Source organism: Brachyspira hampsonii, from assembly GCF_001746205.1.
Lineage (GTDB): Bacteria > Spirochaetota > Brachyspiria > Brachyspirales > Brachyspiraceae > Brachyspira > Brachyspira hampsonii_B.
On the sequence record NZ_MDCO01000012.1, the window covers coordinates 115,343 to 173,013 of the forward strand.

The 57,671-nt window shown below is 28.1% G+C and carries 57 protein-coding genes and 1 tRNA gene (2 of these 58 running past the window's edge); 22 read left to right on the forward strand and 36 right to left on the reverse strand.

What is annotated here, in order from left to right:
* The 21 genes from rplF to rpsL all read right to left on the reverse strand — a co-directional run.
* Positions 1-43: the start of a 50S ribosomal protein L6 gene (gene rplF / locus BFL38_RS09545; protein WP_069726834.1), read on the reverse strand. It extends 530 nt beyond the left edge of the window; 43 of the gene's 573 nt are visible here — the first part of the coding sequence; it begins with the start codon at positions 41-43; its stop codon lies off the left edge, out of view.
* Positions 44-67: 24 nt separating this feature from the next.
* Entirely contained in the window at positions 68-469 is a 402-nt protein-coding gene (gene rpsH / locus BFL38_RS09550) for a 30S ribosomal protein S8 (protein ID WP_008723405.1), read from the reverse strand.
* 17 nt (positions 470-486) lie between these two features.
* Positions 487-672, reverse strand: a complete 186-nt coding sequence (locus tag BFL38_RS09555) for a type Z 30S ribosomal protein S14 (RefSeq protein WP_008723403.1) — start codon at positions 670-672, stop codon at positions 487-489.
* The gene (rplE, locus tag BFL38_RS09560) at positions 672-1,235 is read right to left on the reverse strand and encodes a 50S ribosomal protein L5 (RefSeq protein WP_008723394.1); all 564 of its coding nucleotides are present in this window, start codon (positions 1,233-1,235) and stop codon (positions 672-674) included. The genes BFL38_RS09555 and rplE overlap by 1 nt, the downstream gene beginning before the upstream one ends.
* A gap of 16 nt (positions 1,236-1,251) precedes the next feature.
* Entirely contained in the window at positions 1,252-1,593 is a 342-nt protein-coding gene (gene rplX, locus BFL38_RS09565) for a 50S ribosomal protein L24 (RefSeq protein WP_069726835.1), read from the reverse strand.
* Positions 1,594-1,595: 2 nt separating this feature from the next.
* Positions 1,596-1,964, reverse strand: coding sequence for a 50S ribosomal protein L14 (gene rplN, locus BFL38_RS09570; protein WP_008723391.1), 369 nt, complete (start codon positions 1,962-1,964; stop codon positions 1,596-1,598).
* A gap of 5 nt (positions 1,965-1,969) precedes the next feature.
* Positions 1,970-2,332 (reverse strand): 30S ribosomal protein S17, encoded by a 363-nt coding sequence (gene rpsQ, locus BFL38_RS09575; protein WP_008723388.1) that lies wholly within the window; start codon positions 2,330-2,332, stop codon positions 1,970-1,972.
* Between the two features lie 12 nt (positions 2,333-2,344).
* The gene (gene rpmC / locus BFL38_RS09580; RefSeq protein WP_008723386.1) at positions 2,345-2,551 is read right to left on the reverse strand and encodes a 50S ribosomal protein L29; all 207 of its coding nucleotides are present in this window, start codon (positions 2,549-2,551) and stop codon (positions 2,345-2,347) included.
* Entirely contained in the window at positions 2,551-2,964 is a 414-nt protein-coding gene (gene rplP / locus BFL38_RS09585) for a 50S ribosomal protein L16 (protein WP_008723384.1), read from the reverse strand. Before rplP ends, rpmC begins: the two co-directional genes overlap by 1 nt.
* A complete protein-coding gene (gene rpsC / locus BFL38_RS09590) occupies positions 2,964-3,701 on the reverse strand; it encodes a 30S ribosomal protein S3 (protein WP_008727116.1) in 738 nt (245 codons plus the stop codon). Before rpsC ends, rplP begins: the two co-directional genes overlap by 1 nt.
* Positions 3,702-3,704: 3 nt before the next feature.
* Complete coding sequence (gene rplV, locus BFL38_RS09595; protein WP_014488944.1) at positions 3,705-4,112, reverse strand: 50S ribosomal protein L22; 408 nt, start codon at positions 4,110-4,112, stop codon at positions 3,705-3,707.
* Between the two features lie 11 nt (positions 4,113-4,123).
* On the reverse strand, positions 4,124-4,393 hold the full coding sequence (gene rpsS / locus BFL38_RS09600; protein ID WP_008723378.1) for a 30S ribosomal protein S19: 270 nt from the start codon (positions 4,391-4,393) through the stop codon (positions 4,124-4,126).
* Positions 4,393-5,229, reverse strand: coding sequence for a 50S ribosomal protein L2 (rplB, locus tag BFL38_RS09605; RefSeq protein ID WP_008723375.1), 837 nt, complete (start codon positions 5,227-5,229; stop codon positions 4,393-4,395). Before rplB ends, rpsS begins: the two co-directional genes overlap by 1 nt.
* A gap of 13 nt (positions 5,230-5,242) precedes the next feature.
* The gene (gene rplW / locus BFL38_RS09610; RefSeq protein ID WP_176720004.1) at positions 5,243-5,536 is read right to left on the reverse strand and encodes a 50S ribosomal protein L23; all 294 of its coding nucleotides are present in this window, start codon (positions 5,534-5,536) and stop codon (positions 5,243-5,245) included.
* Positions 5,537-5,547: 11 nt separating this feature from the next.
* On the reverse strand, positions 5,548-6,195 hold the full coding sequence (rplD, locus tag BFL38_RS09615) for a 50S ribosomal protein L4 (protein WP_069726836.1): 648 nt from the start codon (positions 6,193-6,195) through the stop codon (positions 5,548-5,550).
* A 28-nt stretch (positions 6,196-6,223) separates the two neighbouring features.
* Positions 6,224-6,877: a 50S ribosomal protein L3 gene (rplC, locus tag BFL38_RS09620; protein WP_069726837.1), complete on the reverse strand. Its 654-nt coding sequence runs from the start codon at positions 6,875-6,877 to the stop codon at positions 6,224-6,226.
* 104 nt (positions 6,878-6,981) lie between these two features.
* Positions 6,982-7,287, reverse strand: a complete 306-nt coding sequence (gene rpsJ / locus BFL38_RS09625) for a 30S ribosomal protein S10 (RefSeq protein ID WP_008723370.1) — start codon at positions 7,285-7,287, stop codon at positions 6,982-6,984.
* 82 nt (positions 7,288-7,369) lie between these two features.
* The gene (gene tuf, locus BFL38_RS09630) at positions 7,370-8,596 is read right to left on the reverse strand and encodes an elongation factor Tu (protein ID WP_008727120.1); all 1,227 of its coding nucleotides are present in this window, start codon (positions 8,594-8,596) and stop codon (positions 7,370-7,372) included.
* Between the two features lie 70 nt (positions 8,597-8,666).
* Positions 8,667-10,748: an elongation factor G gene (fusA, locus tag BFL38_RS09635; RefSeq protein ID WP_069726838.1), complete on the reverse strand. Its 2,082-nt coding sequence runs from the start codon at positions 10,746-10,748 to the stop codon at positions 8,667-8,669.
* 19 nt (positions 10,749-10,767) lie between these two features.
* On the reverse strand, positions 10,768-11,238 hold the full coding sequence (rpsG, locus tag BFL38_RS09640) for a 30S ribosomal protein S7 (RefSeq protein ID WP_008727124.1): 471 nt from the start codon (positions 11,236-11,238) through the stop codon (positions 10,768-10,770).
* 18 nt (positions 11,239-11,256) lie between these two features.
* On the reverse strand, positions 11,257-11,631 hold the full coding sequence (gene rpsL, locus BFL38_RS09645) for a 30S ribosomal protein S12 (protein WP_008723364.1): 375 nt from the start codon (positions 11,629-11,631) through the stop codon (positions 11,257-11,259).
* A 450-nt stretch (positions 11,632-12,081) separates the two neighbouring features.
* Here rpsL and hisIE point away from each other — a divergent pair, with 450 nt between their 5' ends.
* The 9 genes from hisIE to BFL38_RS09690 all read left to right on the forward strand — a co-directional run bounded on the left by hisIE (position 12,082) and on the right by BFL38_RS09690 (position 19,075).
* Complete coding sequence (hisIE, locus tag BFL38_RS09650; protein WP_069726839.1) at positions 12,082-12,744, forward strand: bifunctional phosphoribosyl-AMP cyclohydrolase/phosphoribosyl-ATP diphosphatase HisIE; 663 nt, start codon at positions 12,082-12,084, stop codon at positions 12,742-12,744.
* Positions 12,745-13,099: 355 nt separating this feature from the next.
* On the forward strand, positions 13,100-13,642 hold the full coding sequence (locus BFL38_RS09655; RefSeq protein WP_069726840.1) for a hypothetical protein: 543 nt from the start codon (positions 13,100-13,102) through the stop codon (positions 13,640-13,642).
* A 16-nt stretch (positions 13,643-13,658) separates the two neighbouring features.
* Positions 13,659-14,567: a hypothetical protein gene (locus BFL38_RS09660; RefSeq protein ID WP_069726841.1), complete on the forward strand. Its 909-nt coding sequence runs from the start codon at positions 13,659-13,661 to the stop codon at positions 14,565-14,567.
* 12 nt (positions 14,568-14,579) lie between these two features.
* Positions 14,580-15,290, forward strand: coding sequence for a hypothetical protein (locus BFL38_RS09665; protein ID WP_069726842.1), 711 nt, complete (start codon positions 14,580-14,582; stop codon positions 15,288-15,290).
* A gap of 30 nt (positions 15,291-15,320) precedes the next feature.
* Positions 15,321-15,986 carry a cell envelope biogenesis protein OmpA gene (locus BFL38_RS09670; RefSeq protein WP_069726843.1) on the forward strand — a complete coding sequence of 222 codons (666 nt, stop codon included), beginning with the start codon at positions 15,321-15,323 and terminating at the stop codon, positions 15,984-15,986.
* A 5-nt stretch (positions 15,987-15,991) separates the two neighbouring features.
* Positions 15,992-16,243, forward strand: a complete 252-nt coding sequence (locus tag BFL38_RS09675) for a hypothetical protein (protein WP_069726844.1) — start codon at positions 15,992-15,994, stop codon at positions 16,241-16,243.
* A gap of 12 nt (positions 16,244-16,255) precedes the next feature.
* Positions 16,256-16,894 (forward strand): outer membrane protein, encoded by a 639-nt coding sequence (locus BFL38_RS09680; RefSeq protein WP_069726845.1) that lies wholly within the window; start codon positions 16,256-16,258, stop codon positions 16,892-16,894.
* A 32-nt stretch (positions 16,895-16,926) separates the two neighbouring features.
* Complete coding sequence (locus BFL38_RS09685; RefSeq protein ID WP_069726846.1) at positions 16,927-17,676, forward strand: OmpA family protein; 750 nt, start codon at positions 16,927-16,929, stop codon at positions 17,674-17,676.
* A 502-nt stretch (positions 17,677-18,178) separates the two neighbouring features.
* The gene (locus BFL38_RS09690) at positions 18,179-19,075 is read left to right on the forward strand and encodes a restriction endonuclease (protein ID WP_069726847.1); all 897 of its coding nucleotides are present in this window, start codon (positions 18,179-18,181) and stop codon (positions 19,073-19,075) included.
* Positions 19,076-19,469: 394 nt separating this feature from the next.
* Here BFL38_RS09690 and argH read toward each other — a convergent pair whose 3' ends face one another.
* The 5 genes from argH to BFL38_RS09715 form a co-directional block, all read right to left on the reverse strand.
* Positions 19,470-20,858 carry an argininosuccinate lyase gene (gene argH, locus BFL38_RS09695; protein WP_069726848.1) on the reverse strand — a complete coding sequence of 463 codons (1,389 nt, stop codon included), beginning with the start codon at positions 20,856-20,858 and terminating at the stop codon, positions 19,470-19,472.
* 6 nt (positions 20,859-20,864) lie between these two features.
* Complete coding sequence (locus BFL38_RS09700) at positions 20,865-22,085, reverse strand: argininosuccinate synthase (protein ID WP_069726849.1); 1,221 nt, start codon at positions 22,083-22,085, stop codon at positions 20,865-20,867.
* Between the two features lie 161 nt (positions 22,086-22,246).
* Positions 22,247-23,188 carry an ornithine carbamoyltransferase gene (gene argF, locus BFL38_RS09705; RefSeq protein WP_069726850.1) on the reverse strand — a complete coding sequence of 314 codons (942 nt, stop codon included), beginning with the start codon at positions 23,186-23,188 and terminating at the stop codon, positions 22,247-22,249.
* Positions 23,189-23,362: 174 nt separating this feature from the next.
* Positions 23,363-23,872: a flagellar export chaperone FlgN gene (flgN, locus tag BFL38_RS09710; protein WP_069726851.1), complete on the reverse strand. Its 510-nt coding sequence runs from the start codon at positions 23,870-23,872 to the stop codon at positions 23,363-23,365.
* Positions 23,873-23,976: 104 nt separating this feature from the next.
* Positions 23,977-25,272, reverse strand: coding sequence for a hypothetical protein (locus BFL38_RS09715; protein ID WP_069726852.1), 1,296 nt, complete (start codon positions 25,270-25,272; stop codon positions 23,977-23,979).
* Positions 25,273-25,474: 202 nt separating this feature from the next.
* On the opposite strand from BFL38_RS09715, the gene BFL38_RS09720 reads away from it, so the two are divergent.
* The 4 genes from BFL38_RS09720 to BFL38_RS09735 all read left to right on the forward strand — a co-directional run bounded on the left by BFL38_RS09720 (position 25,475) and on the right by BFL38_RS09735 (position 29,144).
* Positions 25,475-25,547 (forward strand) — tRNA-Val (locus BFL38_RS09720).
* Between the two features lie 144 nt (positions 25,548-25,691).
* Entirely contained in the window at positions 25,692-26,780 is a 1,089-nt protein-coding gene (locus tag BFL38_RS09725) for a M15 family metallopeptidase (RefSeq protein ID WP_069726853.1), read from the forward strand.
* 23 nt (positions 26,781-26,803) lie between these two features.
* Entirely contained in the window at positions 26,804-28,501 is a 1,698-nt protein-coding gene (locus BFL38_RS09730) for a motility associated factor glycosyltransferase family protein (RefSeq protein WP_069726854.1), read from the forward strand.
* 103 nt (positions 28,502-28,604) lie between these two features.
* Positions 28,605-29,144, forward strand: a complete 540-nt coding sequence (locus tag BFL38_RS09735) for a hypothetical protein (RefSeq protein ID WP_069726855.1) — start codon at positions 28,605-28,607, stop codon at positions 29,142-29,144.
* A 551-nt stretch (positions 29,145-29,695) separates the two neighbouring features.
* Here BFL38_RS09735 and BFL38_RS09740 read toward each other — a convergent pair.
* Positions 29,696-30,328, reverse strand: coding sequence for a lactate utilization protein (locus tag BFL38_RS09740; RefSeq protein ID WP_069726856.1), 633 nt, complete (start codon positions 30,326-30,328; stop codon positions 29,696-29,698).
* Between the two features lie 322 nt (positions 30,329-30,650).
* Here BFL38_RS09740 and BFL38_RS09745 point away from each other — a divergent pair, with 322 nt between their 5' ends.
* The 3 genes from BFL38_RS09745 to BFL38_RS09755 all read left to right on the forward strand — a co-directional run bounded on the left by BFL38_RS09745 (position 30,651) and on the right by BFL38_RS09755 (position 37,053).
* Positions 30,651-32,618 carry a BspA family leucine-rich repeat surface protein gene (locus tag BFL38_RS09745; protein WP_069726857.1) on the forward strand — a complete coding sequence of 656 codons (1,968 nt, stop codon included), beginning with the start codon at positions 30,651-30,653 and terminating at the stop codon, positions 32,616-32,618.
* Positions 32,619-32,838: 220 nt separating this feature from the next.
* On the forward strand, positions 32,839-35,103 hold the full coding sequence (locus BFL38_RS09750; RefSeq protein ID WP_069726858.1) for a BspA family leucine-rich repeat surface protein: 2,265 nt from the start codon (positions 32,839-32,841) through the stop codon (positions 35,101-35,103).
* A gap of 108 nt (positions 35,104-35,211) precedes the next feature.
* On the forward strand, positions 35,212-37,053 hold the full coding sequence (locus BFL38_RS09755; RefSeq protein ID WP_069726859.1) for a BspA family leucine-rich repeat surface protein: 1,842 nt from the start codon (positions 35,212-35,214) through the stop codon (positions 37,051-37,053).
* A gap of 425 nt (positions 37,054-37,478) precedes the next feature.
* Here the strand turns inward: BFL38_RS09755 and BFL38_RS09760 are convergent, their stop codons facing one another.
* The 4 genes from BFL38_RS09760 to BFL38_RS09775 all read right to left on the reverse strand — a co-directional run bounded on the left by BFL38_RS09760 (position 37,479) and on the right by BFL38_RS09775 (position 43,960).
* Complete coding sequence (locus BFL38_RS09760) at positions 37,479-38,336, reverse strand: flagellin N-terminal helical domain-containing protein (protein ID WP_069726860.1); 858 nt, start codon at positions 38,334-38,336, stop codon at positions 37,479-37,481.
* A 939-nt stretch (positions 38,337-39,275) separates the two neighbouring features.
* Positions 39,276-39,860 (reverse strand): ankyrin repeat domain-containing protein, encoded by a 585-nt coding sequence (locus BFL38_RS15185; protein WP_438357075.1) that lies wholly within the window; start codon positions 39,858-39,860, stop codon positions 39,276-39,278.
* A gap of 326 nt (positions 39,861-40,186) precedes the next feature.
* A complete protein-coding gene (locus BFL38_RS09770) occupies positions 40,187-41,293 on the reverse strand; it encodes an ankyrin repeat domain-containing protein (RefSeq protein ID WP_069726861.1) in 1,107 nt (368 codons plus the stop codon).
* A 411-nt stretch (positions 41,294-41,704) separates the two neighbouring features.
* Positions 41,705-43,960 (reverse strand): aconitate hydratase, encoded by a 2,256-nt coding sequence (locus tag BFL38_RS09775; RefSeq protein WP_069726862.1) that lies wholly within the window; start codon positions 43,958-43,960, stop codon positions 41,705-41,707.
* A gap of 184 nt (positions 43,961-44,144) precedes the next feature.
* Here BFL38_RS09775 and BFL38_RS09780 point away from each other — a divergent pair, with 184 nt between their 5' ends.
* From BFL38_RS09780 to BFL38_RS09790, 3 genes are all read left to right on the forward strand, one after another.
* Entirely contained in the window at positions 44,145-44,627 is a 483-nt protein-coding gene (locus BFL38_RS09780) for a Spy/CpxP family protein refolding chaperone (RefSeq protein WP_069726863.1), read from the forward strand.
* A gap of 558 nt (positions 44,628-45,185) precedes the next feature.
* Positions 45,186-45,653 (forward strand): large conductance mechanosensitive channel protein MscL, encoded by a 468-nt coding sequence (gene mscL, locus BFL38_RS09785; RefSeq protein ID WP_069726864.1) that lies wholly within the window; start codon positions 45,186-45,188, stop codon positions 45,651-45,653.
* Positions 45,654-45,869: 216 nt separating this feature from the next.
* Positions 45,870-47,075 (forward strand): dicarboxylate/amino acid:cation symporter, encoded by a 1,206-nt coding sequence (locus BFL38_RS09790; protein WP_069726865.1) that lies wholly within the window; start codon positions 45,870-45,872, stop codon positions 47,073-47,075.
* 85 nt (positions 47,076-47,160) lie between these two features.
* On the opposite strand, the gene BFL38_RS09795 is transcribed toward BFL38_RS09790, so the two are convergent.
* The 5 genes from BFL38_RS09795 to BFL38_RS09815 all read right to left on the reverse strand — a co-directional run bounded on the left by BFL38_RS09795 (position 47,161) and on the right by BFL38_RS09815 (position 52,389).
* A complete protein-coding gene (locus BFL38_RS09795; protein WP_069726866.1) occupies positions 47,161-47,973 on the reverse strand; it encodes a hypothetical protein in 813 nt (270 codons plus the stop codon).
* Positions 47,974-47,984: 11 nt separating this feature from the next.
* Positions 47,985-48,350 (reverse strand): hypothetical protein, encoded by a 366-nt coding sequence (locus tag BFL38_RS09800; RefSeq protein ID WP_069726867.1) that lies wholly within the window; start codon positions 48,348-48,350, stop codon positions 47,985-47,987.
* A 145-nt stretch (positions 48,351-48,495) separates the two neighbouring features.
* Positions 48,496-49,206, reverse strand: coding sequence for a 23S rRNA (guanosine(2251)-2'-O)-methyltransferase RlmB (gene rlmB / locus BFL38_RS09805; protein WP_069726868.1), 711 nt, complete (start codon positions 49,204-49,206; stop codon positions 48,496-48,498).
* A 94-nt stretch (positions 49,207-49,300) separates the two neighbouring features.
* On the reverse strand, positions 49,301-51,178 hold the full coding sequence (locus BFL38_RS09810; RefSeq protein WP_069726869.1) for an AMP-dependent synthetase/ligase: 1,878 nt from the start codon (positions 51,176-51,178) through the stop codon (positions 49,301-49,303).
* A gap of 80 nt (positions 51,179-51,258) precedes the next feature.
* Positions 51,259-52,389 (reverse strand): glycosyltransferase family 4 protein, encoded by a 1,131-nt coding sequence (locus BFL38_RS09815; RefSeq protein ID WP_069726870.1) that lies wholly within the window; start codon positions 52,387-52,389, stop codon positions 51,259-51,261.
* Positions 52,390-52,620: 231 nt separating this feature from the next.
* On the opposite strand from BFL38_RS09815, the gene BFL38_RS09820 reads away from it, so the two are divergent.
* The 3 genes from BFL38_RS09820 to BFL38_RS09830 all read left to right on the forward strand — a co-directional run.
* Positions 52,621-53,424: a flagellin N-terminal helical domain-containing protein gene (locus BFL38_RS09820; protein ID WP_069726871.1), complete on the forward strand. Its 804-nt coding sequence runs from the start codon at positions 52,621-52,623 to the stop codon at positions 53,422-53,424.
* Between the two features lie 69 nt (positions 53,425-53,493).
* Positions 53,494-55,734 (forward strand): methyl-accepting chemotaxis protein, encoded by a 2,241-nt coding sequence (locus BFL38_RS09825; RefSeq protein WP_069726872.1) that lies wholly within the window; start codon positions 53,494-53,496, stop codon positions 55,732-55,734.
* Positions 55,735-55,949: 215 nt separating this feature from the next.
* On the forward strand, positions 55,950-57,671 hold the 5' portion of the coding sequence (locus BFL38_RS09830; protein ID WP_069726873.1) for a methyl-accepting chemotaxis protein. It continues 543 nt past the right edge of the window; 1,722 of the gene's 2,265 nt are visible here — the first part of the coding sequence; its start codon is at positions 55,950-55,952; the stop codon falls past the right edge of the window.

Below are 57,671 nucleotides of genomic sequence, written 5' to 3' on the forward strand. Positions count from 1 at the left end.
CACCTTGAGGTATCGCTATAGGTTTATTTGCCAATCTACTCATTATTAATACCCTCTTAATAATTTATTACCAAACGTTGCATAAAACTTCGCCGCCGACTTTTTCTTTTCTAGCCTCTTTATCTGTCATTACACCTTTGCTTGTAGATATTACAGATATACCGAAACCATTTTTTACTTGAGGTATAGTATCTACTGATGTATAAACTCTTAAACCCGGAGTTGATACTCTTTGAATTCCTTCTATTACTGAACTTCCCTCATAATATTTCAAATCTATTTCTATGCGGAAGAAATTTTTATCTTTTACTTCTACTTTTTTGAAGTCATTAATATAACCTTCTTTCTTTAAAATTGCAAGTATATTTTCCATTTTTGTAGAAAAAGGTATAGCAACAGACTCTTTTTTTGCTCTACAACCATTTCTTATTATAGTTAAAGCATCTGCTATTGGATCATGTACACTCATTTATAATTCTCCTTAAATTACCAACTAGACTTAGTTACGCCCGGTATCAAACCTTTATTTGCTAAATCTCTAAAACATATTCTGCACATCTTGTACTGTCTTATATAAGCACGAGGTCTGCCGCATATTGGGCATCTGTTATATTGTCTTGTTTTATATTTTTGTTTTTTTGTAGCTTTAACTTTAAGTGCCAATCTAGCCATTATTTATTCTCCTGACTTTTAGGTGCTGCACGAAATGGCAAACCTACTCTTTCTAATAAAGTGCGTGCCATATCGTCATTATCTGCAGTAGTTACTATTGTTATATTTAAGCCTTTTACGGCATCTGTTTTATCAAAACTTATCTCTGGGAATATAGTATGTTCTTTTATTCCTAAGTTATAGTTACCATTACCATCGAAACCTCTTCTAGGAATACCTTGGAAGTCTCTTACTCTTGGTAATGCTATGAATATTAATCTCTCTAAGAAGTCATACATTCTCTCGCCTCTTAAAGTTACTCTGCAGCCTATAGGCATTCCTTGTCTTAATTTGAAGTTAGCTATAGACTTTTTAGCTCTTGTTACAACAGCTCTTTGTCCTGCTATTTGGCTTAGTTCTTCTACAGCAGAATCAACATATTTTTTGTCTGTTACAGCCTGAGTTACTCCCATATTGATTATAATTTTCTCTATTTTAGGGATAGCCATAGTAGAGCTTAAATTCATATCTTTTAGAAGAGACTGTTTAATTTCTTTTTCATACCTATCTTTCAATACTGACATAATTTATTTCTCCTACTTACTTATCAAGAACTTCGCCCAATTTTTTGGCATATCTTTTTAGTTTACCATCTACTTCTTTTCTTCCAACTCTAGTAGCTTTTCCAGCTTTGTTTACTACCATTACATTGGATATATGTATTGAAGCTTCTTTTTCAACTATACCGCCTTTTTGATTCTCCTGGCTTTTAGGCATAGTTTTTTTAACCATATTGATATTTTTTACTAAAACTCTGCCTCTTGTTCTATCTATAGACAATACCTCTCCGCGTTCTCCGCTTTGCTCTCCAGATATTACCTCAACAGTATCGCCTTTTTTTACTTTGTATTTTGTCTTACTTAAATCTTGTTTCTTTATCATAATTATATTACCTCTGGTGCAAGTGATACTATCTTCATAAAGCCTCTGTCTCTTAGTTCACGAGCTACCGGTCCGAATATACGTTTACCGCGTGGCTCTTTTTTATCATCTACTATAACAGCAGCATTCTCGTCAAAACGAATATATGAACCGTCAGGGCGTCTAACTTCTTTTTTTACTCTTACTATTACAGCTTTTACTACTTTACCTTTTTCTATAGAGCAAGTAGGTATTATATCTGTTACAGAACAGATAATTACATCACCTAAAGTAGCATATCTGCGTCTGCTTCCGCCTAATACCTTAATACATTTTAACTTCTTTACGCCTGTATTATCAGCTACATTAAGAGTGCTTGGTACTTGTATCATAGTTCTTACTCTCCTTCAACCTGTGAAGAAACTGCTGCTTCAGGAGCATGTTTTTCACGTTTTAATACGCTTTCTACATCGCTGTCTATAGAATCTTTATCTATACGCTCTGCTTTCTTGATTATTTTTGTTAATCTGAATTTTTTATCTTTACTAAGAGGTCTGCACTCTATCACTCTTACTAAATCGCCTTCATGACATTCATTTTTTTCATCATGAGCTTTATATCTTTTATTTTTACTAATAGTTTTACCATAAAGCGGGTGTTTCTGCTTGCTTTCTACTTTTACAACTATAGTTTTATCCATTTTATCAGAAACTACAATTCCCTCAAGTACTCTTTTATATTTTTTTGCTTTGCTTTCCACAGTAATACCTCACTATTTTTTTATGCCAAGTTCATGCTGACGAATAAATGTCTTAACTCTAGCTATATCTTTACGAGCTTTTTTAAGCTGATGTGTTTGTCTTGCATCACCAACTACTTTTTCAAATCTATGCTCTTGATATTCTTTTTCTAATTTTAGAAGTTCACCTTTAAGCTCTTCTAAACCTAATGACTTATAATCTTTTTTATCCTTAGCCATTATATAGCCTCCCTCTTAATGAACTTAGTTTTTATAGGGAGCTTGAAACCAGCTAGTCTGAAAGCTGATTGTGCTAATTCTTCTGGAACACCTGATATTTCAAATATTACTTTTCCAGGTTTAACTACAGCTACCCAATATTCAACATTACCTTTACCTTTACCCATTCTAGTTTCAGCAGGTTTTTTAGTATAAGGCTTATCTGGAAATACTTTTATCCACATTTTACCTACACGTTTAACATGTCTTGATATAGCAATACGCGCAGCCTCAATTTGTCTATCTGTAAGCCATACAGGTTCTAATGCCATTAAGCCATAATCTCCGAAAGTTAAATTACTTCCTCTCTTTGATTTGCCTTTCATTCTGCCTCTATGATGTTTACGATATTTCATTCTTGATGGTTGTAACATTATCTATCTCCTTTGGCACTGATAACTTTACCTGCATCATCTTGTTTATGTTCTTTTTTATCAAGAATTTCTCCCTTATAGATCCACACTTTTATTCCGATAATACCGAATGTAGTAAGTGCTTCTGCAGTGCCGTAATCTATATTAGCTCTCAATGTATGTAATGGTACTGAACCATTTTTGTATTGTTCTGTTCTAGCAATATCAGCTCCTGCTAAACGACCAGAACACATAACTTTTATACCTTTAGCACCTTTTTTCATAGCCTGAGTTATAACGCTTTTCATAGCTCTTCTGAAAGCAACACGCATTTCTAATTGACGAGCTACATTCTGTGCTGCTAAAGTAGCATCTAACTCTGCATCTCTGATTTCCGTAATAGAGAAATGAACCGGTTTTTTAACCATTTTCTGAACAGTTGTTTTTACAGTTTCAACTCTCTGACCTTTAGGTCCTATTACAACGCCTGCTCTTGCAGTAGAGATGAAAATATTGATTCTATCTGGGAAACGAACTATTTGTATATCAGATATAGCAGGGTCAAAAGACTCTTTTTTTCCGCCTATTTTCTTTTGTTCTTCTTTTAATGTTTTATAATAGTAGTTCATTATATAGCGTCTGATAGATAAATCTTCATGCAAACTATCTGCATAAGTTCTGCTATCTTCAAACCATTTACTAGACCAAGTTTTGTTAATTCCGAGTCTTAAGCCTATTGGACTAACCTTTTGACCCATAGTTTATACCTCCGCTGCTTTAGGTGCTTCTTCTGTTTTAGCACTTTTAGCTTTTAATTTTTTCTTTTCAGGTTTTTTATCATCACTTAAAATTATAGTAATATGTGAAAGTCTTTTTAATATTGGATCTGCACTGCCTCTGCTTGCTGCACGTATTCTTTTTAGAGTAGGTGCTTTATCTACATAAGCAGTTTTTACCCATAATGTATCCGGATTGATATTTCTTGATTGGAATATAGCATTAGCTATTCCGCTTTTAATAGCCTTTCTTAGAACTACTGATGACATCTGTGGCATTGTTGCTAGATTAGATATAGCATGATTAACATACTCTCCTTTAACGAAAGGAAGAAGTCTTGCTACTTTTCTGCGGCCAATGCGTAAATAACGTACCTTTACTTTATAATCCATAGTCTAAATCCTTATTTCTTACCTACTTTAGCGGCACCTGCATGAGATATAAATTTTCTTGTTGGTGCAAATTCGCCTAATTTATGACCTATCATGTTCTCTTGTATATAAACTGCTACAAATGTTTTACCATTATGCACATTTATAGTGAAACCTATCATTTCTGGAATAATTGTTGAAGCACGGCTGTAAGTTTTTATTTGGTGCTTATTATCTCCAGCTTGTATTTTCTTAAAAAGATTCTTATCTACAAAAGGTCCTTTTTTAATAGAGCGAGACATTATTTTTTACCCCCTCTTCTTTTGATTATTAATCTGTCAGAATATTTATGTTTCTTTCTAGTTTTGTATCCCTTAGTAGGTACACCTGTTGGTGAAACAGGATGCGGATTACCTTGTCCGCTTTTACCTTCACCACCGCCATGCGGGTGATCTACCGGGTTCATTACAACACCTCTTACTTTTGGTCTTCTGCCTTTATGTCTTGTAGTACCAGCTTTACCATCAGTAGTATTGAAATGATCTAGGTTGCCAATTTGACCTATAGTAGCATAACAATTTTCTAAGATTCTTCTCTCTTCACCAGAACGAAGTCTTATTACACAATAACCGCCTGATTTAGCTGTTATCTGAGCACCACCTCCTGCTGCTCTAACAAGCTGACCGCCTTTTCCAGGAGTTATTTCAATGTTATGTATTATAGTACCTAATGGAATTTTTTTCAATGGTAAAGTACAACCAACTTTAACTTTTGCATTTTCTCCGCTTACTACTCTATCACCTACATTAAGTCCCAATGGCCATATTATGTATCTTTTTTCGCCATCTGTATAGTGTAATAGTGCTATACGAGCAGTTCTGTTAGGATCATACTCTATAGAAACTACTTTAGCCTCTATATCATGCTTATCTCTTCTAAAATCTACAAATCTAAATAGTTTTTTATGTCCGCCTCCGCGACGACGCATAGTGATACGACCATTAGAACCGCGTCCGCTTATACGTTTTTTTCCGCATACTAATGATTTACAAGGCTCATTTGTCGTAATATCCGAAAAGTCCACTACTGTACGATAGCGTAAACTTGGTGTTGTCGGTTTAAATTTCTTAATAGCCATCGGTTATCCCTCATTATTTTACTATATCTATTGATTCTTTGCCGTCAAGAACTATTATCGCTTTCTTATAACTGCGTGTATATCCGCGTCTGCTCATTCTGCGATTTTTCTTCTTTGGCTTAACATTTATTATTTTACAATCTAGCGGATGTACATTAAATATTTTTTCAACCGCTTTCATCAATTCCTGCTTATTAGCATCCTGTCTTACTTTAAATACATAATAACGCTTTTCTGTTCCTCTAGGCTCAGTTCTAAGCATATTACTTTTTTCTGTAAGTATAGGTTCAATTAAAAGTGAATACATACTCATATTTTTTAACCCTTAATTCTAGCATTTAATTTAGATAAAGCTGTTTTAGTAAAATATACCTCATCAGCATAAAATAAAGGATGTATAGACATACTGTCTGCATTTACAAGCTTTAAATCTTTGATGTTTCTTAAAGATAATAATAATTTATTGTAATTATCACCTAAAGATTCATCTTTACCTACTACAAATGCTACTTTTCTTGTATTTGGTTCTTTAACCTTACTTATAAAACTAGCCATTCTTTTTGTTTTAGGAGCATCAAAAGTGAAGTCCTCAAAAACTTTAAGAACATTCTTTCCATATTTTAAAGATAAAACAGACAATAGAGCCTTACGTTTCATTTTCTTTGGCAATCTATAGCTATAATCGCGAGGCTTAGGAGTATGTGTTTTACCACCGCCTACCCAAATTGGGGATCTTGTAGAACCTGCTCTAGCTCTTCCTGTACCTTTTTGTCTCCAAGGTTTTTTACCGCCTCCTGAAACTTCTGCTCTTGTTTTTGTAGAGTGAGTACCCTGGCGTCTGTTAGCTAATTCATTTTTGATTGCTTCGTAAAGTAGATTATTGTTAACTTCTGATTTAAATATCTCATCAACAATCTCTAAATTGCCTACGCTATCTCCATTTTCATTTAGTATTACTACTTCCATTTTATCATCCTGTTATTATTTCACTCTATTAATTCATTGAGTTCTTTTTCTTATTGCGTTTCTTTACTGCTGATGTTAATTTAACTATGCTATTAACTGCACCTGGTATAGCACCTTTAATCATAATCAAATTATCATCGGGTCTTATTTCAACCACTTTTAAATTTTGAATAGTAGTTAAAGTATTACCCATATGTCCAGGCATACCTTTACCTTTCCATACTCTTGCAGGGTAACTGTTACAGCCTATAGAACCTGCTCTTCTTCTAAAGTTAGAACCATGGCTCATAGGACCGCCGTCATAATTATGTCTTTTCATTACGCCAGCAAAACCTCTACCCTTACTCAAAGAACTAACATCTATAAAATCGCCTGCTTGAAATATATCTGCTTTAAGCTCTTGTCCTACTGTATAAGAGCTAGTATTGTCCATTCTGAACTCTTTTAAATATTTCTTAGGCTCTAAATTTGCTTTTTTAAACTGACCTATTTGAGGCTTTTTCAAATGCTTTTCTTTCACGGCACCATACCCTAATTGAATAGCACTGTAGCCATCTTTCTCATTATCTCTTATCTGCATAACTGTGCATGGTCCAGCCTCTACTACTGTTACTGCTATAGCATTACCAGTTTCATCGAAAACTGTTGTCATACCCAATTTTTTGCCAATTATTCCTACCATCGGCGAATCCTCTATAATGATTTTACTTACTACTTTTTAATGTTTCAAACTATTACAGATAAAACGTAGTAAAGCTTTATCTTTAATATTTTTTAATTAAACGCTTATTTAAGCTGAACATCAACCCCAGCTGGAAGCGCCAATTTCTTAAGAGACTCTGTTGTCTGAGGTGTTACATCAAAGATATCTATTAATCTTTTATATATACGCATCTCAAATTGTTCTCTTGACTTTATGTTTACATGCGGACTTCTTATTACTGTTACCTTACGAATACTTGTAGGCAATGGTATAGGTCCTGATACTCTAGCTCCTGTTTTCTTTACACTAGCTACTATAGACTGAGCTGATTGATCAATAAGCTCAATATCAAAGGCTTTTAGTTTAACTCGTATTTTCTGTTCTTTCATAGCTTGAATTACTCGCTTTCTCTTAATTTATTAAAGGGTATATCTTTAATTAAAAAGGCATACCCTTTTATTTCGCTCTTAATTATTCTAATATTTTTGTTACAACACCGTTACCTACTGTTTTACCACCTTCACGAATAGCAAATCTTTGCTTTTCTTCCATAGCGATTGGAGTGATAAGTTCAATAGTTAAGTTAGCATTATCACCAGGCATAATCATTTGTGCACCTTCTGCCAAATTAATTACTCCTGTTACATCTGTTGTTCTGAAGTACATTTGAGGTCTGTAACCTGTTACGAAACCGCTGTGTCTTCCGCCTTCTTCTTTTTTCAAGATATAAACTTCAGCTTCAAATTTTTTATGAGGTGTAATTGTACCAGGTTTAGCTAATACTTGTCCTCTTTCTACTTCTTTACGTTCAATACCTCTTAAAAGACAGCCAACATTGTAACCTGCTATACCTACTACTTCTTTTTTGAACATTTCTACACCTGTACAAGTAGTTTTCTTAGTAGGTCTTATTCCAACGATTTCTACTTCATTACCTTTTTCAATTTTACCTCTTTCAATTCTTCCTGTAACAACTGTACCTCTTCCAGGAATTGAGTATACATCTTCTATTGACATTAAGAAGTCTTTATCTACTTCACGAACTGGATCTGGAATATATGTATCTAATGCATTTAATAAGTCTATTATACATTTACAATCTGGATCTGTTCTAGGATCTTTACCTGCTTCAATAGCTTGAATAGCTTTAATAGCAGAACCTCTAATAATAGGTGTTTTAGATCCGTCAAAACCATAATGATCTAATACATCTATTACTTCTGCTTCTACGATTTCAGCCATTTCTGGGTCATCTAATTTATCACATTTATTTAAGAATACTACAATGTAATTTACACCTACTTGTCTTGAAAGAAGTACGTGTTCTTTTGTTTGAGGCATTACACCGTCTTCTGCTGATACTACCAAGATAGCTCCGTCCATTTGAGCTGCACCTGTAATCATGTTTTTAATGTAGTCAGCGTGACCTGGACAGTCTACGTGAGCATAGTGTCTATGATCTGATTCATATTCAACGTGTGATGTTGCGATTGTTAATATTTTTGTTGGGTCTCTTCTACCTTGACTTTCAGAAGCTTTTGCTACTGAGTCATAAGCAACTTTCTGTACTGTTGCTGGGAACATAGCAGATGATACTGCTGTTATTGCTGATGTTAATGTTGTTTTACCATGGTCTACGTGTCCAATAGTACCAACGTTTACGTGTGTTTTTGTACCTTCGTAAGTTCCTTTAGCCATTTTAATCCTCCAATTATTTATCCTTTAGGAAATTTGTTTTTTATTTTAATACTAATATTTTATTAGTTACTTACTTACTATTACCCATTCTAGCACCTATTATCTCTTCTGCTACATTTTTAGGTACTTCCTCATAATGTGAGAACTGCATTGTATAGCTTGCTCTACCCTGAGAAACATTCCTTATACTTGTTGTATAACCAAACATCTCAGCAAGAGGTACAGTAGCATTGATGGATTTATAACCTGATTTATCTGTAAATCCATGAACCTGACCTCTTCTTGAAGCTAAGTCTCCTATTATATCACCCATATAATCTTCAGGAGTTACAACTTCTACTGTCATCATAGGTTCCAATAAATAAGGATCTGCTTTTTTACAGCCTTCTTTAAATCCCATAGAAGCAGCAATTTTAAATGCCATTTCTGATGAGTCTACAGGGTGGAATGATCCGTCATAAGCTGATACTATAACATCAAGCATAGGATAGTTAGCAAGAACTCCTGTATTCATAGATTCTATACAGCCTTTTTCTACTGCCGGTATATATTCTCTTGGAACTGCTCCTCCAACGATTTCATTGTTAAATTTGAATCCGGCATTAGGTTCATTAGGTCCTATTCTTAGCCATACATCACCATACTGACCTTTACCGCCTGACTGACGAACAAATTTACCTTGTACCTCAACCGTTTTCTTAATACCTTCTCTATAAGATACTTGAGGGCGTCCAACATTTGCCTCAACTTTATATTCTCTTTTCATTCTATCGCAGATAATTTCTAAGTGAAGCTCACCCATACCTGCTATGATTGTCTGTCCTGTTTCTTCATCAAAGCTAACTCTGAATGTTGGATCTTCTTCAGCAAGTCTTGATAAAGCAACTGACATTTTATCTCTGTCGCCTTTTGTTTTAGGTTCTATAGCAACATTAATTACAGGCTCTGGGAAGTTAATTGATTCTAATATTATAGGAGCATTTTCAGGACATAATGTATCACCTGTTGTAGTATCTTTAAGACCTACTGCTGCTGCTATATCACCAGCATATACCTGCTCAATTTCTTCTCTTTTATTAGCATGCATCTGAAGTATTCTTCCGATACGCTCTCTTTTACCTTTTGTTGCATTAAGAACATAAGAACCTGATTCTAAAATTCCTGAATAAACTCTCAAGAATGCTATTTTTCCTACATGAGGATCTGTCATTATTTTGAATGCTAATGCACTAAATTTCTCATCATCAGATATTTTTCTTTTTATAACATTACCATCTAAATCAGTACCTTCTACCTCAGGTTTATCTATAGGAGATGGTAAATAATCAACAACACCATTAATTAATACTTGAATACCTTTATTTTTGAATGCTGTACCGCAGAACATTGGGAAGAAATCTGCTGTTAAAGTTGCTGTTCTTATAAGTCTTTTTATAGTAGGAACATCTATTTCCTCACCTTCAAAGAACTTATTCATAGCATCGTCATCATATTCAACGATTGCTTCTAATAATGAGTTTCTATATTCTTCTGCTTTTTCTTTCAATTCAGGTCTGATTTCTCTCTCTTCCATTTTCATACCGTCTTCAGAAACCCAAATTATCTCTTTCATATTTACTAAGTCAACAACACCCTCGAAATTGCTTTCTGCACCTATAGGTATAACTACAGGGTGACTGTTAGCTTTTAATCTTTCTCTTGTTTGATCTAAAACAGAATAGAAATTAGCTCCTATCCTATCCATTTTATTAACAAAAATAGCTCTAGGAATCTTATAATTACTAGCTTGTCTCCAAACTGTTTCACTCTGAGGCTGAACACCTCCTACTGAACAGAAAACACCTACTGCACTGTCTAATACTCTCAAAGATCTTTCTACCTCAGCAGTAAAGTCAACGTGCCCCGGAGTGTCTATCAAATTAATTCTATGACCATTCCAAAAACAAGTTGTTGCAGCAGAAGTAATTGTAATACCTCTTTCTCTTTCCTGTTCCATCCAGTCCATTTCAGCTGCACCTTCATGAACTTCCCCAATCTTATGGGTCTTACCTGTAAAATACAAAATACGCTCACTTAAAGTAGTTTTACCAGCATCAATGTGAGCCATAATACCAATATTGCGTGTGTTTTCTAATGAAATTTGACGTGCCACTAAACTTTCTCCTTAAAAACTACCACCTGAAGTGAGCAAATGCTTTGTTACCTTCAGCCATTCTATGAACTGTATCTCTCTTAGCAACCGCCTGACCTTTTCCGTCTATAGCATCAGCTATTTCATTTGATAAACGCTCTACCATGCTTCTTCCGCCTCTTTTTCTTGAAGCATCTATAAGCCATGTAAAAGCTAAAGAATTCTGTCTGTCTGGTCTTACATCAACAGGAACCTGATATGTAGAACCTCCAACTCTTCTTGATTTTACCTCTACACGAGGTTTGATATTTTCAATAGCTTCGTTAAAAGCCTCTAAACCTTCTTTACCTGTTTTCTGCTTAACTAAATCCATAGCTTTATAAAATATATTTTCAGCTTTGCTTTTTTTACCGTCATACATTAACTTATTTATAAATTTACTAATAATAACGCTTCCATAAACAGGATCAGCATCTATTTTTCTAGTTTGTGCTCTTCTTCTTCTAGCCATATTAATTTACTCCATTCATTAAGCCTTTGGTTTTTTAGTACCATATTTACTTCTAGCTTTCATTCTCTTTTCTACACCTGTAGCTTCACGGCTTCCGCGAACTATGTGATAACGGCAACCAGGTAAGTCTTTAACACGGCCGCCTCTTATAAGCACACGGTTGTGTTCTTGCAATGTATGGTCTATACCAGGAATATAAGCTGTTACTTCCATACCATTTGTTATTCTTACACGGGCAATTTTACGCATAGCTGAGTTAGGTTTTTTTGGTGTAGTTGTTGTTACACGAGTACAAACACCTTCTCTTTGCGGACATTTCATTAATGCAGGCGATTTTGTTTTATTTATTATACGCTTGCGACCTTTTCTTACTAATTGATTAATTGTAGGCATAAAATACAAAACCTCTAATTCTTTATTTTTTTACAAGTCAATCCGTTTTAAGGAATGACACATTAATATTTTTCTTTTATAAAACTTCAAACACGAAACAGTATTTATTAACTGAGCAATTATAGTATTAAAACTTAATCATAGTGAGAAAAACCATACTATACGCTTTAATCGCTTTTATGAAAGTTAGAGCATTATAAAGCAACTATACAAAAAAATCAATAGTATTTAATAGTTTTTTATTATTTTTTTTCATTTTAATTAATGTTTCTTAATATTTTGCCTATAATAAGCAATTCAAAATTAATCAAAAATTATAGATATTTATGACTATTAGACTTGGTATATTTCATAAAAAATAAAAATTAAATATCATCAATTTCCTAATAAATATTGCAAAAAAATTATATTTATAGCATAATTAAACTTAATAATATTTAGGAATTATTTATGAGCAATATCAATCAAAACGAAATAGAAAAATTAAAATTTGATGAAAAAGGTCTAATACCTGCAATAGTTATAGATTATTATACAAGAGAAGTTTTAACTCTAGCATATATGAACAAAGAAAGTCTTGAAATAAGCATTAAAGAAGGAAAGACTTGTTTTTACAGCAGAAGCAGACAGGAACTTTGGAGAAAAGGAGAAACTTCCGGAAATTACCAGCATATACAAGCTATAAAATCCGATTGTGATAATGATGCTTTAGTTATCGAAGTAATAAAAGACGGACCTGCATGCCATACAGGTGCTGAATCTTGCTTTTTTAATGAAATATATTCAAAAGAAGATTATAAAGATTTTTCAATAGATAAATTATACAATCTCATAAAGGGAAGAAAAACTAATAAAACAGAAGGATCATACACAACTTATTTATTTAATAGCGGAATAGATAAAATATTAAAAAAAGTTGGAGAAGAATGCACAGAGGTTATAATAGGTGCCAAAAATGATTCCAATAAAGAAACTATATATGAAATATCTGATTTGTTATATCATACTCTAGTATTAATGGTTGAAAAAAATATAACAATAAATGACATAAAAGAAGAACTTGCCGGCAGATCTATAATAGACAAAAAAGAAAAACAAAAAAGTATGAAATAAACATAAAATTAACAAAAATACTTTTATACCATATAAAAATCCAAATTATAAATAATTATTTTTTATATAAATATACACATAAAAAATTTTATTATACTATAAATTTAACACAAAAATACACACTATATCTTTTATTCCATAAAATATAAATATAATTTTAAAAAATACCCATATATTATAGAATTTGTAATATATAAAATCAAAAATATAAAATATATTATATTAATTTTTTTAAAAAATATAGAAAAATATTAAAAAACATGGAAAAATTCACAATTACAAATTGCAATATTTTATATACCGGTATATACTATGAAAGAATTATAAAAAATAAATTAATTTATGGAAATATACCATGAAAATAATATCTATTATTTCATTTATAAGTATCGTTTTAATAACTTCATGCACAAAAGATTATGGAGTAAAAATTACTAAACCCGGAGCAGATTTAATATTATCAAAAATGCAAAGCGGTAATTGGGCTGGTGCAAAATCTGATGGAAATACACTTACCATTAGCGGAAGTTCAGGAACACTTAATGGAAATTATACTTTTGAAGAACCTATATTAGGTATAGGAGGAGTATATAAAGACAGCAATGGAGAATATATAATGGCTGCTCCATCTGGAAATGAACTTTATGTTGTAAAAATGAATGAAGAGGCTAAAAAAGCAGTAGATGCTGTACTTGATGTTCTTGATGATGAAGGAGGAGAGGCGGTTGTTGGAAATTTGATAAGTGCAATTATAGATAAAGGTGCTGATAAAATAGATTTGAGTAATTCTGATGAAATATTAAAAGGTACTAATCTTACTGCTGACAAAAAAGCTGAAATTGAAAATATATTAAAAAACTCCAGCGGAGGATTTACTGCAGGAGAAGCTATAAAATAAATAAGTGGTTTTTATTATGAGAAAATGTTTAATATTATTATCTGTTTTATTTTGCTTTCATATTTATGCTTATTCTAAAGGGCTTCCTCTTTCAACAGAAGTAACAGGCGAAGATTACAGTTGGATAAAAGGAAGACAAATGATAAGCTTTAATTTAAATCCGGGAGGAGCTATTTTTTATCCGCTGCTGTTTAATACTACTGTAAATAATGCTGCAAATCTAAGCGGATTAATAGGAATTAATTTAGGCGATATAAATAAATATTTTGATTATGCTGATGCAAAAGGATCTGCTTGGTATATTCCGGCTATTTCATATTCATTATTTGTTCATAATCAAATAGCTTTGGAAGCAGGAATAGGTATTTATTCTAGCACTTATGATTTAACTATTACAAAAGAAAATGCTGGAAAGTTATTGGAAACTTTAGGACAGGGAAATTATGCTAATGTTGTTGGCGGAGATACAGTTTTCAATGCATCATTTATATTTATGCCTGCAACATTTGGAGTAAAATTTTACGGCCCTAAAAGGCAATTCTATAATGCTTTTCGTTTCGGAATAGATGCATTTTTCTATACTGTAACCACAGATAATGGGCTTACCGGTATAAAAACTGAACATACAGTTCATGATGCTGCTTTATATATTTCTTATGAATTGGGTTGGAATATAGAATTATTCCCTACTAAAGAATGGAGAGTAAAACCAACTATTGATATTGCTATTCTTGAAATAGGATATTATGTAAGACCTTGGACTGGAAATGTATATAATACAGTAGCGGGAGGGGTTACTTCTCTAACTGCTGGTTTTTCAGCATTTAATATACCTGCTTGGAGCAGTTTCCCTGATTGGGCTAAATATCTTTCAAATATAAGATTTGCATTGTTTCCTAGAATTGGATTCAGTTTAAGATTTTAATGGATTTGAATTATGAATATAAAGAAAATTATCATTTTTACATCTATACTAATTTTTATATCAGCTACTATAATTAATGCTCAGGATTATTTAAAGCATTCTTTAGGGATAGACTTTGGTACCACATTATTTTCCATGGGTACTATGCCGCTTATCACTGAATTAATATTCAAGACACAAGAAGGAGCAAGCGGTAAATTTTATGATGGTAAATTCGGAATAAGATTAACATATAATTACACTTATCTGCCTAAACAATCAATAGATGCCACTTTAGGTTTTTATGCATTTGATACTCACTACAGTGATTATTCAGAACCTGTAAGAAATAATGCCGGAGATATCATAGCCTCTGCTGCTCTAAGTAAATTTTATAATGGAAGTACAATAGCTATACCTGCTTCTATAGGAGTGAGATTTTACTTCAATAAAAATGATACCCCTAGCGGATTTTTCCTCCTTCCTAAAGTTGGTATGACTACATTCATAGTTAATGGTAAAGAATTAAGAAATGATGGAACTACAAGATATAAAACTACTACTGTTTATGACTTTTATATATCCGGAGAAATGGGATTCAGAATAGATTTATTTTCTAAAACAGGTGCCGATTGGGAAGTTCGTCCGTTTATAGATATATCTTTACTTGATATAGGTTATTCTTTTACACCGGGCATTAGATTAATACCGCTTCCTAGATTGGCTATAGGTATATCTTTTTAATAATTGATAATGTTTTGTAAGGTTTTTAGTATGAAAAAAATTTTATTAATATCAATAATAACTTGCTTTATGAGTTCATCTTTGTTTCCGCTGATAGATGCATTTTATATAGCACCTAAAATTGTATACAACTTTAACGATTCTGGTTTTAAAAATAATAAAAATCAGAGAATAATGAATAATTATCTTGGAGCGGGTTTTTCTGCAGGTTTTGATTTCTATAGATATCAAAAAAACATACCTTTGAGATTAGAATTGGAATATACTTTCAAAGATGGTATGACAGGAAATTATCATACTGCAAATATAGTAAAACAATCTCAGCATTCTATATTAGCTGCCGCTTACTATAGCATGCATATATATCATATAAAAAAGAGCGAATTAAAAACTATTACCGCTGAAGAAATATATAGCAGAACTCCTATAATGTCATTATATTTAGGACTCTTAATGGGAACAAAAATAAATGCAAATACTTATGACAGATGGTTTGAAGAAAATGGAAGAGTAAAAGCTACTGTAACAGTACCTAGTCCTACATTCGCAATAGGAGGTGCTGTGGGAATTGACATATATGTTACTAGTTTCCTTAACTTGGATATAGGATACAGAATATTATATGGTTTAGATAATGTTTTATCACATGAATTTGCTATAGCAGCTAGATTCCCAATACCAGATCTGAGGAAATGATACTTATGAAAAAAATAGCTTTATTATTATTATTATTAATTGCACTTGCTTCATGCAAAACAGGAACTATGATTATAATGCCTGTACAGAATGTTCAAATGCCTGCTTATCCTCCTCAAAGTCATTCAGGAGAGAAAAGCAAATATAAATTTAGTAGCAATTATAATTTAAATAATAGTTTAGGTATGAACAATTATTTATTTAATAATACTAACACTAATAATTTATTCAGAAAAAATTTTGTTTATTTAAAATAAAAGGGTTGTTATATGAAACGATTAGTAATTATATTATTATTTTTTATTGTTGCTTTTTCTAGTAAAAACCTTTCTGCAGCAATTTTCTCAGGTGTTTATATAGCCCCTAAAATCAATTTTAAACATGAGGCTCTAAATAAAACAAATAGATTAGAATTAGGAAAACTTCCTTTTCTTGAAAAAAACAATTATATAGGCGGAGGTTTTGCTGTAGGATATGATTTATTTAGAAAAACTAGATTAGTGCCTTTAAGACTTGATATAGAATATATGTTTCAGGGAGTAATTGGTAAAAAAGACACTTGGATGCAAAGCATAATGGCAAGTGTATATTATGATATAAATATATTTTTTGTAAAAAACAATGAATTGGATAATCTCACTACTAGGGCTCTTTACAGTAGAATTCCTAATATGAGTATATATTTTGGATTATCTTTTGGAAACAGATTATATCAAATGCATTATGTTTATGATAATATAGGAAAAGCTATTATTACTAGAAGTTCTTTTGCATTTGGAATTAATGCTGGTTTAGTTTATAATATACTTGATTGGTTTGCTTTGGATTTAGGATATAGATATTTATTAGGTTTTGGTTTTAATGATGCTCATGAGGTGCTTCTCGGAGCTAGATTTACAATAAGGTAATAAATATAAATTATTGTATTAAGAGGTTAATTATGATAAATAAAATTTTACCTTTAATATTTTTATTAATTTTTGCTGTTTCATGTTCTACTAATGATAAGTATGTTGTGGTATTGGCTTTCAGCAAGAATCTGCATGCTGTACTTTATAATGATAATAGTCAAACTGCAAAAACAGCATCAAAAACTTATATTCAAGAAGATGATATAAAAACTATAGCTGATTCTATAAAAGAAGAAGATGACATAAAAATCCTGAATGATTCACTAAAAGAAGAGAATACAAATAATCAGCAAATAGCAGAAACAGAAAACCTGACAAATAATGATGTTATTGAAAAAGAAAATGCACAAACTATAAAACAAACCGAAGTCATAAAGCAAGATAATAATGAAATACTTGTTACTGCAAATATAATAGAATTTGATTTTGATTCTTATCAATTAAAAAATGAATATGATGATGGTATAAATGAAATATATAAGTATTTAAATAACAATAAAAATAAAAATCTCATTATTGAAGGACATAGCGACAGCAACGGAGATTCAAATTATAATATATATCTATCTGAAAACAGAGCAAAAGCTATATTTGATAAATTGGTAGATAAGGGGATAGATAAAGAAAGACTTAGATATATAGGATATGGTTCTGTTCATTCATCTGAATATAATGATAAAGATAGAAAATGCCAATTTGTAATAATAAATAATTCAAATGAAGAGGAAGAATATAAAAAAGAAAATGAAACTGATATTATTAAATTAAAACAGCAATAAAATTATTTTCTGTCTTTATACAAATATTGAATAACTATCTATATTAAAGTATACAAATTTTATATACCGAAAAAAGTTTCAAAAAAAATATATTTTTTTAATCTTAAATCCAAGCCTTTTAAATTTATAGTTTTAATATCAATTAAAAATTTTATTCATATTAAATGCCTACATCATAAAAAACCTGCCGCCCAAATGTTAATTAGATTTAAAATCTATTTAACGCACGGTAAATGCATTTTTATAATAAATTTTAATTGTATCAATAATGAAACTAATATTTTTAATATTACTCTGCGTGCGTTGAAAACACAGCAAATTTAAACAAAACTTGGGCGGGTGCTGTAATTTCTAATAAAGCAAAAAAAGAAAATAAAAATAAAATTATCTGTTTAGGCAGCATAGAATAAAGGGTGGGGTTTCAGAATAAAATAAAAAACATTGTAAAAAAGTAATTATTGAAGTATCATTTTTTAATTGAAGTAATAGGAGTTTTTTAATTATGGCACTTTTAAAATATAGAGATTATGATAAATATGTATTAAAATTTTTTTATGATATAAATAAACCAGCACATAGAAAAGATACATACAGCAAATTAAAAGAGTATACCAACACATCTGATGAGGACTTTAATTTGATAACAAAAAATGGATATAATAAATTTAATTCTAGAATTCATTGGTCTTTAGTTGTTTTAAAAAAAGCTCAGTTAATAGAAAACATAGATAAGGGAGTATATCAAATAACCGACTTCGGTAAAAAATTCTATGAAGAAAATCCTAACTTTGATTTCAAAACTTTGAAAGAAAAAACGCCTTATTTAGAAAACAGTAAAAGCAATTCAGATGATGACATAGAAGAAATAGAAGAAGCAGAAGAAGATGAAAACAGAAACGAAATAGAAAAAAGCATCGAAGAGTATTATGAAAGCGTAGAGAAGGATATACTTGACAGGCTTCAGTATATGGGTGAAAGCTCTGTTGATAAAGGCACTAAATTTGAAAATATATGTTTAGAACTGCTTGAAAAAATGGGTTATGGTAAAAAGTACAGAACAGGAGGAAGCGGAGACAGAGGAATTGACGGTACTCTTACTATGGATAAATTTGGTTTTGACATGATAGGTGTACAATGCAAATGCTATAAAGAAAATAATAAAGTTAATGATACTGAAATTACAAAGTTTGCTCATGGGCTTAAAAATGTTAATGGTATAAACAGAGGAATTTTTATAACTGCTTCAGATTATACTCCGCAGGCTAAAAAGGTTGTAGAAGAATTAAAAGATGTAAAAATAATTCTTATAAACGGATACAGACTTGCTAAATATATGCGTGAATATGAAGTCGGAGTAAAAGTGCTTGAAACTAGAAATATTTACGATGTGATAATATAAATTTGTATTTTTCAGCTTGACAAAGTCTGCTTTAGCATCGGTAAAAAAGCTGATATAATTTTTTTTATTTATAATACATTTACTTTTTTGATTTATTTTAAAACCCGCCCTTTAGAATGTATAGTTTTAATATCAATTAACAATTTTATTTATATTAAAAGCTTAAATTATAAAAGCACACCCGCCCAAAATTTATTTAAATTTATAATGCATATACCGCACGGTGAATGCATTTTGATATATAATTTACATTGAATTGATAATTAAATTTATATTTTTAGCTTTGCTCACCGTGCGTGAAAATAATACCTCAAAAAATAAAATAAAAAAAACAAGAGTACCATTTTTAAGCAGCACCCTTGTTTTTATAATTATAAAAAATATTTTTTATTTATTATTTACTATTTGATTTGAGCCACTCTTCATTTATCTTTATTACTTCCATAACAGCACTCTCACTAGGGCTTCCAATCATTGTTTTGTTTGAAACCTGAGCCTCTGGAGTTATACAAGAATAAATATCATCTTCAAATAAATCTGACTCTTTTTTATATTCTTCTATTGAAAGCGTAGAAAGATTTTTGTTATTGTTAATTGAGTACACAACAAGACGCCCAGAAACACCATGTGCATCTCTAAATGGCATACCCTTTCTTACAAGATAATCAGCAACCTCAGTAGCATTCAAAAAACCTTCATTAACAGAATTAAGCATATTTTCTTTATTAACTTTCATAGTTTTTAATACATTAGGAAGTATTGATAAACAGTTTTTAACATTCTCTAATGAATCAAATATACCCTCTTTATCCTCCTGCATATCTTTGTTGTATGCTAAAGGCAAAGACTTCATCACTGTTAATATAGAAAATAAATTACCATACACCCTTCCTGTTTTTCCTCGAATAAGCTCGAGTATATCTGGATTTTTCTTTTGGGGCATAAGGCTAGAGCCTGTGGTAAACTCATCATCAAACTCTACAAATTTAAACTCAGAAGTAGAATATAATATAAGCTCCTCAGAAAAACGGCTTAAATGCATCATTATTATTGATAAAACAGATTCTACTTCAATAACAAAATCCCTGTCAGATACAGCATCTAATGAGTTAAGCATAACATTCTTGAAGTTTAGAGTTTCAGCAGTCTTTTTATTGTCTATATTGTATGTAGAACAAGCCAAAGCTCCTGCCCCTAAAGGCATAACATCTATTCTTTTGTAGGCATCAGCTAATCTGTCAAAATCTCTTTTAAACATCTCTACATAAGCACCCAAATAATGTGCAAATGTTATAACCTGTGCTCTTTGAAGATGAGTATAACCGCTCATATATGTTTTTGTATGCTCTTTTTGTATGTTTATTAATGTAGAAATTAAATCTAATATCAAAGATTTAATATTTTCTACTTTGTTTTTTAAATACATTCTTAAATCAAGTGCCACCTGATCATTTCTGCTTCTTCCTGTATGTACCTTTTTTCCTATTTCACCTATTCTATCAATAAGCCATCTTTCAACTTGTGTGTGAATATCTTCTAATTCAAAATCAAATTGAAGTTTATTATTTTCAATATCATCTAAAATTTGCTTTAGAGCATTTATTATAGTTACGCTTTCATCAAGAGGAATAATAGAGCATTCGCCAAGCATTTTTGCATGTGCTATGCTTCCAAGTATATCCTCTCTGTACATCTTACAGTCGAAATCCAATGAAGAATTAAAATCATTAGCTTCTTTGTTAAGTTCTTTAGAAAAGCGTCCCCCCCATAATTTTTCTTTCATAATTAATTATTTTAACCTCATTTTTTTCACTTGCTCTTTCATCAAAGCATTAACTTTCAAAGGAAGTCCGTAAAGAGTAATGAATCCCTGAGCATCATGATGATCATATAATTCACCTGTAGTAAAGCTAGCCAAACTTTGATTATAAAGAGAATAAGGAGAAGTTACTCCAGCAGGTATAATATTTCCTTTATATAATTTTAATTTTACTTTACCTGTTACAGTTTCTTGAGTGCTGTCAATAAATGCACATAAAGCCTCTCTTAAAGGAGTAAACCATCTTCCGCTATATACAAGGTCAGTTAATTTATGAGAAACTATATGTTTAAAATATAATGTTTCTCTGTCTAAACATAAATGTTCTATTTCTCTATGAGCAGCATAAAGAATAGTACCTCCAGGAGTTTCATATACACCGCGGCATTTTATTCCTACTACTCTGTTTTCTAATAAATCAACTATACCAACAGCATGCTTTCCACCTATTTCATTTAAATATTTAACTAAATCAGAAGGAGAGAAAGTTTTTCCGTCTACTTTAGTAGGTATTCCTTTTTCAAATTCTAATTCTACAAATTGTCCTTCATTAGGAGCATTCTCTATAGTATTTGATAATTTAAGAAGTCTTTCATAATTAGGCATATTAGCAGGATCTTCAAGCTCTAATCCCTCATGTGATAAATGCCAAAGGTTCTTATCCCTTGAATAAGAATCATCTTTTTTCATAGGAACTTCTATATTTCTATCTTCCAAATATTTAATTTCTTCTTCTCTTGAAGATATATTCCATTCTCTCCAAGGAGCAATAATTTCAAAGTTAGGAGCTAATGCCTTAACTGTTAATTCAAATCTTACTTGGTCATTACCTTTTCCTGTAGCTCCATGTGCTATAGCAGTAGCACCTTCTTCTAAAGCAACTTCAACAAGTTTTTTAGCTATTAAAGGTCTTGCAGCAGAAGTACCAAGTAAATATTTATCTTCATAAGTAGCTTCAGCTTTAACTATAGGATAAATATAATCTGTAACGAACTCATCTTCGCATTTTACTAATCTGTATTTTACAGCACCTGTTTTTAAAGCTCTTTCTTCTAAACCGTCAGTTTCTGTACCTTGTCCTACATCCACACAAACAGCTATTACATCATAATCATAATTTTCTTTAAGCCATGGTATTATAACTGTAGTGTCCAAACCGCCTGAATAGGCTAATACTAGTTTTTTTTTCATGATAAATCCTTTCTTTATTTATAAAATGTTTTTATTTAATTATTATATTTGTATTTTTAGCAAAACATATACAATTATAAAAACTTTTAAGAAGTCTCAGCAAAAAAGCTGATAATTATTTTACCAAAAATAAAATTGTTCAAGTATATATTAATTTTCTATTATTCTTTTACTATACTGCTCATTATAGCCATTTGTGCATGCATTCTGTTTTCTGCCTCTTCATAAATATACTGAGAATTCATATTGAATACTTCTTCGCTAATCTCCTCGCCTTTATGAGCAGGCAAACAATGTAAAGCTATAGCACCTTTATTAGCAAGAGCAAATAATTCTTTAGTGAGAGTAAAACCTTTAAATACATTAAGTCTTTTTTCTTTTTCACTCTCCTGCCCCATAGAAGCCCATACATCAGTATAAACTACATCGCTGCCACTTACAGCCTCTTTTACATCATTAATAATATCAACTGTGCAGCCATTTTCTTTAGCTATTTTTTTAGCTATTTCTGTAGTTTTAGCATCAGGCTCATAACCCTTAGGAACTCCTACTTTTATATTAACACCTAAAGATGTACAGCCTGTTAAAAGACTATTGCATACATTATTTCCGTCGCCTATATATGATAATGTTAAACCTTTCAATTTACCGAAATGCTCTTTCATAGTAAATAAATCCGCCATAACCTGACAAGGATGCGAAAGATCTGTCAAAGCATTTATAACAGGAACCTTTGAATATTTAGCAAAATCCTCAACATCGCTATGAGCAAAAGTTCTAATCATAATCAAATCACAGTATCTTGAAATAACATTAGAACTATCTTCTATACTTTCTCTCTGCCCTAATATAATCTCATCTTGTTTTAATACAAAAGCATCTCCGCCTAATTTTTTCATTCCTATTTCAAAACTTAAACGAGTCCTCAAACTAGGTTTTGAAAAATACATCACCATAGTCCTATTTTTCATTATATCTATTTCTTCTCTATTCCTAACTTTTGATTTTAACTCGAAGGTATAATCAATCAATGCTGATAATTCTTCGCTTGTAAAATCTTCCAAATTAATAAAATGTCTTCCAGATAAATTAACTTTTTTCATAATTTTTTCCCGTTTAAATTTTTATATTATTTTTTTGAGTAATACTATATATCGTTTTTATAATTTTGCAATATTATGTTTCTATAATTTTTATAATTTGAAAATAAAATATATAAAAAAAACGTATAACATAAAACTATGCCATACGCTTAATTAAGATATAAATATTCTATATTAAACTTGCTTATTTACTAATACTGATAATTTCCTATTAACAACATGCTCTTTTCCTTTATTGTTATAGCCCACTTTTTTGCTTTCATTTAGAACTTCTTTCATATTTGCAAACAAATCTAAAGCCTCATCAAAAAGTTTAGGAGCTAATTTATTAAGATGTTTTAATCTAGCCATTAGAGTAACTAATTCAAGACGAAGTGCTGATATTCTAGCTGTTTTATTCAATGGTATTCTTCTAATAATATCAGATAATGTTGCTGTTTCTGATAAATGAGGGAACTTATTCAATACTATTAAATCTATTATATTTTCTCTCATTTTTCTAAGCTCATTAGCTTCTGTCATTTTTTCATTCTGATGATCACAGTATAAATGTATATCCTGTAATCTTGTATTGATTATAGAATTAACTTTTTTCTCTTCATCTTCTAATATTATTTTATATACTTCTATCTCTTTTGATAAAAGTATTTCGATTTTTGTAAGCTCTTCGTATAAGTTAAACATAAATACCACCTTTAAGTTAAAGCCAATCAATTTTATTAATCAGCTATGTGATAATTTATCGGCAGTTATTATGATTACTTTACATAATTTTTAAAAATATTATGTTAATTTTCTGCATCTATTGACTTTATAGCTTCTAAACAGATATCTCTATATTCAGCATCAGAATAAGTAAACCAAGCAAGCAAAGCAAACTTCTTAGCTGCACAAGCTGCTGTAATAATATGATCATTATCTTCTAATTCTTTTTCATATACTATGCTTTCTATTTTACCGCTTTGAGATTTAATATCGAGTTTTTCTCCTTTATCTTCTCCTGCAATGTCTATCTGTTTTAATACATATTCCATTATTACATCTATCTCTTCATTTGCAAAAGAATAAACCTGCATAGCTATATAGACATTAATATCTTTGAATTCTATTAAAGATTTATCATTTTTAAATACATTCATGCGCATAGGAAGAATGATAGTAAATCCTGCTGCTATAGAAAAACGAGCCTTTTCAAGCCTGAATCCTATCTGAAAAGACTGCTGCTGATTAACTGTTTTTTTACTTTCTATAAATCTTACCAAATTCTCATCATCTAAATAATGAGCAATGTTAATAAGTATGTCCCAAGGATATTTTAATGAAGAATCTTTTTTATATGCTTCCTGAAAAGCATACATAATTTTTTTATACATAGTTTTTTCTTTATTATCAATAGCATCTCTAAATGGGAAATAAAGCCAAATCATACTAATAAAACTTTTAAACCAAAATTTAGCATTTATATCTTCAGTATCCCATAAGAAGAAATCAGATGCTAAAATTAATCTGTCTTCTTCATCTGCATCTATAAAATCAGTAAACCAATTTTTGCCCCAATATCCTAAAGCAGATAAGGCAAAATACTCTTTTTCTATTATAGGATAATTATAAGGCATAGATATCATAAAATTACTGAAGCCTTTATCATGATGCGTTATAAGCATTTTGGCATAATCAGCTAAAGAATTAATAAAAAATCTCTTTAAAGATTCAAAATTCCTACTTTTAAAATAACCGCTGGGATCTTTGTGAACTGAATCTTCTTTAAACTCTATATCAAGTCTTCTTGCTATTCTATCTAATACACCAACTATAAATTTATGATATCCCGCTCCGAAAGAACCTGTACTAATTGTTATAAACAAAGTGCCTGCTTTAAACTCAAAATATATAGGATCAGCAGATGGATGAAAAGAATATATAAGGGTATTGCCGTCTTCTATTATAGAAAACTCTGAAATCATTACAAGAGGATTAATATTAACTTCATTTAAAGAAGAAACTATTGCTTTAAATAATCTGTCTTGGTTAGGAATAACCCTTCTATTATCAAATGATGCTGAAAGCAAAAATTCTATATTCATTTTAATAAAATTCTACTTATTTTTATAATATTTACATTGTACTATAATAACATTTTTTATTATTTTAGCAATATATATTTAATAAAGTTTTAGATCCAAACATACAAAATAGTAAAAATACGAATTTAATATACTTTAACTTTATAAAAGACTTGACTTTTTTTTAATGATATGCTAATATAATCTAACATTTCAAAAGAAAGGGCGATTAGCTCAGCTGGGAGAGCGGGTGCCTTACAAGCACTAGGTCGGCGGTTCGAACCCGTCATCGCCCAATTTTTTTATCCCACGCAAATAAGTCTTTTTTGATAAAACTTCCTACTAAATATATTTTTTTTAACGATAATAAATTTGAATTTAATATTAATATATGTTAATATTATGTAAACAAATAATTTTTACAGAGTAATATAAAAAATATGACCATTTTACAATATGTTTTAGTAATAGCAACTATACTAATAGTACTGGCCTTGATAAGTTTCATAATAAAAGCCGGAGCTAAATATAAAGTATTTACAATAGCACTTATGACAATAATTGTTTCCTCTATATCAGCTGTAGGAATAATATATATAAATAACACCAAAGATATAATGTCTAGTTCTGATATTAAACAAATTCAGATTGAAAAAGAGAAAAAGAGAATTAGAAAAGATATAATAATAAGACCCGGAGCAATAGAAACTATAGCACTGCATTTAGCATATTCAAATAGAATATCGCCTCCAATTATAAAAAATAGAGAATTAGGATTTTATTTAGACGGAATATGGTTTAATTGGGCTAATGGAAAACTTCTAACTGATGAAGATATGACCAATCAAGATAATTATATACCTTTCGGATTCTACTCTTATACTGTAGACGGAATGCCTGAGGTGCAGAAGGAAACTCCTGAAAGAACTAAAGAGCTTCAGGAATACTATAAAAAAAGGGTAAATAATACTAAATATATAAATAACAAATTCTTAGATACTCTTTATGACGGAACTAGTGAAAGGAGTATGGTAAAACATATAAGTACAAAAAGTATATTAGGATATAAAGTAAGAGTTCATGACTATGTATATGAGCCGCTTTCAAATGTAAGTGTAGAAGTAAAACTTATAGCACAGACTAATCAGGAAGTAGCAAATTTCCTTGATTCTTTAAAAATAGTCAGCGGATATGTTTGGAAAATCATTTCAAAAAGTGCAAGCAGAAGCTATCATAGTTATGGTGTTGCTTTTGATACTTTGCCTAAGAAAAATAACGGTAAGCAAATATATTGGGCTTGGACTAGGGTTAATAATAAAGCATGGTATGCTGTGCCTTATAATAAAAGATGGCATCCTCCTAAAGAAGTTGTTAAAGTTTTTGAAAAGTACGGATTTATATGGGGCGGTAAATGGCATAATTATGATACAATACATTTTGAATACAGACCTGAACTCATTATATACAATAAAATCAAAAATGATGAAGATGCTACATACGAACTCATAGAGAAGTACGGCATATTCTAAAAATAATCTGATAGAGAAACAAAATGAATAATACTATATTCACTAAAAATATAGAGCTTTTAAATAAAAATAAATATAATTTCAGAGCTGTAAAGAAATTAACAGAATATAATCCGCAAAATAATAAATATCAATTAAAACAGTCAAAAAATAATTTATTCGCTGTTATATATAATAATAAACCTTTAACTTCTCTATATAATCCAATGGAAGAAGCTAAAAGACTAATATCGCAATTTATAGCAAACAATAATGAACATATAGGAATATTTTTATCTATAGCTTCATTCTTTCACATAGAATATTTTTTATCTTTAAATGAAAATAATAAGGCAATCATAATAGAAAAAGACATAGAAATAGTTAAACTTATTCTATCAAATTTAAAACTTTCAAATGAAAATATATTAAAAAACATAATACTAATTCTAAATGAAGATTTAGAAACTATATTGGCATTTTTTAATTTTTATATGAATGATAATGATTCAAAAAAAATAGTTTATATAAGACATGTAAGAGCTTCAAATATAGACGATGAAACCAGAGAATATTATGATAATGTTAATATATCACTTGCAAACTCTATTAAAGAAAAATTAATGTCATTAACATCTAATTATTATTTTGCTCCTATATGGACTAGAAATATACTCTATAATATGCATTTCAATGAAGGATATTCTATAAAAACATTCTGCAATATATTAAAAAAAGAAATACCTATTTTATTAGTATCTGCCGGAGCTTCTGCCGATAACTATATAGAAAATATTAAAGAATTATCAAAAACTCATTTTGTACTAGTATTATCACATGCTTTTAATAGTTTAATAAAAAATAATATAAAACCTGATGCAGTTATATCAACAGACGGAGGTTTTTATTCTTCAATACATTTAAAAGAACTTCTTAAAAAAGAAAATGAAAATATAAATATATTCACTACACATACGGCATATCCTTTTCCTCTTACTCATATAGAAAATAAAAGAATATTCTATTTTTCACATGATGAAAGTTTTGAAAAAATACTATATCCTATAAACGATGATAACAATAATAATATATATTTCTATATGGAAGGAAGCGTTATAATGCCTGCTTTAAGAATAGCATATATGCTTAATCCTAAATATATATTGCTTGCAGGATGTGATTTTTGTCATATTGATGATAAAACCCATTCTAAATATTCAAATGCATCGGATTATGATTATATAAAAAGCAGTAAATTAAAAACTTTTGAATCTGCTAAATATAAAAGACTTAATGATAATCAAAAAATAAAATGCTATGATAATGTTTATAGAAATACATCTTCGGTACTTTTGAGTTATAAAAATCATTTTGAATCTATAATACAAGAGATTTCTGAAATTACGGATATTTTTACTTTGACTATTCAATCAGCATTCATAAAAAATGTAAAAATATACAATCATAAAAACTTAAATTCTAATAATAAAAATATAGAAATTAAAAAATATTTAAAAGAAAACATAGATAAAGAAAAACTAGTAAAAGAAATAGATGAATTCATAAAAAATATTAATAAAGAAAATATAGATAAAAATAATTTAAATAATGATGTTAAAAATATTGCTGATATAATATCACCTTGGCATGTTGAAAAATTTGAAAAATCTATGATAAGCTATGAAGAAATTAAAAATTATATGAATAAATGGTATAATGATATAAAATTACTGCTTTATTAAAAAAATTGATATTTTTTTATTTCTAATACTTTACAAAAAATTAACGAAAATTATAATAAAGTAAACATAATATATAACTAAATACAGGAGAATAAAAATATATATGAATAAAATTTTACTTCTATTTATAACATTATTAATAATATCAATGCAAGCATTCTCTGCTGCTGTAACTACACATTATAATAATTGGAAAATAAGAAGAATAAGTTATAACAATACTGACACAAAAACTGTTACAATGACTATAAAAAATAATAATAGTTTGGAAGTATATATAGCTGCTAGAAATAATCAGCTTAGTGTAAGTATAAATTGGTATAAAGATAAAATAGATGAAAATACTCCAATAGTAGAATATAGTTTTAATAATTCTCCTTATAAATCTGTAGAGCCTTTTATGAGATCTTCAAATGATAATTTTGATATATTATATACAATATCACCTGCTTTCGGAATAATACAAGAAAAAGAAGTTATCGAATTTCTAAATAAATTAATAAACAGCAAAACTTTATCTATAAAACCTAATACTGATGCTCAGGCATATACTATTGATGTTACAGGGTTAAAAGAAGCAATACAAAAAACTGATTTCTCAGGAACTTTATTTGATAAATACAAAAGTCAAATATTAAAATAATATGTACTAGAAACTTCACATTTATAACGCACGCACAATAAAGTTAAAAAATATAAATTATTTAATATTCAAATTTTTATTATATATTTAATTTAGTTCACCGTGCGTTAAATAAATTCCAAATTTAATTAACTCTTGGGCGGGTGCTGAAATTTAAAATTAAGTTCTAAAGATAATATAATATTAAAATATAAAATAAAGCTCTAAATTTTAAAGGGCGGGGTATGTAATTAATTTTTTAAGAATTTACTTGAAATCCCACCCTATAGGCTTTCAATTCTTTCTGATTTTAATAAACTATTTTTCTTTTAAATCTAAATAGTAATTTTAGCTGCCCACCCAATTTTTTTAAATTTCGTACTAATTTTATCGCACGCAGAATAAGTTAAAAAATATAAATTATTTAATATTCAAATTTTTATTATATATTTAATTTAGTTCACCGTGCGTTAAATAAATTCTAAGTTTAATTAAATCTTGGGCGGGTGCTGAAATTTAGAATTAAGTTCTAAATATAATTAATATATATATAAAACTTTCTTAAATAAAAATTAAAATCCTAATTCTTCACCTATAAATATTATATGTATTCTTTCTTTTATATGACATTTATTAACTATAATAGTATATGCACATAATCTATTTTCTATATCGCAGTTTTCCTCATCGCAAATCATATTACCTGTGCAGCAAGGATTATCTACTTTAAATCTCACAGAATTCTCTCCAGCGGCAATATTTCTTACTCTTTTTACAGCTTCTTCAACAGTATTACAAACTTTATTTCTTCCCACAATCAAAAATACTTTTTTAGGTCCGTAAATAGTAGCAGCAACTCTGTTTCCGCCTCCGTCTGTAGATACAATATCACCATTCTTTGTTACAGCATTAGCCGAACACAAATAAACATCGCTTGTAAATGCTTTTATCTCTGCTTCTGCTTTTAATTCTTTATTATTTCTATCAACAAAATTTTTATAGCCTTTCAAATCTTCTAATATGCCCATTTGATTAACTGATGTGCTTCCGCCAAATGTAATAGTATCATTCTCTTTTATAAGAGATAATACAAACTTTTTTGCCTCTTCCTTATTACCGAAACTGTCAAAAGCAAAGCCTTTTTTATTAAACTTTTCTTTTAAAACCAAAGATAATCTTTGAAAATATTCTTCCTGAACTGTCATAAAAAATCCCTCATTTATTATATTTATTAAACTAGTATAAATACAACTTATATTTTTTTCAATATTATTTTAGCTTTAATGCTCACTATATTTGCAGCTCTGACAATATATTTTACATACATAAAAATTATAAATTTAATAAACACTATACAAACAAATTTTAGAATAATCAGATATAAAGAATGATGTATATATTTACATTTCTTTTTTTATAGTATATAATCCTGCTACTTTTCGCGGAAATAATATTTTTTTATTAAAAATTTTATTTTTCACATTAATAAATATTTTATTTAGATTGATTTCAAGCGTGGAGGTTATTATGTCAGAAAAACAATTTAAGCCAAAAACTAAAGAAGAATTAAAAAAATTAGTTCAGGATGAAAGTATTAATCTTGGAAGTATTGATACAAGTTTAATAATAGATATGAGTACTTTATTTTTTAATAATATAAGAGAAGATTTTTCAGGTATAGAAACTTGGGACATTTCTAATGTAACAAATATGAGCGGTATGTTTAAAAATGCAGTTAATTTCAATCACAATATAAATGATTGGAATGTATCTAATGTTACAGTTATGTCTGCTATGTTTTGCGGTGCTAAAACCTTTAATCAGCCTTTATATAAATGGGATACTTCTAATGTTCAGTATATGATGGAGATGTTTAAGAATGCTGAAAGTTTTAATCAAAATATCAATAGCTGGGATGTTTCTAATGTAACAAGTATGAGAGAAATGTTTTACGGCTGTATAATGTTTAATGAACCTTTGGATAATTGGAATACTTCTAAAGTTGACTGTATGAATGGTATGTTTTTTGGAGCTTCAAAATTTAATCAGCCTTTAAATAGCTGGGATATTTTTAATGTAGAATTTATGGATAATATGTTTGAAATAGCTTCTAATTTTAATCAGCCTTTAGATAATTGGAATACTTATAATTTAACAAATATAGTAAATATGTTTTATAATGCCTCTTCATTTAATCAGGATTTAAACAGCTGGAAAACAGAAAAAATAGAATATATGAATCAAGCTTTTTTTAATGCTTTATCTTTTAATCCTGATAATATTAAAAATTGGAATTTTAAAAAAGTTAAAGAATTTGATAGAATTTTTAATAATGTTTCATTAGATTTAGTTTTAAAAATATATTCTTTTCAAAGCTCAAAATCTGCTGCAGCAAATCTTGAAGAAATTACAAATAAATTTGATAAAAAAGAAGTTTATAAACTAGGATTAAAATATAATAAAAAAGCAGTATCTGATGTTCTAAAAAAATTAGAAAATATGCATTATGAAGAATTAAAAGAGCTTATTGATAGTAAAGAGGATATTATAAAAGAGTATAAAGAATTAGAAAAATCAGAAACCAAAAAAGATAAAAAAGATAGTAAGCAAACTAAAATGCATCAGCCAAAAAATAAAAATGAATTAATAAAACTAATAGCAGATAAAACAAAACTTGATAAAATAGATACTTCTTTAATAACAGATATGAGCAATCTTTTTAAAGATTCTAAATTAAAAAAGTTTGACGGTATAGAAACTTGGAATGTATCTAATGTAGTAAATATGGAAAGTATGTTTGAAGGAGCATTAGCTTTTAATCATAATATTGAGATCTGGGACGTTTCAAAAGTTGAGAATATGAGTTCTATGTTTAAAAAATGCAAAAAATTTGATAATCCTCTTAATGATTGGAATGTATCTAAAGCTGCTGATATGAGAGCTATGTTTGCTAATTGTGAAAGTTTTAATCAGCCTTTAGACAAATGGAATGTATCTAATGTAAAAGATATGTCATCAATGTTTTATTATGCTGAAAGTTTTAATCAAAATATTAATAATTGGGACGTGTCTAAGGTTGAAAATATGAATAGTATGTTTAAAGGAGCTATTAATTTTAATAGTGCTTTAGACAAATGGAATGTATCTAATGTTAAAGATATGTCATTAATGTTTTGCTTTACTAAAAGTTTTAATCAGCCTCTTAATAATTGGAATCTTTCTAATGTTATAAGTATTAGTCAGATTAATAATTGGAATCTTTCTAATGTTATAAGTATTAGTCAGATGTTTCATTATGCTTCATCATTTAATCAGCCTTTGGATAATTGGGACGTTTCCAATGTAGAATATATGAACTCTGTATTTTATGAAGCTGAAAGATTTAATCAGAATTTAGAATCTTGGAATGTATCTAAAGCAGAGCCTAATCGTATGAGAGATATGTTTGATAACTCAGCAATGGAAAATAATACGCCTTCTTGGTATAAAGATTAATTTTTATTGAGTTTTAATTAGCTAGTAATTTTTTAATAAAGTTATTAGTTAATTAAATTAATAAACCTATATAACAGTAAAATGAACTAATTAAAGATTATATCAGCCTTTTTTAGCAAAGATGCAAAAAGAGAAATAATATAATTTATTTAATATAATAAAAATTTAAAAATATTTCAAAAAATATAAAATAAGGTAAAATTAATTAGGATATATAATTATGAAATACAAACCTCAAACAAAAAAAGAATTGAAAAAATTAGTGGAAGATGAAAGCATCAATCTTGGAAGTATTGATACAAGTTTAATAACTGATATGAGCGAATTATTTAGAAGTAGTGAAAGAGAAGATTTCTCAGGTATAGAAACTTGGGACGTATCTAATGTTGAAAATATGGGCAGTATGTTTAAAGGATGCAAAGAATTTAATCAGCCTCTAAATAGTTGGAATACCAATAAAGTCAAAGATATGTCAAGAATGTTTGACTGCTGTTTTAAATTTAATCAGCCTTTGGATAAATGGGATACTTCTAATGTCGGCAGTATGAACAATATGTTTCAAGAATGCAAATCTTTTAATCAAGACATTAGTAATTGGAATGTTTCAAAAGTAACAAATATGAATTCTATGTTTAATGGATGTACAAGCTTTAATCAAAATATAAGTAATTGGAATATAAAGAGCGTAAAATATATGAGCTTTATGTTTGCCAATGCTTCATCTTTTAATCAGGATTTAAATAACTGGGATATAAGCAAGGTAAAAAGCATTAGTTTTATATTTAATCATGCTAATAGTTTTAAAATAATTCCTCATAAATGGAATTTTGATAATATAAAAGAAGATATTGATTATATATTACCAGAAGAAATGCTTGATGAAATATATTCTAAAAAAGAACCTATTAATTTGTTATGCTATTTATTTTATGATAAATATTATGAAGATGAAAATTTACAAAAAGTAGATGTTAAATTATGGCATAAGACTTTAAAAAATTCAATTAATAAAAAAATTATTTCTTTTGTTTCAAGATTAGAAAAAGATTTTGAAAATGAACTTAAAAATGAAATAGAATATCATTCTAATAAAATAATTTTTCAAAATATTGAAGAGGCAGAAGAATATGTTAATAATAATTATGATAAGTCATTTGATAAAAGTATAAAATTTATAGATGATAAATATACTATATTTACTAAAGACAGAAAAACAAAAATAAGGTTAAAGATGATTAGATTTATTTATGGAAGTTATTTAAAAGTTAAAGATAATGTTGTAAGATTAGAAATTATTGATGATATTATTAATTTGCTTGATATAGAAAGTTTTAGAAATGTATCTTATCAAATATTTTTAAGCGACAGAAGTAAATTAGCTTCAAGAATTATTTGCGGTATATATGGAGATGGTAAAATAGTAGAAGATTATGTAAAAAGTTTAAAAAAAGAATTTTATCCTCGTTCATACTATGTTTATATTTTAGCTTTAAATAAAAATAAATATGCATTAAGATTACTTTGCGATGCATCTTTAAAATCAAAAATAGAAAGTATAAAAAATGCAGCCGAATTAGCACTTGAAACTATAGCTAATAGAATGAAAGTTGAAAGATATGAATTAGATGATTTATTAGTTCCTGATTTTAATCTTGATAAGAATGGCGAGAGAATAGTATATGCTGAAGATAAAGAATATAAACTTTTTATTGATGATAATATGGAGCTTCATATTATCATCAATAATAAAGAATTAAAAACACCACCTAAAACTTTTTCTAAAGAGTTAAAATCAGAAATAACTTTTATTAAAAAGGAAATAAAAAATATTGTAAAAAGTCAAAGAGATAAAATGATATATCTTTTAATGAATGGAAGAAAATATTCTTATAATTTTTGGAAATCTGTTTATATAGATAATTATCTTTTTAATGGGTATGCTGTTAAATTAATTTGGAACTTATATGATGAAAATAATTTGTTTTTAACAACATTCAGATATTTAACTGATGGAAGTTTTACAGATTATGATGATAAAGAAGTAAAAATCAATGAAAATAATTCTATTAGTTTAGCATATGTAAAAGAAATGGATAATGATATTATAGATAAATGGAAAAAGCAATTATCAGATTATGAGATTGTTCAGCCTATTAATCAATTAAGAGTTATTGATGATTTAGAAAAAGAATTTTATTCATATAATGGTGAATATAAATTATCTAAGTTAAAAAATTTTGTTAATAAATATCCTTTTAATGAATATTATGAAGATTATTACACAATATATGGATATAAATTTGAAGATAAAGTAAGCGGTTTAGTATTAGATATATCAACGAACGGTATTAGCAGAGATAATGCTGACTTTGGAGATATGATAGAAATAGTATTAAAAATATTAAATATATCAGAAAATAATAAAGATTTAGTTAATAGATTGATGTTTGGTTCTATCTTGATGCTTGAAAATTTAGTACAATAATAAATTAGATATTAATAGTGTAGTCGAATATAACAATAACGAATGAGCCGAAGCATCTAATAACTGAAAAGTTATTAGATATTAATAGCGTAGGCGAATATAACAATAATGGAAAAGAAAATGGAAAAACAATTTAAACCAAAAAATAAAGAAGAATTACAAAAATTAGTTCAGGATGAAAGCATTAATCTTGGAAGTATTGATACAAGTTTAATAACAGACATGAGCGAATTGTTTAAAAACAGTAAGAGAATAAATTTTGAAGGACTTGAAACTTGGGATACCTCTAATGTTACAGATATGTCAGATATGTTTATGGGGGCTGTAAACTTTAATTCTAATATAAATAATTGGAATGTTTCAAAAGTTACTAATATGTTCGGTATATTTGCAAGTGCTAAAAACTTCAATCAGCCATTAAATGATTGGAATGTATCTAATGTAACAAATATGGAATTTATGTTTTCTGAAGCTAAAAATTTTAATCAGCCTTTAGATAAATGGGATACTTCTAAAGTTATCAGTATGAGATGTATGTTTTATAAAGCTGTAAATTTCAATCAGGATTTAAATAATTGGGATACTTCTAATGTAGAAAATATGCAAAGTATGTTTTCAAAGGCTTATAATTTTAATCAGGCTCTTAATAATTGGAATGTCAGCAAAACAGAAAAAATGCTTGGTATGTTTGAGAATGCTTATAACTTTAATCAGCTGCTTGATAAATGGGATACTTCTAATGTTTTATATATGAACTATATGTTTTTTAATGCGAAAAGTTTTAATCAGGATATTGGAAGCTGGAATGTTTTTAATGCAATTAGTATGTCATATATGTTTAGTGGTGCTGAGAGTTTTAATCATTCTATAGAAAATTGGATTATTAATGAGGCTTGTTTTATTAGGGAGTTTTTTTCGGGTGCTTCTTCTTTTAAGAATGTGAAGTCTATATTAAATATTTATTTTCTTTCCAAAGGAAGTGATAGAAAAAAACTTTTATTAATGCTTGAAAACTGCGATATAAAAGAAGTGTATAAAGAAGTTTTAAAATATAATAAACTTAAAGATTTTATTAAAAAACTTGAAAATACTTATTATGATGAATTAAAAGAATTAATTGATAATAAAGAAGATATTATAAAAGAATACAAAAAATTAAAGGCTAATAATATCAAATTAAAAGAAAATGAAAAATATCAACCTAAAGATAAAATAGAATTATTAAAATTAATAAAAGAAAAAGTAAAATTTAATAAAATGGATACTAGTTTAATAACTGACATGTCTGGTTTATTTCAAAATTCAAAACTTAAAAAATTTGACGGTATTGAAACTTGGGACACTTCAAATGTTGAAGATATGCATAACATGTTTAAAGGAGTTCTATATTTTAATCATAACATAGAAAATTGGAATGTATCTAAGGTTATTAATATGGAATATATGTTTTCAGGCTGTACTAGATTCAATCAGCCTCTTAATAATTGGGACGTTTCTAATGTCAAGTATATGAGTTTTATGTTTTCAGATTGTGCAAGTTTTGACAGTGATTTAAGCAGTTGGAATACATCTAATGTAGAAATAATGATCTTTATGTTTAAAAGTGCGTATTCTTTTAATCAGGATATTTCTAAATGGAATGTAAGCAAAGTAAAATATACAGATGCTATGTTTAAAGATGCTAAGAGTTTTAATCAGACTTTAAATGATTGGGATATGAGTAATATTGAATCTATAAATGGAATGTTTCATAGTGCTTCAAATTTCAATCAGCCTTTAGATAAATGGAATCTATCTAATATTAAAAATATATCATTTGCATTTTATAACTGCTCAAATTTTAATCAGGATTTAGAATCTTGGAAATTGTCAAATGAGGTTAATATGAAATATGCTTTTTCAGGTTCGCTTGTAGAAAGACATGAACCTTATTGGTATATAGAAAATTAAAAAAATATGATTTTATTCTAACTCCCGCCCTTTATATTTTATTGTTTTATTTAGGTATTTTAATTCTATTATACTTACAGCTTCATCTGTTATTTAAGGCACCCACCCTAGCTTTATTTAAATATTACTGTCTTTCTACCCGCACGCAGAACTAAATTAATAAAATATAAAAAATAAAAAAATAAATGGCATTAATATTAAAACTTGATTAAACGTGCGGGGGAAACGAAACAATAAATTTATAAAACGCTTGGGCGGGCGTGTCTTTAATAATTAAAACTTTAAATATTAATAAAGCTATAATAAAAAATGAAAACATCTGATTTTAAAGGGCGGGCATGTAATTAGATTATAAAAAATAGCCAGCCCCATTAAAATTAATGAGACCAGCTATTTTTTAATTAGTCTGCTATAAACGAACTAAATCATTGTACCAAACGTAAAACACCTTGGTTCATAGTATTAGCTTGAGCCAACATAGCCAAGTTAGTCTGACTTAAAATTTGGTCTTTAGCGAATTTAACAGAAGTTTCAGCCATATCAGTATCTCTGATTCTGCTTTCAGAAGCTGCAGTGTTTTCATAAGCAATCATCAAACCTTGAGCAGTAAGCTCTAATCTGTTTTGATAAGCACCTAAATTAGATCTTTGTTTAGAAACTTTCATTAAAGCTTCATCAACTAAACCTATAGCACTGTTAGCTTTGTCTATAGAAGAAATAGAGATGCTAGTACCTTCAGGAGTTTGTAAACCTAAAGCAGCAGCAGTCATAGTTCCTATATAAACTCTTCTTCTTTCGTCCATGTTTGCACCCATATGAAACCACATAGAAGCAACAGGAGCTCCACCTTCGTTAGGGTTAGCAAATCTTCCAGTTAACATGTTAAGAGTATTGAATTGAGCTTGGCTAGCAATACGGTTAACTTCATCAACTAATTGAGAAACTTCAACTTGAATGAGCATTCTGTCAGCATCAGTATAAATACCGTTAGCAGATTGTACAGACAATTCACGTATTCTTTGTAAAATGTCTTGGCTTTCTTGAAGGTAACCTTCAGTAGTTTGAATGAAAGATATACCGTCTTGAGTGTTTCTTTCAGCCTGACGCAAACCGCGGATTTGTGTTCTCATTTTTTCAGATACTGCAAGTCCTGAAGCATCGTCTCCAGCTCTGTTGATTCTTAATCCAGAAGATAAAGCAGCCATGTCTTTAGAAAGGTCTACATTTCTGAATTTTAATGTACGCTGTGCATTTATAGCACTAATGTTGTTATTGATGATCATCGTCATCCTCCATGATATTTATTCAAAAAGGCATCCGTGCCTAATTGGCAAAAAATATTAAAGAGAATTTAAGGTATTCCGACAATCTTAGTAACTATATGAAGTTGCCAAAATACCATTAAATCCTATAGTAAGAATATATAACGCCAAATATATTCTTAATAAATTATATGGTATCAACTAAGCAAATAGGGAGTTCGAGACCGCCAAATACTTGAACTCTCATTTTGCTTTACAATAATTTTCGGACTAGTCGGCATAAAGTTTAATTTGGTTTAGCATTTTTTTCTTTTTTTTCTAAAAAAAATTAAAAATAATCATTATATGATACATTTTATACATAAAGTATAAATTTATTTAAAATAATCTTAATTCATATCGAAAAATATCAAATATAATCATCAGATTTATAGAAAATAATATGTATTTTTATATATTTTCAGCTTTTAGACTGCAAATATTTTTTATCTTTAGTAGTTTTATTAATTTTTTTAATAATTTTAAAATTTAATCACATTTGCCCACCCTATAGCCATATAACTTAAATATGAAATTCTTATTTTTTATTTTTTTTATTACTAAAATTAGACTTTTTAATTCCCACCCTAATATACTTAGATTTAAAACTTATTCAAACGCACGCAGAGTAAAACTTAAAATATGAATCAATTAATAATCATAATTTAAATAACATATAAAATTTTATTCACCGTGCGTTTAGCAGATAATAGATTTAAATAATGCTTGGGCGGGTGCTTATAAATTCTAATTAAGCATTTAAGGAAATTTAAATATAATTTTCTAAACAAGCTAAAAAATATAAAGGGCGGGGTATGTAGATAAAATTTTTTATTTTCTCTTATAACAAATTACAGATTTTAATCAAAATTTCCAATTTATTTCTAATTTTCATAGTAAAATCCTATATTTACAGGTAATTTAAGAAACAAGAGATAGTACATTTAATGAAAGTAATAATGAAAAATTAATAAATCCATCGTCTGCTCTTAAATTAACTAAAGCCCCATTATCAATCAAAGCTTTTGCTATATCATAATGCCCGTATGATGAAGCTATCATTAAAGGGGTAGAATTAGTATAGTGTTTAACATCGCCTATAGTAAGCTCGCCTTTTGAAGCAGCATTTATACCGCCCTCATTTATCAATTCAATCATTTCAGAAACGCCTGTTTTATTTTTATTTTTTTCTAATAGTTTTAATAATTCTTCGCTAGGCATTATTATTTCATTTGTAGTTACTGTATTTTTTAATTTATAATTATTACTGTTATTAAAAGTGTTATTATTTTTTGTTTCTTCCTTTATCTCTTCATTTTCAGTATATTCATCAGCTTCTTTATCAGGCTTTATTAATGTATTATCTTCTATTTGTATATCATCTGTTGTTTCTTCATTATTTATAATACTGTCTTTTACTTCATCATTATTGCTTTCACTACTAGCATATAAAGCTATTGCAGTCATTATAATTATTATAAAGATAATAATGATTTTGTTTTTCATAATTTCAACCTTAAACAGCATATTTTATTTTATGATACCATAAATGAATATAAAAGTAAAGAAAACATTAATTACCATTATACCGTATATAAAAAATCAATTAAAAATATGTTCTTAATAAAAAAACAGCTGACAATTAAATCTGCCAGCTTCTCAATTTTTTTTATTATTGCTAGTGATAAACTCGCTTTAAACTAGCTGACAACTAAAGTTATCAGCTTCTAGATTTTTTTATTATTGCTATGTTCGCCTCGCCTTAAAGGAATGAATAAATAAATTTATTCATTGGCTACCCAAAGGGTACCTACTCGGTCGGCTCACTTATATTATTTTTCTAAAGCTAATATATCATCATAGCCTTTTTCTCTAGCTATATCAAATACTGTTTTACCTTCTTCATTAACTGCAGAAGTATCAGCCCCGTTTTCTATAAGAAGTTTTACTAATTCTGTATTTTCTACTGATATATCATTGTCTATAGCTTCAATCATTAAACTTATTTCTTTAGAATATGCTGGTACATTAACATCTGCCCATTGTTCTATCAAATATTTAGCTATTTCTGTACTTTCATCATAAACAGTATCAGATAATAAAGAATATGAAATGCCATTCTCAGTATATTTCATTTTAGGATCAATGCCCTTTGAAACTAAATATTTTACAATATCAATATTATGCGTTTTTCTAATAACATTTGCAATTACTGGTGTTCCGTTTTTATTGACTCTTTTTATATCAGCTCCATTTTCCGTAAGCAATTTAAATATCTCAAAATTAAGTTTACTGTCCATAATATTATTTGAATTCATCAAAATATCTAATATAGAAAAATCTTCTCCTTCATCTCCTATATAAATATTATTAACTTTAGCACCAGCATTAATTAATTCTTTAAATATTAAGATACTAACTTCATTATCATCAGCGGCACAGTCAACAGCATGTAATAAAGCATCAAGTCCGTCATAATCTTTAGCATTAACATCAGCATTATTTTTTATAAGCTCTTTTAAAAGTTTTAAATATCCCCTCCTAGATGCAGACATTAAAGGAGTCATTTTTACAAAATCTGCTGTTCTTTCATTAACATCAGCACCATAATTAATAATTTCAATAGCTTTTTCTTCTGTAGGATAATAATTAATAGCGAACATTATAGGTGTTTCATCTGTATATTTTGACTGCCATTCATCTAAAGAGGCTTTATCTTTTATGAGATTAAAATCTGCAATAGCTTGTGCATATACTTCAGATAATGAAGCATCATAATAAATATTAGCAGCATATCCTTCATACTCTTTTGTATTGGCTTCTGCATTATTGGTATTAACGGCATTAGTATTTGCGTCTGCTTCTGTATTATCAGTTTTTTTAGAATTACAGCTTATTATACTGATTAATATTAAAGCCGTTATAATTATTTTTTTCATAAAATGCTCCTCAATTTTATATCACTAATTATAGTAGACATTTTTACTTTGTCAATTTTTTAAATATAATAGATATGTTACAATTTTATACATATAATGATATGTTTATACAATAAATTTAAAATAATATTTACAGTTTTAATGATTGGGGCTTTGCCTACGAAGTACACAGTCGTGCCCCGCTCTGCGTGCTTCGCAAAACCCCACTTCTTTTGTACGCTTCCGCCAGTGGCGTGACACAAAGAAGCCAAAAGACTGCATTTTTATATATTATTTATTTAGATAAAATCATATTATATATTTTATAATTAAATGTATACATTTATAAAATTTCAACAGTTCTAATATACAAATATCTTAAATCTTACATTTAAGATATGCCATACATTTAATTAACTTTATAACTTAAACTTAATTTTTCATTAAAGTGTTCAAAGCCCCGCCGTTTTTAAACCATTCAATCTGTGCTTCATTGTATGTATGCATAACCTCAAATGTATCTTCGCTTCTGTCTTCATGAATAAGTTTAACAGTTAAGTTTTGTTTAGGCTTAAAATTATCAAGTCCTAATATGGTTATTTTATCTTTTTCCTGTATCTTATTATAATCATTTTTATCTGCAAAAGTTATGGCAAGCATACCTTGTTTTTTTAAGTTTGTTTCATGTATCCTAGCAAAACTTTTAGCCAAAACCGCTTTAACATTCAAAAATCTAGGCTCCATTGCTGCATGTTCCCTGCTTGAACCTTCTCCGTAATTTTCTTCTGCCACTACTACAGATGATATATTTTTTTGTTTGTATTCTTTAGCTGTTTTTGACACTTCTTCATAATCATTATTTAATTGATTGAATACAGAGTTTGTTTTATCATTAAAGAAATTAACAGCCACCATTAACATGTTGTCTGATATATTTTCCAAATGTCCTCTGAATTTAAGCCAAGGTCCAGCCATTGATATATGATCTGTAGTGCATTTACCTTTTACTTTTATAAGCAGAGGCATATTATTAAAATCATTAATATTAAATTTATCGAAGGGCTTTAGTAATTGTAAGCGTTTAGAATCTTTATCTATTACAATTTCAATTTTTGGGTCTGGATTATTCTGTCTTTTTTTATTTTCTGTGTTTAATCCGTTTTTTGGCAAAGCTATTCCTATAGGGGCATCGAGTTTAACTTTTTTTCCTTCTTCATTTGTAAGAGTGTCTTTAAGAGGATTAAATCTCAAATCACCTGCTATACTCAAAGCCATTACAGTTTCTGGAGAAGCAACGAATGCATGAGTATTAGGATTACCATCAGTGCGTTTTGCAAAGTTTCTATTAAAAGATGTTACTATAGAGTTTGCTCTTGTATTATCTTTATCTTGTCTGTTCCATTGTCCTATACAAGGTCCGCAGGCATTAGTCATTATAACAGCACCTATTTTTTTGAAGTCATCTATTATGCCGTCTCTTAATGCAGCATTATATGACGCTTCAGAACCGGGATTAATTATTATTTTTGATTTTACTTTTAATTTTTTATCTATAACCTGACGTGCTATTGAGGAAGCTTTACTTAAATCATGATAAGATGAATTGGTACAAGAACCTATTAATCCCACTTCCATAGCAGTAGGGTATTTATTTTCTTCTACTTTTTTGGCGAACTCACTTATAGTGCATGCAGCATCTGGAGTAAATGGTCCGTTTAAGTACGGTTCTAATTCAGATAAATTAATTTCTATTATTTTATCATAATATTTTTCTGGATTATCATATACTTCTTTATCAGCTTTTAAGTTATTAATATTTTCTTCTGCTAATTTTGCAACCTCTTCGCGTCCTGTAGCAATTAAATATTCTTTTATATTATTATCATAAGGAAATATTGAAGTAGTAGCACCCACTTCAGCACCCATATTGCATATTGAAGCCTTTCCAGCAGCGGATATGGTAGAAGAACCTTCTCCGAAATATTCTATAATAGAATTAGTTCCACCTTTTACTGTTAAAATGCCTGCCAATTTTAATATAACATCTTTAGCACTAGCCCAACCGTTTAGAGAACCTGTTAATTTTACTCCTATTATATTAGGTATTTTTAATTCCCATTCCATACCAGTCATCACATCCACAGCATCAGCTCCTCCAACACCTATGGCAAGCATTCCAAGTCCTCCAGCATTAGGAGTATGAGAGTCTGTACCTATCATCATACCAGCAGGAAAAGCGTAATTTTCTAACACTATTTGATGTATTATACCAGAACCTGCTTCCCAAAAACCAAGTCCGTATTTTTTTGCAACGCTTTCCAAAAAATTATAAACTTCTTTATTTATATTAAGTGCATTTTTCAAATCTTCTTCAGCACCTTTGCATGCTTCTATTAAGTGATCGCAATGTATTGTAGCAGGTACGGCAGAAGATGTTTTTCCAGCATTCATGAACTGAAGAAGTGCCATCTGAGCTGTAGCGTCTTGCATTGCCACTCTATCTGGTCTGAAATCTGCATAGTCTTCTGCTCTTTTAAAATCTTTTATACTTTTTTCATCGTATAGGTGAGCGTATAGTATTTTTTCTGATAATGTTAATGCTCTGTTTAATTTTTGTTTTACATTATTAACTTTGTTAGAATAGTTTGAATAGAATTTTCTTATCATTTCAATGTCGTAAATTTCCATGATTAATACCTTTTATAATAATATTTACATATAGTATTACTATATAACAATATTCATTTTTTATCAATAGTATAATAATTTTTTTATTTTTTTAGGAACTTTTTATTATTTTTATCGTCTAATAAAGCAAATAGAAATAATCAAATAAAAATAAAATAAAAAATAAATATTAGGAGATTAAACAATGAAAACAAAAATATTATTAACAACACTTATTATAGCTTTAATATCATCTATGGCTTTTGCCCAAGTACCTCCGCCTCCTCCAGCAGCAGGTTATGATGTTCCTCCAAGAGGAAGAGAACCAGCTCCAAGACCTAGAGCAGGAGGACCTAAAGGCGATATATACAGAATGTGCAGAAATGCAGGTATATATTTGTCAGATGAACAGCTTAATCAAATTAGCTCTATTAATTATGAATATGAATTAAAAATTAATGATTTAGAATATCAAAAAAGAAATATAGACTATAAATTTAGAATGGAAAGAGAAAAAATTGATATAGACTTAAATATAATAAAAGATTTAATAAATCAAAAGAAAGATTTAGAAAAAGAAATAGACTATCTTAGAGTAGAAAAAGATGTTTCTATGCTTGATGTTTTGACAGATGAACAATTAGCACAATTAAATAGTTATAGAATGAGATACTATTATTACAGATAATTTATAAAATATATATACGATTATAAGAAGGGGGCTAATATAATAAATAGCCTCCTTAAACATATAATTTATTTAATAAAATTAATATAACTCTAAATTATACAATTTATTAATATAATAAAATTTATTAACCGTATATTTTTCTTTCTATCATACATATTCAGTATGTAAATTATACTTGTTTCAAAAGCACTTTACAAGATTATATATGAAGATTTAGTAATTTATCAATTATAAGAATCATGTTTTATATTTTGGTATAGAAATATATAGTATTTTCGTCGAAGGTGTATTTAGTATATGCTGCACATTTCTTTGGTATGCCTCGAGAGGATGAGAGTGTAACAAAATAAGTTGTATTAACGAATGCATGCAGATCGTTTGCAGCAAAGCTATGTTTATAAAACAAAAAAAACACTAAAAATTAAAATAGTGTAATTATCTATTAGTTTAGTTTTAAAATAACTCTAGTATTATTTTTTATAATATTAATATTTAATGTGTATCTTTTTAATTTTTAATATATAATAAAATTAAAAAATCTTATAGGATATTCTTATGATAAAAGAGTTTAAAAATTTTATTATGAAAGGAAGTATATTGGATATGGCTGTTGGTATAGTTATTGGAGCATCATTTACAAAGATAGTTAATTCTTTTGTAGATGATATATTAATGCCTCCTATAGGTATGCTATTAAGCGGTATAGATTTTTCTAACATATTTATAGTTCTTAAAAAAGGTTCTGATAATATTGGAGTTTATAATTCTATAGCAGCTGCTAAAGAAGCTGGTGCTGTTGTTATTAGTGTAGGAGTTTTTTTGAATACTATTATAAGCTTTATTATTACCGCTTTTGCTATTTTTTTGATAATAAAGTTATTTAATAGAATGCAGGCAAAAATTTTAAAAAAAGAAAAAGATGATAAAGAATTAAAAGAAAAAACTTGCCCATATTGTTGTTCTAGTATTAATATTAATGCAGTAAAATGCCCAAATTGTACATCTGATTTGGTTATTAAATAATTATTTAAAATATTTTTTTGTGTCTTTATAATACTTTTATTTACATACTTTATTATTTATAGTGAAATTTTGTATTTTTTAGATATTGTATATAGTAATATAGTGTGTTTTTATTATGTTATTATTATAATAGAATTAAAAAAAATGTGTTATCTATTTACAGATTAATATTTTTGTATATATTATATAATATACATATTAATTTAGGAGAAATACATGGAAAAAAAATTTAAACTTGGATTAGTACCTAGACTAATCATCGGAATTCTGCTCGGTATATTCTTTGGACAGCATTTTATACCAGAAGTAATATCAAGAATTATTGTTACAGCATCTGGAATATTTAGCTCTTATCTAAAGTTTGTAATACCGCTAATGATAGTTTCCTATGTGTCTATGGGTATAGCTGATTTAAAAGAAGGCTCGGGATTTTTGCTTCTTGTAACTTGTGTATTAGCTTACGGTTCTACATTAATAGCAGGTTCAGCATCTTTTTTAGTATCTTATAATCTATTTCCTAGTTTTATGAGTCCTAATGATATTCAAAGAATAGCTGATGCTGCTGGAAACTCTGTTTCACCTTATCTATCAATAACAGTAACCCCTCTTTTGGATACCTTAGCAGCAGTTTTATTTGCTTTCATAATAGGACTTGGTATTTCTACTATGAGAGGAAAAGAAATAGGGGAATATTTATACAATGTTTTTAAAGAATTATCAACTATTATAGATAAAGTTTTACGCGTATCTATAATTCCTTTATTGCCTCTTTACATTTGCGGTACTTTTGTAGATATGACTAGATCTGGAAAAACTTTCGTAATTTTAGGAATATTATGGAAAGTATTTATAGTTGTAATAATAATGCATTTACTTTATTTATTGATAGCATTCTTAGTATCTGGTTCAATAGGAAAGAAAAATCCTTTTATGCTTATAAAAAACCAAATAGCCGGATATGCAACAGCTTTAGGTACTCAGTCATCAGCTGCTACAATACCTGTAAATTTACAATGTGCTGAAAAAGATGGTATATCTGAACAAATAAGAAATTTTGTAGTACCTCTTTGTGCTAATATACACATGGCAGGCTCTATGATAACAATTACAGCTTGTGCTACAGCAGTATGCTTAATGAATCAAATACCTATTTCTTACACTACAGTACTTCCTTTCATTGCTATGCTTGGTATAGCCATGATAGCTTCTCCTGGTGCTCCTGGCGGTTCAATAATGACAGCTTTGCCTTTCCTTTATATGGTTGGTCTTGGCGGTCCTGACAGTCCTTTAAGTGCTATAATGGTTGCTTTATACATAACTCAAGACTCATTCGGTACTGCTTGTAATGTATCCGGTGATAATGCTTTGGGTGTTATAGTTGATACAATCTATAAGAAAAAAGTTGTAAAAACAGACGCATAAAATTGTCATAATATGAAAAAGCCGCTTATTAATTAATTTTAATAGGCGGTTTTTTTATTTAAATTATTAATCTTAAATTATTAAATCAATCTATATTTAAATCTATTACTATATCTATTTCCGTTATAGAACAATTTAATTTTTTGGCTATTTCTTCTTTGCTTAAACCTTCTTTATATAGTTTTATTATATCTTCATTCTTATTAGAATTTTTTACTGTATTTTCTAATGGTTCATTAACAAATGCTATAGTTTTATCTTCTATAGGTTTATCATATATTGCCATATTTGTTTTAATGGTTCTGTCTAATTTATTTCTTAATTTTTCTATAACTTCTCTTCTTGCTTCATCGTCTATTGCTTTAGCTGCTGTATCTATGTTATTTTTTTTAGGTTTAGGTTTTACTTCTGCATTTTTTTCTTTTGTTTCTATTTTAGAGTTTATTTTTATATTATTATCTTCTACTCTTATATCCAATTTCTTATTTTTATTTTCATTGTTCATCACTGTATTAGATTCTGTATTATTAGATTCTTGTATTGAAACATCAAGTTTTTTTTCTTCTTTTTTATTTATATTTTCTTTTATATCTTCTTTTATATCTTCTTTTACTGTTATAGTGGTATTATTAATATCATTATCTTTTTTATCACTTTGAAAGTTATTTAATTCTTTTACCAATCTATTTGCTCTTACTATGGAATCTTCTAATATTGATATTCTTGATAAAGCTATATTATTAAATTCTTTTACTAAAGCTTCTATTTCTTCTCTTGCTTTTGACATAGTTTCTTTTTCTAGTCTTTCCCTAGCTTTTGAAACTATATAAATATAAAATAGCGGTAGGGTAACTGCCAATATAACTATATTAATAATTATAGATATTACAATTTGCATAATTAGATTAATTATCCTAAAAAATCTATTTTTGAACCTTTAGTTTTCTCTGTTGCTGAAACCTCTTCTATTTCTATAATATTATTTTTTTCATCATCATCAATATTATCTGCCATTCTTTTTTTGCTCTTTTTTCTATATGACATATATCCATTATCTTTTGGTCTTTGCTCATCTTTTTTTTCTTTAACCTTAGTTTCATCAGATATATTTTCAGACTTTACAACTGTAGAATCTTTTATATAGGAATCTCTATGTATATCTCTATCTTCTGACTGCATTGCAATGGTTTTTGCAGCCATTTTTACATGCTCCATACGGCCTATATGCGATTGCTGCATATATAATTGTTGCAAGTCTAAAGGTGCTATAGGCATCTTAAATCTCCATATATTATGCCTTAAATTTTATATCCTATATATTTAATATATACTTTTTTACTATTATTGCAAGTAAAAAAATCTATATATACATTATTATATAACAATATTAATTAATATTAATAAAAAATAATAATAATATCTATTTGTAAATAGAATAAGCATAACCTATGATTGCAGATGCGGCAGATACATTTAGAGAATCAAAATCAGTAGAAGAATTTATGATAACACTTCCGTCTGAATTTTTTTTTAATATATCTCTAACTCCGCTATGTTCATTACCTAATATGATTGCAGTAGGAGAGTTAAATTTAAAATCTTCTAATGAAGTTTCACCTTTTTCACTTGCATAATATATCCAAAAACCTTTATCCTTCATAAAATCTATAATTCTATTTAAATTAGTTTCTATAGATATAGGTAAATGATATGCTGCTCCTTCTGATATTTCATAAACCTTTTCATTAATAGGGGCAGAGTTATCTTTCGGCATTATAATTCCTGCTATGTCAAAAAAATACGCATTTCTTATTATAGCACCTAAATTATGAACATCGGTTATAGAATCTAATATGAATATTAAAGGATTTTCTCTTCTTTCAAATGCTTTTTCTATAAAACTCTCTATTCCTATTTCAGCATTTTCATCTATATCTGCAGCTACAGAATATATTTTTCCTACAATTTTTTCCATTTCATTTTTATCAACATTTTTAATTGATACTTTCTTTTTTTCAGCTAATTTTATAATATCTTTTTCTCTTTTAGAAATTGGAAATTTTATATATAAAGTTTTTACTAAATCTTTTGATATAGCTTCAACTATTGCATTTTTACTTGTTATGAACATTATTTATTTTCCTAAATTTTTATTTTTATTATACATTAAAAATAATTTTTTTAAATGTTATATAGGTATATAAAAATTATAAATGAATTAGGAATTATTTAATTCTGTCATATAAAGAATCTATTTTATCTTTATATGCTTCCATAACATTAGCTCTTTTTATTTTTAAAGACTGAGTTAAAAGCCCATTTTCTATTGTAAACTCTTCATCTGTAATTATCATTTTTGCTATAGATTCATAAGGTCTGAATCCGTTCTTATAATTAATTAAATTATCTAATTCTTCTCTTATTAATTTATAAACATCTCTTGAAGAGGAGAGGGTATTTTCATCATAAGGAATTTTATGTTTATCAAAATATTCTTTTATATTTTCTTTATTTATAACTATAATAGCTCCTGTTGAAGCTTTATCCTGTCCTATAAGCATTATTTGATAAATATAAGGTGATTCCAATGCTTTATTTTCTATAGGCTGAGGCTCCACATTTTCACCTGTAAGCAGAACTATTGTTTCTTTTGCTCTTCCTGTTAATACTATTTCACCTTGCTGAGTATATGCCCCTAAGTCTCCTGAATTAAAGAATCCATCAACTTTTGCCTGTTTAGTTAATTCAGGATCTTTATAATATTCTTTAAAAATATTAGGACCTTTTATATAGCATACTCCCATAACTCCGTCTTTACATATATTTCCTTCTTTATCTCTAATTTCTATTTTTACCTCTGGTATTGGAGCACCGCAAGTTCCTCTGTAATTTTTATAAGGGGATCTCAATGTAACAACAGGAGAAGTTTCTGTTATACCCCATCCTACAACCAAATTTATTCCTACCGCTTCAACAAAGTCTTCTATGTACATAGGTAAAGCTCCGCCTCCTGATATAGTAAGACGCATTTTGCCGCCTGTTAATTCTAATATTTTACTATATACCATTTTTTTTGCCATTTTATGGTAAATAGGATCAAATATTCCTATACTGTATTCTGATTTTTTGTGGGTTTTAGATTCTTCTCCTAATAAATAAACTAAATCATTCTGAAACCTTAGGCTTCTTATATATTTTAAAGATCTTTTTATGAAAAATTTTGCAAGATTTCTAGCTATTGTACCTTTTCTGTCTATGTTTTTCATTACCGTATTATATATATTAACCCATATTGCAGGTACGGAAATAAATATATCAGGTTTTTCTTCTGTGAAATCATTTTTTAAATATCTCTTATTTGTAATAGCTGTAAAACAACCTGTTATTGATGTTACATAAGATATTGTTCTCTCGTATATATGCCAAATAGGAAGTATAGTGAGAAGTTTCTCTCCCGGATGTAATTTTATTATATCCGGAAGCACTCTTATATTATGAAGTATATTTCCATGTGTGAGTATGACGCCTTTTGGTTTTCCTGTGGTTCCGGAAGTATATATTATAGTTGCTGTACTTTCATTAGTTAATTTTGATGCTTTTTTTACAGCAAACTCTTCATCTCCGTTTAAACTCTCTTCACCAAGTTCTAAAAGCTTTTCAAAAGAATATATATTATTATCAGGATCATGTTTAGAACTGTCAAGAAAAACTATTAATGATAGATCTTTATGATGTTTTTCTATCTTGTTAAAAACATATTCATTTTCTACTAGAGCAGCTTGTGCTTCGCTATGCTCTATTATGTAATTTAATTCATCAGATGTAGAGTCTATGCCTCTTGGAACATCAGCAGAACCTAATGCTAAAAGCGCCATATCTGATATAAACCATTCTATTCTATTTTCTGAGAATATTGCTACATGTTTTTTTGATAATCCTTTAACATCAAATGCCTTAGCAATAGCATTTATTTTATCATAAAGTTTTTTATATGTGATTGTAAATTTTTCTTCGTTATTATCTCTGTATCTGTAAGCAGGACTTTGAGGCATTTTTTTTACTGTTTCAAAAAATGCACTAGGTATAGATGTATAATTTTTCATAATCTCTCCATAATTAATTATCACTATTTAACTATAAAATGATACATAGTCAATTATAACTATAATACATATTAAAAATATTACAAGCGATTTGATATATATTTTATTACATTTTCACTATATGATGATACTGTAAATACATTTAATATAGATTTTGAAGCGTTTATAATATTATTTTTTATATTTTTATCATTATATGCAAGTAGTATAGAGTTCTCTATTTCATCTATATTTTCCATATCGCAATTAATAGACAAATCTTTAACTGCTTCATATACCCCTGATTTATTTGATATTATAGATATACATGAAGAGTACAATGCTTCTATCACAGTAAGACCAAATGGTTCATTAACAGCTGGCATTATTAAAGCATAGCTTTTATTCATCAATTCTCTCTTTTCTTCATCAGTTACAAAACCTTTAAATATAATATTATTATGCATATTTATTTTTTCTGTTAGTTTTTTTAAATAGTTTTCATGTCTGCCTTTTCCTGCTATTATAAATTTTAATTCTTTATCTTCTATTTTTTCAATAAATGATTTAAAGGCAATAATAGCCTTTTCCAAGTTTTTAGGTTTTTCTATTCTTCCTATGTATAGAAAATATTTTCCTTCACTGATAGGCATAATATTTTCTATATCAGATATGCAAGGATATATGACTTCAGCTTCTCTATCATAAACTCTTTTTACTGCCTCTTTAGTTCTTATGCTGTTTGACATTATATAATTTATTTTATCTATTCCTAATCTATCTAAATACATTGTATATCTTGCAATTATATCCCATGTGTTTTGAAGTTTTTTATAGCTTTTATCATCATATCCGTAAAGTCTTACACTAGGCTCATGACAATACCAAAAACTTTTTGGAAGTTTAATATTATTTTTTTGTGCATATTTTGATGCAAAGCCAAAGAATATAGATGCCGGAAAATTATGTATTAAAACAGCATCATAATTCTTTAATTCATTTGCTAGAAATTTGGAAACTTTATTAAAAATAAAAGGATTTAATTTTATATCTGTTTTTATCTGTTTTATATAATTTGGAATATTATTTCTTAGCTTATATGTATATATAGTTATTTCTATATTTAAATTATGACAATACTTTGAAAATGAAAGTATTACATTTTCAGCACCGCCATTATATCCGAAAGTCGGATGAAGTATAGCTAATTTTTTTATATTATAGTTATTCATTTCATAATAATGATTTATTTTTTAATAATTTTAATTATATTATAAACCTAAAAAAATTACATTTATAAAAAATAAAATAATATTAAAAGTTTTATTTTATTTCATTTATATAGAATAAAATTAATAAATACAATAAAATTCTATAATTAATACCGATAATAATAAATAATTTATTGAAAATATTTTTTATCTATTATAAGATATTAAATAAATGAATAATTGGGGTTTTTTATGATAATAACAAATAATATTAATGCAATTAGAGCAAACAGATATTTAAAATTTAATTCAACTGAACATAAGAAAAAATTTCCTAGTTTATTTGCAGGTGATAAGGGACCTTTAGTGCAGAGGAGATATATACTTCGTGCCGAAAAAAATACTCAGGATGGAATATCATTTATACAGACAGCTGACGGATATTTGGATGAAACAATAAATATATTGCAGCGTATTAGAGAATTATCTGTAAAATCTGCAAATGGAATATACAATAATTCTGACAGGGCATATATTCAGGCAGAAGTATCAAGTTTAATAGATGAAATAGATAGGGTAGCTAGTCAGGCACAATTTAATACTTTAAATATCTTTACAGGAAGATTTTCAAACACTGTTAATGCATCAGCAAGTATGTGGATTCATATAGGACCAAGCAGAGATCAGAGAAAAAGAATTTATATTGCTACAATGACAGCCAATTCTTTGAAATTGAAAAATGAACTCAATAGTTATATTTCTGTATCTTCTGTAAGTAAAGCAAATAGAACTATAGGAATAATAGATGAAGCTATCGGATATGTTATTAAACAAAGATCTGATTTAGGAGCTTATAAAAATAGATTTAATACATATATTCAAGGACTTATGACTTCTTATGAGAATGTCATTGCTTACGGCAGTAAAAAAATGGATAGAGATGTAGCTGAAGCTTCTATTTTTGAAGCTATAAGTTCAATAAAATCTCAGTCTGCTTTAGCTATGCTTGTACATTCTAATAATCTACCTAAAGATGCTTTGAATTTATTAAGATAGCATCATAATTTGATTTAATTTTACAATTATGATATAATTGCGTAAAAATTTTATAATAAGGGTTAAAAAATGAAACTTAATAGTTTAACATTTAAAATACCGCTTATTATGGGACTTTCTATTACATTATCAATATTTGTAATAACTGTTATAATGTTTTTAATATCATTGAAGTCCGTTGATATAGCGGCTCAAAATGGATTTGAAACTACAGCCGTTGCTTATGAAAGTACGGTTAATCTATGGATAGAAGAACAACAATCAAGGGTAGATTCTTTTTCTACAAATGAAAGTATTATCAATTATTTATTAGATAGGACAGAAGAAAATACTCAAATAGCAGTTGATAGTCTTTCAGCATTTAAAAATTATAGGAAATCCTCACTTCATTTTGTAATTTTAGATACAGAGGGAAAAGTTTTGCTGGATTCAGAAGGCGGCAGCTTAATGAATTATAATCATGGCTCTGATTCTGATTTTTATTCTTATAGAAATAATACCAAAAATGAAAGAATATGGATTTCTAAGTCGTCTATAACAGGAAAGCCTGTGTTTAAAATGTATTCGGATATAAATGATGCTAATGGTAATATAATTGGAGTATTATCATATCATATTGATTGGGCTGATTTTATAGGACATTCTATATCTAATTATAAATATGGGGAAACAGGAAATATCGTCATAATAGATGAAAATAAGAATATAATAGCTTCTAAAGATGAAACTAAAGTATTAACTAGTCTTTCCCAATTTGAACCTTTAAAAGATATTGAAGAGCTAAAAACAGGAATAAAACATTATAAAGATAAAGACGGCAAACTTTATATGCTTTATTTTAATACTATTATTTATCCTTATTGGTATATAGTGGTAACTATAGCTGAAAGTGAACTTTACAATCCTGTTAAGTTTATGCTTATACTTCCTATTGTAGTAGGAATAGTTCTTAGTATTATTTCTATAATTGTAATTTGGTTATTCTGTAAGTATGTTATGTATCCTATCAAAGAAGCAGTTAAAGAGGCAGAAAGCATTTCTAATGGTGATTTAACTAGTGTTATATCAGATAAATATTTAAAAAGAAAAGATGAAATAGGTGATATTTTAAATAGCTTTAATAAGATGAAAAAAGTTATAAAGGATATCATTAAAGTAGTAAACTCAAATATTTCTCAGACAAAAAGAACTGCATACAGCCTCTATTATTCTAATAAAGATTTATCTGCTAGAACAATATCTCAGGCTTCAGATATAAATGAAACAACAGAGTTTATGAAAAATATTTCTATGGCTATAGATGAATCTACAAGTAATATGAAAACTATGAGCGAAAGCATGATGGATGCTAGAGATGAAATAAATAATGCCGGAGCTATAATATTTGATACGGCTAAAAATACTGAACTTGTATTTGAATCTAGTAAGAAGATAGGTGATATTATAAAAATTATTGAAGATATAGCTTTTCAGACTAATATATTGGCATTAAATGCTTCTGTAGAGGCTGCTAGGGCTGGAGAGCAGGGAAGGGGATTTGCTGTTGTTGCTTCTGAGGTTAGAAATTTAGCACAAAGCACTTCGGAATCTGCTAAAAATATCACTTTGCTTATAGAAGATAGTAATGATAAAATAAAAAAAGCTACTGATTCTGCTAATATGTCGCAAAAATTATTTGTGGAGATAGAAAAGAAAATAGAAAATACGACTAATATAATGCAGGATATGGTTGTAAGGATAGACAGACAGCATGAAGATGTTTCTAAAATTAATAATTCTATGCTCAGTATAGATGTTAAAACTAAAGATAATGCCAATTTAGTAGAGCTTATGAAAAATTCGTCTTCAGAGTTAGAAAAGCAAACTAATAATTTCTTTAGTGCTATAAGTTTCTTTAAAACAGGTGTTCATCATATAGATTGGTCGGATAATTATAATACTAATAATGCTCATATAGATGAACAGCATATGAAATTGATTAACTTTATTAATGATATATACTCTGCTATATATGAAAATGATAAAGACAGAGTGAAAAATATTTTTAATATGACTTTAGATTATACTAAATACCATTTTTCCGATGAAGAGAAACTTCAAAATGCTAATTCTAATAAATATAAAAAGATTAAGGAACATTTTGAACAGCATAGAAGTTTTGAAAATTTAGTTGATAAGAAAATTAAAGAGCTAAATAATGCTAATGATTGGAAAAATACGGCTATGGATATGGCAAATATTTTGAGTAAATGGCTTATTCAGCATATAGGAGTTTGGGATAAAGAATTTGTAAAAATAGCTGGAATATAGTAATAAAATTTTGTATATATACGATATTATTTATAAAAAATTTTGCAATATGAAAAACTTTTATTATATTTTATTATATAATTATTTTAGTAAATGGTAATTATATATACTTATTAATAACCAATACTTATAAGATTACAATACTATATTGAAATTTATTTTTATAAGTGTTATTATTCTACATTATAATTAAAAATATACTTCGGAGAGAAAGTATGAAAATATATAGTTTAAGATTTAAAATACCTGTTTTGTTTATAACTGCTATAGTTATATCTATATTACTTAGCGTTGGAATTGTATTATTTTTTAGTACAAAGGCTATAGATGATGCTGTTGATAGCGGATTTGAATCTACATCAATTTCTTATAAAAATTTAATCAATCTTTGGTTAGAGGATAATACTTCTTCTATGGGTAATTTTATTACCTCTGAAGCATTAATAAATTTTTTATTAAACCCTCAAGATGAAGATTTAAAACTTAGAGCTGAAGAAGCTTTGAAATATTTCAAGACTTCAAAAAATTCATTCATTAATTTTATATTATTAGATTTAAATGGAAATGCTATAATCGATTCTGAGAATGGTATTCTTAATAATGTAAGTATGGATAGAAATGATGAAGGTTGGAAGAAGTTTGTTGCCGGCGGATATAATTCCGGAGGTGAGGCAAGTATAAGTAAATCAGTTGCCACAGGAAATCCTACTTATAGAATATGGTCAGGAATAAAAGATAATACAGGCAGAGTTATAGGTGTATTATCTGGAAATATAGATTGGGGAGATTTGATTAACGGATATATTTTAAATGTGAAAATAGGAGAAAGCGGAAAAATCTCTATAATAGATGGAAATAAAAAAATATTAGCTCATAATGACAAGAATAAAATTTTAACTACTGCAGAAAGTTATCTTCCTTATGATGAGGTTGTAAAAAATAAAAATGGTATTACGCATTATAAGGATATTCATGATAATCAAAAATATTTGATGTCATATTACAATGTAGATAATACAGATTGGTACATCATAATGACTATTTTACAAAATGAATTATATTCTTCATTAGGAAAAACTATTATATTCTCTATATTATTTGGAATAGCTATAATAATAATTGTAACTTTTATTATTGTAGCATTTACAAGAAGATTAACATCTCCTTTAAAAGAGGCTTTGAGATTAGCAAATTTAATATCTAAAGGAGATTTAACTTTTGAGATAAATAATGTATATTTGAACAGAAAAGATGAAACAGGACAATTAATAAAAAGTTTTGATAATATAAAAACATCTATAAGAGATATTATCGATGTAGCTAATTCAAATGTTGCTTTGACTAAGAGGACAGCATATTCTCTATCATATTCAAATAAAGATTTAGCTGCAAGAACTTTGAATCAGGCATCGGATTTAGAAAAGACAGCTGAAGCTACAGAAGAGATATCAAGTACCATAAAGAAAACAGCAGAGAATGCTTCTATTATCAATGATATGATGACGGATGCAAGAAATGCTGTAGAAGAAGCTGGAAGCATTATTTCAGAAACAGCTCAAAATACTAGTCAGGCTTTTGAATATAGTCAAAAGATTAGCGGATTAGTAAAGTTTATTGAAGATATAGCATTTCAGACTAATATATTGGCTTTGAATGCTTCTGTAGAGGCGGCAAGAGCAGGAGATCAGGGAAGAGGATTTGCTGTTGTTGCTTCTGAGGTTAGAAATTTGGCTCAGACTACTCAAAGTTCTGTTAATAATATTACTTCATTTATTACAGAAAGTAATGATAAGGTAAAAAAGGCAACTGATTCTGCTAATATGTCTAGAACTTTATTTGAAGATATAGAAAGTAAAATTGAAGAAACTACAAAAGTTATTGCTGATATGGCTAATACTACTAAAGAACAGTTAATAGGTATAGACAGTATAAATAGT

Bases quoted from the DNA above. Each gene is read 5' to 3' on its own strand.
- rpsH (WP_008723405.1), bottom strand. From the start codon at position 469: ATGAGTGTACATGATCCAATAGCAGATGCTTTAACTATAATAAGAAAT.
- BFL38_RS09555 (WP_008723403.1), bottom strand. From the start codon at position 672: ATGGCTAGATTGGCACTTAAAGTTAAAGCTACAAAAAAACAAAAATAT.
- rplE (WP_008723394.1), bottom strand. From the start codon at position 1,235: ATGTCAGTATTGAAAGATAGGTATGAAAAAGAAATTAAACAGTCTCTT.
- rplX (WP_069726835.1), bottom strand. From the start codon at position 1,593: ATGATAAAGAAACAAGATTTAAGTAAGACAAAATACAAAGTAAAAAAA.
- rplN (WP_008723391.1), bottom strand. From the start codon at position 1,964: ATGATACAAGTACCAAGCACTCTTAATGTAGCTGATAATACAGGCGTA.
- rpmC (WP_008723386.1), bottom strand. From the start codon at position 2,551: ATGGCTAAGGATAAAAAAGATTATAAGTCATTAGGTTTAGAAGAGCTT.
- rplP (WP_008723384.1), bottom strand. From the start codon at position 2,964: ATGTTACAACCATCAAGAATGAAATATCGTAAACATCATAGAGGCAGA.
- rpsC (WP_008727116.1), bottom strand. From the start codon at position 3,701: ATGGGTCAAAAGGTTAGTCCAATAGGCTTAAGACTCGGAATTAACAAA.
- rplV (WP_014488944.1), bottom strand. From the start codon at position 4,112: ATGGATTATAAAGTAAAGGTACGTTATTTACGCATTGGCCGCAGAAAA.
- rpsS (WP_008723378.1), bottom strand. From the start codon at position 4,393: ATGTCTCGCTCTATTAAAAAAGGACCTTTTGTAGATAAGAATCTTTTT.
- rplB (WP_008723375.1), bottom strand. From the start codon at position 5,229: ATGGCTATTAAGAAATTTAAACCGACAACACCAAGTTTACGCTATCGT.
- rplW (WP_176720004.1), bottom strand. From the start codon at position 5,536: ATGTATTCACTTTTAATTGAACCTATACTTACAGAAAAAAGTAATATG.
- rplD (WP_069726836.1), bottom strand. From the start codon at position 6,195: ATGGAAGTAGTAATACTAAATGAAAATGGAGATAGCGTAGGCAATTTA.
- rplC (WP_069726837.1), bottom strand. From the start codon at position 6,877: ATGGTAGGAATAATTGGCAAAAAATTGGGTATGACAACAGTTTTCGAT.
- rpsJ (WP_008723370.1), bottom strand. From the start codon at position 7,287: ATGAAAGAACAGAAAATACGAGTTAAACTAAAAGCCTTTGATATTGAG.
- tuf (WP_008727120.1), bottom strand. From the start codon at position 8,596: ATGGCTAAAGGAACTTACGAAGGTACAAAAACACACGTAAACGTTGGT.
- rpsG (WP_008727124.1), bottom strand. From the start codon at position 11,238: ATGGCTAGAAGAAGAAGAGCACAAACTAGAAAAATAGATGCTGATCCT.
- rpsL (WP_008723364.1), bottom strand. From the start codon at position 11,631: ATGCCTACAATTAATCAATTAGTAAGAAAAGGTCGCAAGCGTATAATA.
- hisIE (WP_069726839.1), top strand. From the start codon at position 12,082: ATGAGCAATATCAATCAAAACGAAATAGAAAAATTAAAATTTGATGAA.
- BFL38_RS09655 (WP_069726840.1), top strand. From the start codon at position 13,100: ATGAAAATAATATCTATTATTTCATTTATAAGTATCGTTTTAATAACT.
- BFL38_RS09660 (WP_069726841.1), top strand. From the start codon at position 13,659: ATGAGAAAATGTTTAATATTATTATCTGTTTTATTTTGCTTTCATATT.
- BFL38_RS09665 (WP_069726842.1), top strand. From the start codon at position 14,580: ATGAATATAAAGAAAATTATCATTTTTACATCTATACTAATTTTTATA.
- BFL38_RS09670 (WP_069726843.1), top strand. From the start codon at position 15,321: ATGAAAAAAATTTTATTAATATCAATAATAACTTGCTTTATGAGTTCA.
- BFL38_RS09675 (WP_069726844.1), top strand. From the start codon at position 15,992: ATGAAAAAAATAGCTTTATTATTATTATTATTAATTGCACTTGCTTCA.
- BFL38_RS09680 (WP_069726845.1), top strand. From the start codon at position 16,256: ATGAAACGATTAGTAATTATATTATTATTTTTTATTGTTGCTTTTTCT.
- BFL38_RS09685 (WP_069726846.1), top strand. From the start codon at position 16,927: ATGATAAATAAAATTTTACCTTTAATATTTTTATTAATTTTTGCTGTT.
- BFL38_RS09690 (WP_069726847.1), top strand. From the start codon at position 18,179: ATGGCACTTTTAAAATATAGAGATTATGATAAATATGTATTAAAATTT.
- argH (WP_069726848.1), bottom strand. From the start codon at position 20,858: ATGAAAGAAAAATTATGGGGGGGACGCTTTTCTAAAGAACTTAACAAA.
- BFL38_RS09700 (WP_069726849.1), bottom strand. From the start codon at position 22,085: ATGAAAAAAAAACTAGTATTAGCCTATTCAGGCGGTTTGGACACTACA.
- argF (WP_069726850.1), bottom strand. From the start codon at position 23,188: ATGAAAAAAGTTAATTTATCTGGAAGACATTTTATTAATTTGGAAGAT.
- flgN (WP_069726851.1), bottom strand. From the start codon at position 23,872: ATGTTTAACTTATACGAAGAGCTTACAAAAATCGAAATACTTTTATCA.
- BFL38_RS09715 (WP_069726852.1), bottom strand. From the start codon at position 25,272: ATGAATATAGAATTTTTGCTTTCAGCATCATTTGATAATAGAAGGGTT.
- BFL38_RS09725 (WP_069726853.1), top strand. From the start codon at position 25,692: ATGACCATTTTACAATATGTTTTAGTAATAGCAACTATACTAATAGTA.
- BFL38_RS09730 (WP_069726854.1), top strand. From the start codon at position 26,804: ATGAATAATACTATATTCACTAAAAATATAGAGCTTTTAAATAAAAAT.
- BFL38_RS09735 (WP_069726855.1), top strand. From the start codon at position 28,605: ATGAATAAAATTTTACTTCTATTTATAACATTATTAATAATATCAATG.
- BFL38_RS09740 (WP_069726856.1), bottom strand. From the start codon at position 30,328: ATGACAGTTCAGGAAGAATATTTTCAAAGATTATCTTTGGTTTTAAAA.
- BFL38_RS09745 (WP_069726857.1), top strand. From the start codon at position 30,651: ATGTCAGAAAAACAATTTAAGCCAAAAACTAAAGAAGAATTAAAAAAA.
- BFL38_RS09750 (WP_069726858.1), top strand. From the start codon at position 32,839: ATGAAATACAAACCTCAAACAAAAAAAGAATTGAAAAAATTAGTGGAA.
- BFL38_RS09755 (WP_069726859.1), top strand. From the start codon at position 35,212: ATGGAAAAGAAAATGGAAAAACAATTTAAACCAAAAAATAAAGAAGAA.
- BFL38_RS09760 (WP_069726860.1), bottom strand. From the start codon at position 38,336: ATGATCATCAATAACAACATTAGTGCTATAAATGCACAGCGTACATTA.
- BFL38_RS15185 (WP_438357075.1), bottom strand. From the start codon at position 39,860: ATGAAAAACAAAATCATTATTATCTTTATAATAATTATAATGACTGCA.
- BFL38_RS09770 (WP_069726861.1), bottom strand. From the start codon at position 41,293: ATGAAAAAAATAATTATAACGGCTTTAATATTAATCAGTATAATAAGC.
- BFL38_RS09775 (WP_069726862.1), bottom strand. From the start codon at position 43,960: ATGGAAATTTACGACATTGAAATGATAAGAAAATTCTATTCAAACTAT.
- BFL38_RS09780 (WP_069726863.1), top strand. From the start codon at position 44,145: ATGAAAACAAAAATATTATTAACAACACTTATTATAGCTTTAATATCA.
- mscL (WP_069726864.1), top strand. From the start codon at position 45,186: ATGATAAAAGAGTTTAAAAATTTTATTATGAAAGGAAGTATATTGGAT.
- BFL38_RS09790 (WP_069726865.1), top strand. From the start codon at position 45,870: ATGGAAAAAAAATTTAAACTTGGATTAGTACCTAGACTAATCATCGGA.
- BFL38_RS09795 (WP_069726866.1), bottom strand. From the start codon at position 47,973: ATGCAAATTGTAATATCTATAATTATTAATATAGTTATATTGGCAGTT.
- BFL38_RS09800 (WP_069726867.1), bottom strand. From the start codon at position 48,350: ATGCCTATAGCACCTTTAGACTTGCAACAATTATATATGCAGCAATCG.
- rlmB (WP_069726868.1), bottom strand. From the start codon at position 49,206: ATGTTCATAACAAGTAAAAATGCAATAGTTGAAGCTATATCAAAAGAT.
- BFL38_RS09810 (WP_069726869.1), bottom strand. From the start codon at position 51,178: ATGAAAAATTATACATCTATACCTAGTGCATTTTTTGAAACAGTAAAA.
- BFL38_RS09815 (WP_069726870.1), bottom strand. From the start codon at position 52,389: ATGAATAACTATAATATAAAAAAATTAGCTATACTTCATCCGACTTTC.
- BFL38_RS09820 (WP_069726871.1), top strand. From the start codon at position 52,621: ATGATAATAACAAATAATATTAATGCAATTAGAGCAAACAGATATTTA.
- BFL38_RS09825 (WP_069726872.1), top strand. From the start codon at position 53,494: ATGAAACTTAATAGTTTAACATTTAAAATACCGCTTATTATGGGACTT.